The organism is Sporosarcina sp. FSL K6-5500, assembly GCF_038005665.1.
Taxonomy (GTDB): Bacteria; Bacillota; Bacilli; order Bacillales_A; family Planococcaceae; genus Sporosarcina; species Sporosarcina psychrophila.
The window spans coordinates 1,535,001-1,592,671 of sequence record NZ_JBBOTP010000001.1 but is presented as its reverse complement, the minus strand read 5'-3'; the positions used below and the strand labels follow the sequence as shown (position 1 = coordinate 1,592,671).

Here is a 57,671-nt window from a genome sequence, read left to right as displayed (position 1 = left end):
GCTTATGCAGAGTCTTATAATGAAGAAGATAAAAAGGTCTTCGTGGAATGGCGGGTATCTTTTATCAAACGTTTGAAACTGATACCAAGACTTCGAGCGTTTGAAACGGATGATCCGTTAAAGCTTATTTTACGCATTGAAGGTTATTCTGGTTTTGATTTACAAAAGAAACTGGAAGCGGAAGGAATTTATAGTGAAATTGCAGATCCCTATCAAGTGTTGTTCGTGTTACCGTTATTAAAAGTGGGGTCGATTTATCCTTTCGATGAAGTTTATGAGAAAATTAAAACTGCGGTTACTTGTTTGGATGGAGTGGATAAGATAATAAGTACAATAGAAGCACCACTACTTGGGGAGGGACTTTCTCGTCTTGCTTACACGTCAGAGGAAGTGGCGAATATGGAAGTGGAGTGGATTCCATACGTGGATTCCCTGGGGCGTGTGGCGGCCGCTTCCGTGATTCCCTATCCGCCGGGTATTCCGCTTTTAATTGCCGGAGAAATTGTAAAGGATGAGCATGTTCAAACTTTAGGGAAATTGCTCCAAATGGGGGCGAAATTCCAGGGGGAAATTCGAATTAACGAAAAACAGATAGTTGTAGTAAAGAATAGAGTGGAGGAATAACATGATACAGAAAGGTGTATTCATTACATTTGAAGGACCTGAAGGGGCTGGAAAGACAACAGTCATCAAAGAGTTATATAAACGTATGGAAGAACAAGGATTGAAGGTCATTCTTACGCGCGAACCGGGTGGAATTCGTATTGCGGAGAAAATCCGTGAAATAATCCTCGATAATGATCATCAGGAAATGGATGCGAAGACGGAAGCACTTCTCTATGCAGCCGCACGAAGGCAGCATCTTGTTGAAAAAGTGATGCCTGCACTTAAGGACGGAATGATTGTCCTATGTGATCGTTTTGTTGATAGTTCGCTAGCTTATCAAGGGCATGCGCGCGGACTTGGAATTGATGAGGTTCTATCGATTAATGAGTTTGCTATCAGTGATACGATGCCGGATCTGACGGTCTTTTTTGATATTAATCCAGAACAAGGACTTGCGCGAATTGCGGCAAATGATAAACGTGAAGAAAACCGGTTGGATAATGAAAGTATCCATTTTCATCAAAACGTTTATGAGGGTTATCAGGAGCTCATTCGTCGTTACCCAGAACGGATTCAATCAACGGATGCATCGCTCTCTAAAGAGCAAGTAACGGAAAATGTTTGGAAAATCATATGCTCCCAACTCATTAAATAGTCAGATTCATGATATAATAGTTGGAAAGCGGAAAAGGGGAGATTATCGTGAAATTGATTGTGGCAGTTGTACAGGACCAAGACAGTAACCGGTTGTCTACGGCTTTGACCAAAGGTGACTTCCGAGCGACGAAATTAGCTAGTACGGGAGGATTTTTACGGTCGGGAAATACGACATTTTTGATTGGTACCGATGATGCCCTCATTCCGAAGGCGCTTGAACTTATTCGAGAAAATTGCCGTTCACGAGATCAAATGGTAGCTCCAGTTTCTCCAATGGGTGGAAATGCAGACTCATACATTCCTTACCCGGTTGAAGTCGAGGTTGGCGGTGCTACCGTATTCGTCCTTCCAATTGAACATTTTCATCATTTTTGATGAATAAGAGGTGAACCTAAATGAAAGTCAATAGTGACTACCGGTCAGGCCTCGATAAGATGAGGAACGATCCTTTACATTCATCTCAAGGTGGAGCGCGGTTCGGCCAAATGGTCGTTAAACAAGAGCAGCGCCTCCAAGGAGAGCAGGTTACTAAGCTCCTCGGCGATATTTCATCGGCAGGGGACCGAATTGCCCGTTCTCGCAATTTGCGCGATATGGCTAAATTTAAAATGCTAGTTCGACGTTTTCTTAAAGAAGCCGTTGAATCTGGAATGGGACTTAAACAGTCTCATACATGGAATCGTTTCGGTGAGGGACGCAGGTTGAAAATTGTCGAAACGATAGATGAAAGGCTTATTGAGTTGGCAGAAGACTTGTTGAATGAAGAAAAAACATCTGTCGATCTATTAGCTAAAATTGGTGAGATCAAAGGGCTACTCATCAATCTATACATGTGATTCCGTGTTTTCTGTCGTTTAAGAAACACGGTTTTTTTTGAACACGGAGGTGTGTGCTTATGCAAGATCAAATGAATAATCGACTTGTAGTAGAGCAAAAAAAAATAACTGAACGATTAAGCTCTTCTTATAAAAATGGGCGAATTGGACATGCATATATGTTTGACGGTGAACGTGGAACAGGAAAAGAAGCAGTTGCACTTTTTTTCGCCAAACTTCTTCTTTGTGCTAGTCCTGAAAACTTTGTTCCATGTGAAACATGTCATTCTTGTCGAAGAGTAACGTCCAGTAATCATCCAAACGTAACGCTTATTCGACCAGATGGTCAGGATATCAGGAAAGAGCAGATGTCCAATCTTGTGTATAGCATGACGAAAAAGGGTTACGAGTCGGGTAGGAAAATATATATTATTACTAGGGCAGATCGGATGAACGTTGCTGCGGCGAATACGTTGCTTAAGTTTCTTGAGGAACCCGAAGGCGATGTAACGGCAATCCTTTTAACGGATTCATATCAATCGATATTGCCAACGATCCAATCACGGTGTCAACGGTTATCTTTTCTACCGCCGTCTAGAGAAATGATGATTAGTGAGCTAGTCGAGAAGGGGATTACACCTTCAATGGCAGCGACCGTTACGATGGTCACTGCCAATCTGGATGAAGCTTTTCGACTGGCTGGAGATGATCAATTTGCACACATGCGAAAAACAGTGTTAAAATTGGTTGAAGCATCGGATAGACATGTCCATGAAGCGTTGTTATTCATTCAATCAGAATGGGCCCCTTTATTTAAAGAGAAGGAAGAGACTGAGAGTGGACTGGATTTACTGCTTTATGCTTACAGAGATGTGGTGGCATCCAAAGCCGGTTTGCAGTCAACAGCAACATTTCCCGATCAGCAAGAACTAGTTAGAGGTCTTTCGATGAAGATGACATATAGCCAGCTGTCTGCTAATATGGAGGCAATATTGCAGTCGAAAAAGCAATTGCATGGCAATATGAATCGCACACTTTTAATGGAACAATTGGTGCTCAGCATGCAGGAGGGGTTACTTGTTGTATAAAGTTGTAGGTGTCCGCTTTAAGAAAGCGGGTAAAATATATTATTTCGATCCACTGGAGTACACGCTCGACGAAGGTGACTACGTCATCGTTGAAACAGCACGTGGAATCGAATACGGTAAAGTTACAGGTAAGGTAAGAGAAGTTGGTGAGAATGATGTTGTCTTGCCACTCAAAAAGATCATTCGTCCAGCGCAAACGGAAGACCTCGAAAAAGTAGAGGAGAACCGTCTTGAGGCTGAACGGGCTTTTAGTACAGGTGTAGAAAAGATTATAGAACATTCGTTAGAGATGAAGTTGGTTGATGTCGAGTATACATTCGATCGAAACAAGATTGTCTTTTACTTTACGGCTGAAGGTCGCGTTGATTTCCGGAATCTTGTTAAAGATCTTGCTTCGATTTTCCGGACACGTATTGAACTACGACAGATTGGTGTACGTGATGAGGCGAAAATGCTTGGTGGCATTGGACCATGTGGCCGGATGCTTTGCTGTTCAACATTCCTAGGTGATTTCGAACCGGTTTCGATAAAAATGGCAAAAGATCAGAACTTATCACTTAATCCTTCTAAAATATCAGGTCTGTGCGGACGTCTTATGTGCTGCTTGAAATATGAGAATGATGATTACGAAGAAGCAAAAGCGCTTATGCCAGATGTAGGAACACGTGTCCAAACACCTGAGGGGCCTGGAAAAGTAGTTGGACTGAATCTGCTTGAACGCCTTCTTCAAGTAAGTATGACGGATCAGGATTTGGTATTGGAGTATACGTTGGAAGAAATAATGGAACAACAAAAAAATATGGCTCAATTGATGAAATAATGAGGTGGGATAGTTGAAAGAAAAGAGTTTTCTGGATAGGGTTATGGAATTCGAGCAAGAACTCGAATCTATGCAAAAGCAATTCCGCGAATTGATTGGATTCGTCGCGCAGATGACGGAAGAGAACCATTCGCTTCAACTCGAAAACCATCATTTGCGCAAGCGGCTTGAAGAAATGGACAAACAAATTGATGAAGAAGTACAGACAATCAACACAAGGCAACATCGGAAAAAAACGAATAAAATAGACGTTGGAGAAGGCGTTGATAATTTAGCGCGCCTATATAATGAAGGATTTCACGTCTGCAATGTCCATTACGGTGGTATTCGTAAAGGGGAAGATTGTCTGTTCTGCCTCTCTTTCTTAAATAAACAAAACGTGTAAAATGAGCCGATCCTATTGCAACGTAGGCATCGGCTTTTCTTTTATTGTGGGCCCACAGGGGGTGGGTCATGCATCGGAGAGGGATTGATCTACACCCCTCTTTGTTGCCGCAGGACGCGGCGTACTTAGGATGTGTCCCTTAATTCGGCGCTTCACGCATTTTTATTATGGAGGAAAATATTATGGATGAAATTTTACAAGATGATGAACGACTCGATTATTTATTAGCGGAAGATTTGCGGATTATTCAAAGTCCGTCTGTATTTTCTTTTTCTTTGGATGCAGTACTACTTGCAAGATTTGCCTATGTCCCGCTACAACAAACTGGAAAAATTGTAGATATATGTGCAGGTAACGGAGCGATTCCGTTGTTTTTAAGCGCCAGAACGAACGCTACTATTACTGCTGTTGAATTACAGGAGCGGCTTGCAAATATGGCGGTAAGAAGTGTCCGGTATAATGGGCTGGAAAGCAGGATTCGCATCCTTAATGATGATGTCATTGGCATTGCGGCAAAAATCGGCTATGAGAAATACGATACAGTAACATGTAACCCTCCCTACTTCCCAGCGCATGAGGCAAGCGAAAAGAACTTATCGGAGCATCTGGCAATTGCCAGGCATGAAATCCATCTAACGCTTGAACAGGCTATCCAGTCGGCAAGCGAATTGTTAAAGCAGGGGGGAAAGGCAGCGTTTGTCCACCGTCCAGGACGTTTACTCGACATTGTCACTGCAATGCGTGCAAATCGACTTGAGCCAAAACGAATTCAGTTTATTTATCCGAAAGAAGGTAAAGAAGCAAATACATTGCTAATTGAGGCGATTAAAGACGGTAAGCCAGATTTGAAAGTATTACCGCCTCTCTATGTGTATGGTGCTGATAATGAATATACGGAAGAAGTGAGGCTCCTCCTTTATGGACAAAATGGGTGATCACTTATTTTATGTATTAGAATGCAAGGATGGGTCCTATTATGCCGGTTATACGAATGATTTGGAAAAGCGTGTTCGTGTACATAATGAAGGGAAGGGCGCTAAATATACACGCGCAAAACGACCTGTACAATGTATTTACCATGAGAACTTCGAAACAAAACGTGAAGCTATGCAGGCAGAGTATCAATTTAAACAACTGAAGAGGAATGCGAAAGAGATCTATATTAGAAAGAGGCGAAACGTAAATGAAGTCACAGAAAAGTGCTGAACCAGGCGGTGGAAAACTGTTTTTAGTCGGAACACCAATCGGTAATCTTGAAGATATGACATACCGAGCGATTCGTATCTTGAAAGAGGTAGATATGATAGCGGCAGAGGATACGCGAAATACAATCAGGTTATGTAACCATTTTGAAATTAAGACACCGCTAACAAGTTACCATGAACATAATATTGAAGTTGGTGGCGAAAAGATTTTGGCCATGCTTGCGGATGGAAAGACGGTTGCACTCGTGAGTGATGCGGGTATGCCATGCATTTCTGATCCGGGGGCAGACATTGTAGCCAAGGCAATTATTGCAGGGTACGACGTAGTTCCTGTTCCAGGTGCGAATGCAGCAATCAGCGCGCTAGTTGCTTCAGGGTTAGTACCGCAACCTTTTATGTTCTTTGGTTTCTTATCACGTCAGAAGAAGGCCAGGAACATTCAATTAGACGATTTAAAACAACGAGAAGAGACGGTTATTTTATATGAGGCACCTCACAGGCTAAAGGAGACTTTACGCGCGTTACAGACGAGCTTCGGTGGGACACGCTCTGTTGTCCTGGCAAGGGAATTGACAAAACGTTTTGAGGAATTTCTTCGTGGTACGCTTGAAGAAGCTGTTTTATGGGCAGAATCAAATGAAATACGTGGCGAGTTCTGTATTGTAATCGAAGGCAGTGACGGAGTTATTGTAGAAGAGCAACAGGAGTGGTGGAACGACTTAGAAATTCGTGATCATGTGACAGAATTGATGGAAAGAAAAGGTCTTCGTTCAAAAGAGGCGATCCGAGAAGTAGCAAATGACCGTGGATTAAGCCGTCGCGATGTTTATAAAGAATTTCATGTCGAAGATGAATGACAGACAGTAGTACATAAGAAATGCACTGTAGTCTGGACGTGAAATTTTTATGTTGCAATGTATTCACAGTATGAGGTTTCATAGTATCCTAAGCAACGAAAAAAAATCCAGAACGGTTAACCGATCCGGACAATACTATTATTGATTTACTTTTTTAAGCTATCTTCAATTTCCTTGATGAGTTGTTTTGCGCCTTCTGGGCTCAAAATTAACTTGCCATCGATAAGACTTAAATTGTCGTCAGACACATCGCCCGTAATCGAGCATGTCATATTCGGCATATATTTCTTCAAGATGATTTTATCTTCATCAACGTAAATTTCCAAAGCGTCTTTTTGTGCAATACCAAGTGTACGGCGTAATTCAATTGGAATTACTACACGTCCAAGTTCATCGACTTTTCTTACAATACCAGTTGATTTCATGAGTTTAACTCCTTTCGATACATTTAGTTTCGTCAAAATTCGACAAAATTCTCTTAACAACTTTTATCATACCAAGTCTTCCAATTAACGTCAATACTAGGCGCTTAAAACTATGAGAAAAATAGTAGTTATTTAAAAAAGTGCGCTATTTTTCGACAAAAATAGACTAATAGACACGGAAATAACAATGACGTTAGCTGTTGTCGAGGAATTTCATTGTATCGCCAGTACGCTTTAGATAGAATAGATAGTACATACTTATACACTGGAGGAATATTCGTGGCTGATCAGAAAAAGACTTTCTATATTACAACACCTATTTATTATCCAAGCGGGAATTTCCATATTGGTACCGCATATACAACTGTCGCTTCTGACGCGATGGCTCGTTACAAACGACTGCGCGGGTATGATGTTCGGTTCCTGACTGGAATGGATGAGCACGGTCAAAAGATACAGGAAAAAGCGCAAGAGGCCGGACTGCCACCGCAGGAGTTTGTCGATGGTATCGCAGAGACAGCGAAAAAGGTCTGGAATACAATGGACATTTCATATGACGACTTCATCCGTACGACGGAAGAGCGCCATAAAGTGATTGTCGAAAAGATTTTTAAAACATTCCTTGATAACGGCGATATTTATAAAGGGGAGTACGAAGGATGGTATTGCCTACCTTGTGAAACATACTTTACGGAAGGGCAGCTTGAAAATGGCAACTGTCCTGATTGTGGACGACCTGTCAAAAAAGTGAAGGAAGAATCATACTTCTTCAATATGAAGAAGTATGCTGGAAGATTGTTGAAGTTTTACGAAGATAATCCGAAGTTTATCGAACCGGAATCGCGTAAAAACGAAATGATTAATAACTTTATCAAACCGGGGCTTGAAGACTTATCTGTTTCTCGTATGTCGTTTGATTGGGGCATAAAAGTTCCTGGGGATCTGAAGCATGTCATTTATGTATGGGTCGATGCGTTGACGAACTACATCACAGCGCTTGGCTATCAGTCAGATGACGATTCGTTATTCAAAAAGTATTGGCCGGCGGATGTCCATGTTGTTGGAAAAGATATTGTTCGTTTCCATACAATTTATTGGCCGATTTTCTTAATGGCACTCGATTTACCGTTGCCGAAGAAAGTATTTGCGCATGGTTTCATCATGATGAAAGATGGAAAAATGTCGAAATCTAAAGGCAATGTCGTCTATCCGGAAATGCTTGTTGAGCGCTACGGACTCGATGCGACACGTTATTTCCTTCTTCGTGAATTGCCGTTTGGGCAAGATGGTGTATTCTCACCCGAATCCTTTGTGGAGCGGACGAATTATGACCTTGCAAATGACCTCGGAAATTTATTGAACCGATCAATTTCGATGATCAATAAATATTTCGACGGAGAGATTCCGACACAAGGCCTTATCGCAACAGATTTCGATGACAGCTTGACGAATTTCATGACGACTACGGTCGGGAAATACGAAGCGTCAATGGAGAACATGCAGTTTAGCGCTGTCCTTGGCGATTTGTGGGCTCTTATATCGCGGACCAACAAATACATCGACGAGACGTCTCCATGGGTGTTAGCGAAGGATGAGGCGGATAAAGGGAAACTAGCGTCTGTTATGATGCATCTTGCGACTTCACTCCGTCACATTGCTGTATTATTGCAACCGTTTATGACGGAAGCGCCTAAACAGATCATGACGCAACTGGGTCTGGATGAAAAATTGCTTGCTTGGGATACGCTGGGTAATTTCAACGCGATTCCGACAGGCACGAAAGTCGTAGAAAAGGGTGTACCAATCTTCCCGCGCCTGGATGCGGACGTTGAAGTCGTTTATATCCGTGATCAGATGGCGATTACTGCACCGGCTGAAAATGCGCCTGCTGAGCAACCTGCAAAAGTGGAAGTTGAAGAGCCGGTAGTGGCGGAGATTTCAATCGATGATTTCCTGAATGTCGATTTACGCGTTGCGACAGTAACTGCATGTGAAAGAATTCCGAAAGCAGATAAATTGCTGAAGCTCCAACTAGATATGGGTTATGAGAAACGACAAGTTGTATCGGGCATCGCAGAACATTACGAACCTGAGGCACTAGTCGGGCAGAAAGTAATTGTTGTTGCCAACTTGAAACCTGTAAAATTACGTGGAGAGCTATCCCAAGGTATGATTTTGGCTGGGAAATCAGATGGTATTTTGAAACTTGCCACAGTCGATCAGTCACTTGAAAATGGTGCACAAGTTAAATAAGAATAGAAACGGCGTCCCTCATGGAAACGCCGTTTTTCTTTTTTTGAGTATATTATCAATTTGTAAACTATTTGAGTTGAACAAATGAATACCTATATAAACTGAGCGAAGGCGCCTTACAAGGGGTAGCCGAAGCCCTAAGACTGGCGGGCGAAGCTGCTTGGCTTAGGGTGGGAGGCATCCCCTAGCGCCGTAGCGAATAAGAAGGAAATCCGTTCGATTAAAATAAAACAATTGTGAGGCGAAAATAATGTATATAGATACACACGTTCATTTAAATGCAGATCAGTATGAAGAAGATATAGATGAAGTGATTCAACGTGCCCAAAAAGCCGGTGTTGACAAGATGGTGGTCGTTGGATTTGATCGCAAGACGATTTTGAAGGCAATGGAACTGACTGAACAGCACGCTTTCATTTACGCCGTTGTCGGTTGGCATCCTGTAGATGCAATCGACTGCACAGAAAAAGACTTAGAATGGATTGAATCACTCGCCGCGCACCCTAAAGTGGTTGGTATTGGGGAAACAGGATTGGATTATCATTGGGATAAATCACCGCGAGATGTGCAACAGGAAGTGTTCAGAAAACAGATTCAGCTTGCCCAGAAAGTAAACCTGCCAATTATTATCCATAACCGAGATGCAACGGCGGATGTCGTTCGTATCTTGAAAGAAGAGGGAGCAGAAAAAACGGGCGGAATTATGCATTGTTTTGGTGGAAGTGTCGAGACTGCAAATGACTGCATAAAAATGAATTTCATGATTTCATTGGGAGGACCAGTTACATTTAAAAATGCAAAGGCGCCAAAACAAGTTGCAACGGAAATTTCGCTTGATCATTTATTAATCGAAACAGATGCGCCTTATCTCGCACCTCATCCGTACCGTGGAAAAAGGAATGAACCGGCATGGGTGACGCTTGTTGCGGAAGAAATAGCGAGACTTAAAGGTCTCCCCATTGAAGAAGTGGCAAAAAGAACGACCGCAAACGCTTTGAAAGTATTTAACATAACATGAATAAGATGGTAGGAAGTTTTCCATACTTTTTATATGAAGGGCTTCCTAAATTTGTTATTCACCAAATTCATACGGGTTGACATGCCGAAGAGTACCCTTTATAATCAGCCGAGTGATGAAGGAGGAGTTTTTTTCATGTCAAAAAGTACCATGAAAAACCTGTTCTATAAGTCATTGAGGAGTAAAAAAGTAGCGATTACCGTAGTTTCGCTAACGCTATTTGTTACTGTTATTTCACTTGTTCTCTTTGAGGGAACAAAAAAATCGATCACGTTGGACGTGGACGGTAAAGAACTTAACATTAAAACGCACGCACATACAGTTGGTAAACTTCTCTCCGAACAGGAAATTGAAGTTGCCAAACACGATCTAGTAATACCCTCAGTGAATACACCTATCGAGGATGGTCTATCGATTAGGTGGGAACAGTCGCAACAAGTTGTAATAAATGTCGATCAGGATACCAAATCCATATGGACGACTAATCATAAGGTGGAAGAGATACTTGCTGAAGCAGATATCGAAATTACCGAATATGATGTTGTAAACCCAGTGCTAGATGAACAGCTAGGGAAAGAAAATAGCATTACCGTCCAAAAAGCGTTTGAAGTAACGTTGAATGACGGCGGAGAAGAAAAGAAGGTCCGGTCAACTTCGACTACGGTCGCTGACTTTTTAAAGAGAGAGAACATTCATTTGAATGATGACGATCGTCTGAATAGAAAGGCAGATGGGTATCTAAAGCCTGGCTCTATAGTGGCAGTCGTACGAGTGGAAAAAGTCACCGATGTAGTGGAAGAACCGGCGAACTTTGCAGTTGAAACACGCAACGATCCATCTTTACTGAAAGGGCGCGAAAAAATCGTCCAAGCGGGAAAAAAAGGAACGGTTTCACGGAAGTTTGAAATTGTGAAAGAAAACGGGAAGGAAATTTCCCGTAAGCTTCTAGAAGAGAAGTCAATTAAAAAACCACAAACGAAGATCGTTTCCATAGGCTCGCAAGTGATGGTCGCAAGTGCATCAGCTGGGACGTCTAATTCAAAAACTGTATCGCGTAACGATTCATCCGCGGAAGGTGGGGAGTTCTACGTAACCGCTACGGCCTATACGGCGCATTGTAATGGTTGTTCTGGAATTACACGAACAGGCATTAATTTACGTGCGAACCCTAATTTGAAAGTTATTGCAGTCGACCCAAGCGTTATCCCGCTCGGTTCTAAAGTGTGGGTTGAAGGATACGGCTATGCCGTTGCAGGGGATACAGGCGGTGCAATCAAAGGCAAGAAGATTGATCTGCACGTAGCAACGAAAGGCGATGCCTATAAATTCGGCAGACGCCAAGTGAAAATTAAAATCATCGATTGATATATACATCCGCAGGACTGATATTAGTCCCGCGGATTATTGTGTTATAGCCATCTTCTGCTGAAGGAAGTTAAACCTCTGGGAGATATTATAAATTTTGAATTACGCCGAGGCGTAATTGATCGCCTGCCCATCTGTACATCCGCTTGCCGTCAGAGTAGAATTAGGGAAAGAATGCAATGGGAATGAGGATTTTTGTGAACATTAAAGAAATTATTGTTGTTGAAGGCAAGTCTGATACAGTAGCCGTGAAACGGGCAGCAGGTGCGGATACGATTGAAACGAACGGTTCTGCAATCGACGAGTTAACGCTCACGCGTATTCGGCATGCTCAGGAAACGCGAGGCGTCATCGTATTCACGGATCCCGACTTTCCTGGCAGAAGAATCCGCGCCATCATTGAAGAGCGTATTCCAGGTGTTAAACATGCTTTTCTTGAAAAGAAGCTGACGATTGCCAAAAATGGATCGGGGCTAGGTATTGAGCATGCACATGATGAGCATATACGGGCTGCGCTAAGTGCGGTTTACACCGTGGACGACCAGCCTGCTGTTGATATACCACTAGCAGATTTGATGACGGCTAGGCTTATCGGACATCCTGATGCAAAAAGGCGCCGTGAGCGCTTAAGTGAGCTGTTGCAAATCGGTCAAGTGAATGGCAAAGGATTAAAGAAGCGGTTGGAAATGTTCCGAATTGGTTATGATCGATTGGGAGAAGTATTAAAGGTTCTAGACGAGGAGGAAACGGAAAATAATGAATAAAGATATTGCGACTCCGGTCAGGACGAAAGAGATTCTCGCTAAATACGGTTTTTCGCTCAAAAAAAGTTTAGGTCAAAACTTCTTGATTGACCCCAATATTTTACGCAATATCGTTTCGCACGCAGGCTTGTCCGAAAAAACAGGTGTTATTGAAATCGGACCCGGTATTGGTGCATTGACAGAACATCTTGCAAGAAGCGCAGGAAAAGTCGTCGCTTTTGAAATTGACGGACGCCTCCTTCCTGTATTGGAAGATACCCTGTCGCCTTACGACAACGTGACAATCGTTCATCAGGACATACTGGAAGCTGACCTTCTACAAGTAATGCAGGATCACTTCGCGGATTATGAGGATGTTGTAGTTGTTGCAAACTTGCCTTATTATGTGACAACGCCAATTATCATGAAATTCTTACTTGGTAAAGTTCCAGTATCAGGTATGGTAGTTATGATGCAGAAAGAAGTAGCAGATCGCATTACCGCCGTTCCAGGGACAAAAGCATACGGTTCTCTATCCATAGCTATTCAGTACTATATGGATGCGGAAGTGGCTATGATTGTACCGAAGACGGTATTCATGCCGCAACCGAATGTTGAATCGGCTGTTCTACGTTTGACAAGAAAAGAAACGGCGCCAGCAAAAGTAATCGATGAAGACTTTATGTTTGTAGTTTCTAGAGGTTCATTCGTCCAACGCCGGAAGACGATTTTGAACAACTTGCAATCCTCACTTCCTAATGGCAAGTTGAAGAAAGAAGTGATCTTGCAAGCTTTCGAACAAATTGGCATGGACCCTGGCCGACGTGGAGAAACACTGACAATAGAAGAATTTGCAAACTTGTCGAATGCCTTGTATGAGGACTTCTTTGAGGAGAAGAAAAAACGATAGAGTTAGAAAGTTTTTATTAGAAAAATACCCTTTTTTCTAATAAAAAGATTGACAAAGTAGACAAGCAATTGTTAAAATGAAGATTTTAATTGACAGAAACTTTTAAAAGTGTTATGCTTATACTTAGTGAGGTGTAAGCGACGTGCCAAAAACATTAGCGGACATTAAGAAGTCATTGGATTCTCATCTGGGAAAACGTTTGCACTTAAAAGCAAACGGTGGTCGGAAGAAGACAATCGAGAGAGCTGGAGTGCTGCGAGAAACATATCGTGCAGTATTCGTAGTTGAACTTGACCAGGACGAAAATGCATTTGAAAGAGTATCTTACAGCTACGCAGACATTTTAACCGAAGCGGTTGAAATAACAATTCTTGAAGGTGCAGATCCTACTGCATTCATTATCAAATAATTACAGTCTTAATGATTTAATTCATTTTTAAACAACACCTGTGCAAGCATTCTGAAAATGGATGTCTTGTGCGGGTGTTTTTTCTTTCGTTTGGTTCATACTACAATTGTCAGCCAAAAGGAGGAAAACCGAATGGCGAAAAAACGTGGCATAATGTCTGAAGGCTTGAAGGTAGAAATTGCGAAAGAGCTTGGATTTTATGATGTTGTGGAGCGAGAAGGTTGGGGCGGCATCAAATCACGCGACGCGGGCAATATGGTGAAGCGAGCAATTGAAATGGCCGAACGAGGAGTAGCACAAAAGAAATAACGCTATGAATTACCCATTATCCAACTAACAGGCTGACAAAAGAAGAGCTGAATCCGGGGCATCAAGATATCCGGCCAGCTCTTCTTTTTAGTGCCTGGGAAGTTGTGCGATATAGATAGGATTGGTCGTCCGTTGTTGATGATTGGTAGGTATGATTATATGGTCGGTTGTGTTTCCACATTTGTTCTGAAACCGAGGCTTTCAAAAATCAATTATCCTATTATTATCATTTCACAGCGCAAATATTTCACCCTATGCTAAAATAGGGGGATACAGACTAGCTGGAATGGAGGGAGCCGGATGCTTTATGAAAAGGCACCAGCAAAAATCAATTTAACACTCGATGTATTACATAAGCGACCGGATAATTTTCATGAAGTCGAAATGATTATGACTACGGTTGATTTAGCAGACAGAATCTGGCTTCGTCCGACAGATAACGGGAAAATCATCATCAAGGCGTCAGAACGACATGTACCCAATGATCGAAAGAACTTGGCTTATCAAGCTGCTGAATTGTTACAAATTGAATGTGGTATTACAAAAGGTGTTGAGATTACACTAGAAAAAAGTATTCCTGTTGCTGCAGGGCTCGCGGGCGGAAGTTCGGATGCTGCTGCTACGCTACGAGGATTGAATAGGCTATGGAATTTAAAATTGAGTGTCGAAGAACTCGCGAGGCTTGGGGCACGAATTGGTTCGGATGTTTCATTTTGCGTACATGGCGGTACAGCACTTGCGACGGGGCGCGGAGAATTAATTGAAATCCTACCTCCCCCACCAAACTGTTGGGTCATTCTCGCGAAACCAGCCATTTCGGTTTCGACAGGAGATATATACGGAAAGCTGAATTTATCTGCGATTGATCATATCGATACGGTTCGAATGATTGAAGCATTAAGGGCGGGAGATTACGACAAAATGTGCAACTCAGTCGGGAATGTCCTAGAAACCGTCACAATGGATCTGTATCCACAAGTCGTTGTTCTGAAAGAGCAGATGAAGAGATTTGGTGCAGATGCAGTTTTAATGAGTGGTAGCGGCCCGACAGTTTTCGGTCTCGTTAAACATGAATCCAGGGTACCGAGAATTTATAACGGGCTAAAAGGGTTCTGTCCAGAAGTATATGCGGTTAGAATGGTCGGTGGACATACAATTCTTGATTAAATACGTACGATTGTGGTAATGTACATTAAAATATTCGGGTTTAGGAGATGGTACTATGAAGTGGAAAAGGAGCGAGCGGCTTGTAGATATGACTAGCCAATTGTTGGAATCTCCACATGAACTTATTCCACTGACCTTCTTCTCCGAACGTTACCAAGCGGCTAAATCCTCGATTAGTGAGGATTTGACGATTGTAAAAGAAACGTTTGAGGAAAAAGGCACAGGAAAACTGGTGACGGTTTCCGGAGCAGCGGGAGGAGTGAAGTTCATCCCGAAGATGGTAGAATCCGACGTTCGTGAAGTGATGTCGCTTCTAATGGAGAAACTTGGGCATTCGGATCGATTGCTGCCAGGCGGTTATTTATTCATGACGGATCTTCTTGGCAATCCGCGCATTATGGATCGTGTGGGTAAAGTATTTGCTTCAGCGTACGCGGAGACAGACATTGATGTGATTATGACGGTAGCGACGAAGGGTATTCCGATTGCCCATGCAATTGCGCGTCACCTGAATGTCCCAGTCGTTGTCGTTCGCCGTGATAGCAAGGTGACCGAGGGACCAACTGTGAGCATTAATTATGTATCTGGTTCAACCAGACGTATTCAAACAATGGTATTATCGAAAAGAAGCATGCAAAGCGGACGCAAAGTCCTCATTACAGACGATTTCATGAAAGCAGGCGGTACGATGCTTGGGATGAAGAGTCTTCTGGAGGAATTTGGTTGCGAACTGGCAGGTATAGCTGTTCTAGTAGAATCCGATCATGCTGAAGAGGTTCTCGTCGATAACTACTTATCTCTTGTTAAGCTTCATGCAGTAAATGAAAAGAATGGGACCATCGAGTTAGAAGAAGGAAACTATTTTGCGGAAGGTGGAAAATGATATGAATTATGTAGCGACAGAAAACGCACCACAGGCAATTGGACCTTATGCACAAGCGGTTAGTGTGAACGGAATGGTATATACATCCGGGCAAATTCCATTGACACCGGAAGGACTGCTTGTTGAGGGGACTATCGAAGATCAAACGCACCAAGTGTTCGCCAATTTAAAAGAAGTGCTGAAAGCAGCAGGTTCATCTTTGGATAAAGTAGTCAAAGCAACTGTTTTTATTAAAGATATGAATGAATTCGTTGCTGTCAATGACATTTACGCACAGCATTTTGGGTCTCATACACCTGCACGTTCAACTGTTGAAGTTGCTAGATTACCGAAAGACGTAAAAATTGAAATAGAGGTTATTGCTCTAGTAGCCAAATAACAGATACCCGCCCAAATATCACTTTGGGCGGGTTTTTTATTTCCGTGTCTTTCAAAATGTTTAAATAATTGTGTTTATAAAGAAGGGAAACGCTTACTTTTGTGGAATATAGTCGTCATGCACTGTAAAGACAAAAGGAGTGGTAAGAGATGGAAGTAACAGATGTGAGGTTACGAAAGATGGAAACTGATGGAAGGATGAGGGCAATTGCTTCGATTACAATTGACGATGAATTTGTCGTGCATGACATTCGGGTCATCGATGGAAATGAGGGATTGTTCGTAGCGATGCCGAGTAAACGAACGCCTGATGGAGAGTTTCGTGATGTAGCACATCCAATTAATACAAGTGCTCGAACCAAAATCCAAGATGCAGTAATGGCGGCATACCACCTTTCTGCAGAAGAAGCAGTATTTGAAGGCGCTGGTGCATGATGTGGCCCCTTCGTTTTTACCTATACTTATCGTGAAATAATATAGACAGCCTGTGGATAATTTACAATATAGAAGTTTCACGTCTAGGCTCCGGGCACAAAATGCTCGGAGACCTGCAGGATGTGGGTTCCGTTGAAGCGGGATTGAACTACGATTCACTTTGTGCTAGATGATAAGGACAACTTAGGTTGTGTTCACTTGCAGGTTCCCTGCGCTTTTTTTATGGATTTTTTTGGCATTAAAAAGCTGAATAAAAAAGAGAAAATAATGATAAAAGATTGTAATCAACTTGTCAAGAGGTATGAGGTTGAAAATTAGCCCGTTTTCAGCTATAGTCAATAGTGAAAACATTCGAGGGGGATTCGCCTTCATCCCTCATTCATGGGGGCTATTAAATGACAAATACATATGCCGTTGTCCTGGCTGCAGGGCAAGGTACACGGATGAAGTCCGATTTATATAAAGTACTGCATCCCGTTTGTGGAAAACCGATGGTCGAACACGTAATTGATCATATACGCGGTCTTGGTATTGGTCGAATTGTTACGATTGTTGGACATGGTGCAGAAACGGTAGAAGAAACGCTTGGAGAGAAAAGTGAATATGCGCTACAGCAAGAGCAATTAGGCACGGCACACGCTGTTCAGCAGGCTGAGAGGCTTATTGGTGACTTGGATGGTACGACTATCGTTGTATGCGGAGATACGCCGCTCATTCGTTCTGAGACAATGGAGGAATTGATTGCGCATCATAAAGCAACAGGAGCAAAAGCAACTATCTTGACGGCTAATGCGGATGATCCAACAGGATACGGGCGCATTATCAGGGGAGAGAGTGGCCAAGTCCTCCGAAATGTTGAACAGAAAGATGCAACTCCTGAAGAACAAAAAGTGACGGAAATCAATACAGGGACCTATTGCTTTGACAATCGGACACTTTTTGAAACGTTGAAAAAAGTGAAAAATAATAATACGCAAGGGGAATACTATCTCCCTGATGTTGTCGGTATTTTGCAATCTGAAAATGCACTCGTTTCAGCATACGTGACAGGGGATTTCAGTGAAACACTCGGTATCAATGACCGCGTAGTCTTGGCAGAAGCAGAGCGTGTCATGCGTAGACGTATAGCTGAAAAGCATATGCGGAATGGTGTAACAATTATCAACCCCGAAAGCACGTATATAAGCGCGGCAGCCGAAATTGGCCGTGATACAGTTCTTCAACCGGGCACAATGATTGAAGGTCATACCGTTATCGGCAATAAGTGTGTAATAGGACCAAATAGCCAGATTGTCGACAGTGTAATCGGTGATAATACAAATGTGCATTCATCTGTTGTACTATCTAGCAGAATTGGTTCAACTACGGCAATAGGACCGTTCGCACATATCCGCCCGGACTCTGATCTTGGAGACAGTGTGAAAATCGGTAACTTTGTGGAAGTGAAAAAGGCGACACTAGGTGAAGGTAGCAAAGTGTCACATTTAAGCTATATTGGTGACGCAAAAATTGGGTCGCATGTAAATGTAGGTTGTGGAACAATCACTGTTAACTACGATGGCAAGAACAAGCATCTTACAACAATCGAAGATAATGCATTTATTGGTTGTAATTCCAATTTAGTCGCTCCAGTTACAGTTGGAAAAGGTGCATATGTAGCAGCTGGATCGACAATTACTAAAAGTGTGCCAGAAAGTTCACTTGCAATTGCGCGTGCACGGCAGGAGAATAAAGAAGGATATGCAAACAAACTAAATCTCAGTTAAACAGGGGGAACATGATGGCTAATCACTATCCTAACGATAAACTTAAGATATTTTCTTTGAATTCGAACCAAACACTTGCGGTGCAAGTAGCGGAAAAAATCGGACGTCCACTTGGCAAATGCTCGGTCAAACAATTCAGTGACGGAGAAGTCCAAATCAATATCGAAGAAAGTATCCGTGGCTGCGATGTATTCGTCATCCAGTCGACATCGTACCCTGTCAATGAAAACTTGATGGAACTTCTTATTATGATTGACGCTTTGAAACGTGCGTCAGCACGCACAATCAATGTCGTTATGCCTTATTATGGCTATGCGCGCCAAGATCGTAAAGCACGTTCACGTGAACCGATTACAGCGAAACTTGTTGCAAATTTACTTGAAACAGCAGGAGCCCACCGTGTCATTGCAATCGATTTGCATGCACCACAAATCCAAGGTTTCTTCGATATCCCAATCGATCATCTTGTTGCTGAGCCAATCCTTACAGAATACTTTAAAGGAAAAGGTTTTAACACTGATGAACTTGTTATTGTATCACCGGATCATGGCGGTGTAACGCGTGCGCGTAAGATGGCGGACCGCATGAAAGCACCTATTGCGATTATTGACAAACGTCGCCCACGCCCAAATGTTGCTGAAGTGATGAATATCGTTGGCAATGTTGAAGGGAAAACAGCAATCCTAATTGATGATATTATCGATACAGCAGGGACAATCACAATTGCGGCGAGCGCTTTAATCGAAAGTGGAGCAAAAGAAGTGTATGCTTGTTGTACACACCCAGTGTTGTCAGGTCCAGCAATCGAACGAATTGATAATTCGCAAATTAAAGAATTGGTTATTACAAATTCAATTGAGCTTCCGGCAACGAAAACATCCCCAAAAATCAAGCAACTTTCGATCGCTTCATTGCTTGCAGAAGCGATCGTGCGTGTGTTCGAAGAGAAATCTGTTAGTACATTGTTTGAGTAAATTTAATTTAGATGTTTCATGTCGCTTGTCATTGGGTATTTATTAGTTAACACAACTTTTTTTAAAGAAGGGTGATTAAATAAAATGAGTACAACTATACAATCAGAAGCGAGAGTACCATCAAAACAATCAGCACTAACTGGATTACGTAAAGAGGGCTATGTTCCAGCGGTCGTCTACGGTTATAAAACAGAAGCTACATCGATTTCAGTAAAAGAGCGAGACTTACTGAAAACATTACAAATAACGGGCCGTAATGGCGTTATTAAACTTAATATTGACGGGAAGGACCTTAATGTTGTCCTAAACGATTATCAATCTGACGTATTAAAAGGTGAAATTCGACATGCGGACTTCCTTGCTATCAACATGACAGAGGAGCTTGAAGTAGATGTTACTATACATCTTATTGGCGAATCTGTTGGCTTGAAAGAGGGAGGCGTACTTCAACAACCGAACCGTGAAGTGACCATCAAAGTGAAACCTTCGGATATTCCGGAGACATTTGATATCGACATTTCAAAACTTCAAATCGGCGAAACGATTACAGTAGCTGAAATTCGTGCGAATTCGAAATATGAGATTTTAAACGAAGATGATCATGCACTTGTTCTAATTTCATCACCACGTACAGCGGCGGAGATGGAAGAACTTGAAAGCGAAGCTTCTGAATCAGAAGAGCCAGAAGTAATTGGTGAGAAGAAAGAAGCTAAGTAATACAAACATGAGCGCACGGAAATCCGTGCGCTTCTTTTCTGTTTCATAGTTAAGTAATTATAGGTTTTTTAACTTGGAATAGTGTCTTAGCACTAGTCACAAGGCTCCTAAGATATAGCTATGCAGTCGTTTGCGACAGGAAGTCGCTCACTTAGACTGCCTTTTTTGCTCTCTTTAAGCCCATGGCATCTGTATCGTTTCCTTGTGCTTTTCTCAAGGATAGGAAAGTATAACTTTATCTACATGAATCGGTGTCTAGACTCTAGCGCTTTTCTAAATCCTCTAGTGTAAAAGGAAGATGAAATTTATGAAAATGATAATAGGACTCGGAAATCCGGGTAAACAATATGAAAAAACACGCCATAATGTGGGGTTTCATGTCATTGACGAGCTTAGTACTCGTCTGCCAATCACTGCAGTACAATCGAAATTTGGTGGCATGTATACGGTTGTCCATCGTCCGGAAGGAAAAGTAATGCTTGTCAAGCCGCTTACTTATATGAACCTATCTGGTGAATGTGTTCGGCCATTGATGGATTACTTCGATATCGACGTAGAAGATATCGTTGTTCTGTATGATGATCTTGATATTGCTCCCGGAACAATTCGACTGCGTCAAAAAGGCAGTGCAGGTGGCCATAACGGCATGAAATCACTTATTGCTCATCTTGGTACGGACCAGTTCAATCGAATCCGAATCGGTGTTGGTCGTCCCATCGGTGGTATGAAAGTGGCTGATTACGTTCTAGCACCTTTCGGCAAAGATGAAAAACCATTAATTGAAGACATGGTGAAAAAAAGTGCATCCGCATGTGAAGCGTGGCTGGGCAAACCATTTAATGATGTCATGAACAACTTTAATGGTGTATAAGGAATAATAAAGCCGTCTTGCGCCTATACTTTGAGAAAAGGGGCGGAGACTAAAATGGCGATCCGTTATACTTGCCGGCATTGTGAGACTGAAATTGGCACACTTCCGTTTGAATCTGCGAAGGAGGCTATCCTTCTGCTGCACAAGATGGACGAAGAGGAAGTTGAGCATTTTCTGACGTATGAAAAAGACGGGGCATTGACGGTGCGATGCATCTGCGAACAGTGTGAGCAATCGCTTCAACGATTCCCGGACTACTATACACTTAACAAATGGCTTCAATAAGATGTACGCTTTGGCGCTAAATGCGTCCAAAGCTTTTTCTGTTTTTCTGTCTAAAGGTAGTTGTGTTGAACTATTAAATTATTTTGAATTGGCTGCGGCATAAGGGGGGGCTTAGGGCTTCGGTTACTTGATGTCCAGTTAATGAGATAATTTCCAGCAAAGGCGTCTACTGGGTTAGTCGAAGCAATAAGTCTGACGGTGATTTTCTATCCGGCTTATTGTGGGAGGCATCCCCTAGTGCCAAGCGTTGTTGGTAGGATTCTTTATTACAACATATATAGATAATTATTTTTCCAATATATAAATATAGTTTGGACTTGGCGCACTTGAATGGCCTAGCCCTTTTTGAACGCCTACTATTATTATGAAAGAAAGGATGTGTAGCATTGGAATCACTAATAGATTTGTTTTTACAAGAGAAAGAGATTGACGAACTAGTGGGAGAGTTGGAGGCGGGAATAGACCGTCAACTTATCGCGGGATTGTCAGGCGGGGCGAAGTCGATTCTTTTCAAAGTGCTTCAGCAGTCGAGCAAACGGCCCATTCTTATCGTATCCCCAAATTTATTGCAAGCCCAGCGTACATATGAAGACCTCGTCAAAATGTTGGGCGATTCACTCGTCCACCTTTACCCTGCAGAGGAACTCATTGCTGCGGACTTTTCTGTTTCGAGCTATGAACTTCGCGCCCAGCGCATCGATACATTAGATCATATGGTACGAACTGGGAAGGGGGTTTATATCACGCCGATTGCAGGCATGAAAAAACTATTACCTGAAAAAGCACGCTGGCTATCCAATTCATTATCAACGACAATAGGCGCAGAAATTAATATGGAAGAATGGCTTGAAAGACTTGTGTCAATGGGTTATACGAGACAGTCAATGGTAACAGCGCCAGGTGAGTTTGCATTGCGTGGGGGTATCCTGGATTTGTATCCGCTGAATTTGGAAGAACCCGTACGGATTGAATTATTTGATACGGATGTTGACTCGATTCGCACATTCTCGGCGGAAGATCAGCGCTCAACAGGTAAGTTGAAAGACGTATCAATTCTTCCCGCTGCCGAATTTGTTTGGAAGGCTGAAGATTTGACGATCATCGCAGAAAACCTGGAGAATGCGCTTGGCGTTAGTTTGAAGAAGATGAACGATGTGGATGCGAAAGAACGGTTAACCATTAATATGAAGGGGGATATTGCTTTAATGAGGGAGGGATCCATTCCGGAAAACATGTTGAAATATGCATCGTTTTCAGCTGGAACGACTTCCCTTGAAAGCTATTTTCCAAGTAACGGAATCGTTTTATTTGATGAAATCGGACGGGTCCTTGAGGTTGTTGCATCACTAGAGTCGGATGAAAAGGAATGGATGGTTGCTCTTCTTGAAGAAGGGAAAATTGTTCATGATGCAAAAACTTCATATTCATTCGAAGAGGTACATGGAACATTAAAGCAACGAAAAGTATATTTATCCCTTTTCGTGCGCACAGTTCCAGGAATTGTTGTGAAAAAGACAGTGACGTTTTCTTGTAAACCGATGCAGCAGTTCCATGGGCAGATGAGTTTATTGAAAAATGAGATAGAACGCTGGCAGCAAGGACGTTTCAATATTTTCATTATCGCAGACGGCAATGAACGAATGCAGAAAGTTCAATCTATCCTTGAAGATTACGATATGCAATCTGCCTTGTCTGGCAAACCGTCAAAAGCAGGTGGCATAATTGTCATCGATGGCGATTTGTCTGCTGGCTTCGAGCTGCCGTTTCAACGGATGGCAGTTATAACAGATTCTGAGCTCTTCAAAGGGACACCGAAACGGAAAGCACGTCCGCAAAAGATGACCAATGCAGAACGCATCAAAAGTTACTCGGAAATCAAGCCAGGTGATCATATCGTTCACGTTCATCATGGGATTGGGAAGTATTACGGGGTTGTAACGCTCGAAGTAAGCGGTATTCACAAAGATTACCTCGACATCAGGTACCGCGGAGAAGATAAGCTATTCGTTCCTGCCGACCAGATCGATTTAATCCAGAAATATGTCGCCTCCGGGGAAAAAGAACCAAAACTGCATAAGCTGGGTGGGGCAGACTGGAAGAAGACGAAAACAAAAGTTATCGCAGCAGTACAAGACATTGCGGACGACCTAATTGAGCTGTATGCCAAACGGGAATCGGAAAAGGGACATGCATTTGCAGTGGATGACGACATGCAAATGGCATTTGAAAACGCGTTCCCTTACGACGAAACCGATGATCAGCTCAGATCTATCGCTGAAGTGAAATTGGATATGGAAAAAGAACGTCCAATGGACCGCTTACTTTGTGGGGATGTTGGTTATGGTAAAACGGAAGTTGCAATTCGTGCTGCATTTAAGGCTGTATCAGATGGCAAGCAGGTAGCATTCCTTGTACCTACAACGATTTTAGCGCAACAGCATTACGAAACAATGAAAGAGCGTTTTTCTGGTTTCCCAGTTGAAGTTTCCCTCTTAAATCGTTTCCGGAAAAAGAAGGAACAAACGGAGACGTTGAAAAGATTGAAAGCGGGAACAGTCGACGTTATCGTTGGTACACATCGCCTTCTTTCTAAAGATATCGCCTACCATGATCTTGGTTTACTTGTTGTCGATGAAGAACAGCGATTTGGCGTAACGCATAAAGAAAAACTTAAACAGTTAAAAACACATGTCGACGTCCTGACATTGACCGCAACACCTATTCCACGGACGCTCCATATGTCGATGCTTGGTGTTCGTGATTTGTCCGTTATTGAAACGCCACCAGCAAACCGTTTCCCTGTCCAGACTTATGTTATGGAGCAAAACTTTGCACTTGTCCGCGAGGCAATTGAAAGGGAAATGGGCCGTGGTGGGCAAGTATTCTACTTGTATAATCGGGTGGAAGATATGGAGCGTAAAGTCGATGAAATCAAGCAGCTTGTGCCTGAAGCGCGAGTTGGATTTGCCAATGGTCAGATGGGCGAGTCGGCACTTGAGTCGGTGATTTTAAGTTTCCTTGAAGGTGAGTATGATGTTCTTGTAACGACAACCATCATTGAAACGGGTATCGATATTCCGAATGTCAATACACTTATCGTTCAAGACGCTGACCGTATGGGGTTATCACAGCTCTACCAACTACGTGGGCGCGTTGGGCGTTCGAATCGTGTTGCCTATGCCTATTTCCTTTATCAGCGTGATAAGGTGCTGACAGAGGTTGCAGAAAACCGTCTTCAAGCAATTAAGGAATTTACGGAACTTGGCTCGGGCTTCAAAATTGCGATGCGTGATTTATCAATTCGTGGTGCGGGTAATTTACTTGGTTCTCAGCAACATGGCTTCATCGACTCGGTTGGTTTCGATCTTTATTCTCAATTGTTGCAAGAAGCTGTTGAGCAGAAGCAGACAGGTATTGTAAAAGCGGATATACCAGACTTGGAAATTGCGTTGCCGCTTAATGCATATATTCCAGATGAGTATGTACGTGATGGATTCCAAAAGATTCAAATGTACAAAATGGTTAAAGCGATTGAAAATGAAACCGACTACAATGAACTTGTCGATGAAATGACAGACCGATTCGGTGATATGCCGCTCGAGGCTGACTTGTTACTACGTGTTGCAAGGGTAAAAGCTTGGGGACGTATCGCGGGTGCCGAATCCATCAAGAAACAACAATCGCTTATTGAAGTTCGCATATCGCCTGAAGGAACTGCGAAAACAGACGGCGCAAAACTGGTATCCGATTCAATGGCGTTTGGTCGTGCAGTTGGGTTCACGATGGAAAATGGTTGTCTTATCATGAGAATCGATGAGCGTCATACAGGGAAACAGACTGCATTTGATGTACTTGAAGAAATGATGCGAATTCTTCAGTCGTCTTTAAAGGAAACTGTTGTTAGTGATTCCGTCTAAAGGGCATGTTGCATATTTTGTCCATCCTTGATGCATACTACAATTGAAACAAAGTTAACGTTCAATTTTGTGGAAAGTGAGGCATCATGTATGAAGGCAACGGGAATCGTCCGCAGAATCGACGATCTTGGCAGGGTAGTTATCCCTAAAGAGATTCGAAGGACACTAAGGATTCGTGAAGGGGATCCACTTGAAATTTTTACCGACCGGGATGGCGAAGTAATTTTGAAGAAGTATTCGCCGATATCAGAACTCGGTCAATTTGCAAAAGAGTATGCGGAAACATTGTACGAAACACTAGGCACGCCTGCGCTCATTAGTGACAGGGATGAAATGATTGCCGTGTCCGGATTATCGAAAAAAGATTATTTGAATCGCCAGTTGTCGCCTGATCTCGATGAGATTATGACAGGCCGTAAAATCGTTACCGAAAAACTTGAAAAGGCGATTGAGTGGGTGCCTGGACAAGTGGAGCAGGTGAAGTCTTATTGTATTGCACCCATTATTGCTGCGGGGGATACGATTGGTGCTGTTTACCTGTTATCAAAGGTGCATTTTATCGGCGAAACTGAAATGAAAGCGGCGGAAACGGCCGCGCATTTTTTAGCGAAACAGATGGAACCATAAAAACAGCCCACACGAACCGGATATTGACGGTTTGTGTGGGCTGTTTTTAACGTCTAGGAAATTATAAAATCTCGAACTGAGGATAATTTCCAACATAGAATTTATACGTCTAGACTTCGGACGCAAAATGCGCGGAGGAAGTGAGTTACGTAGTGGGTAGGAATTGACCTAAATCCCCCTTGTTGCGGCAAGACGGTGCAAATTTAGAATACCTTCTATAAATGGCTTTATGCCTGTTGCCTCTGAACTTAGGCGTTTGTACTTTTACTCTTTGCCAGTGGACAATAGGGGCATTTTTCCGTGTTCGGAAGCTCCTTATACAAACAACATGTTAATCGTTTATAATTCGCCATAGCGTCCAGTGCCTGTTGGTTGTTCAAATATTGTTTGAAAGGGGAGCGGCGCATTGCAGGTTTCCAAGCTTCATCATCCAATAAAACATCTAAATCTTGCTGTGCAAATAAGGAACTTTCTTGAAGCAGCATCGAGTACATCCATAAGACGTACCCCCATATGTTTTCCCACAAAATTAACTTCGCAATTTTTGCACGCTTGCTTAAATAGTCAACGACAGGATGTCCGTAGGTCTCAAGAATAAAGTGGATATCTTTTTCACGGTTTTGTACGAGTCTAAAGCCGGCAGGTGGAACGGAAAAAAAGATTGTATCATTTTCGATGAATAACGATACATCGTCCAAATCACCAGCCCAAAGTAAATTATGTTCACTCATTAAATGTAGTTGGGCAGCAATGAAAAAACCATGCCTTCTCATATAAATAGATGTAGCGACAGTATTCGTTGGGGCACCAGACAAACTTTGAATTATCTCAAATAGTTTGTCGCAACCTGATTCGGATAACATATCTGCCGCCGACATAAACGTGGTCGCCTGTTCACCGATACGCACACTGAAACGTTCTAGTGCAGAAATTTGTTCTGCGTGTAACTTAAGCACCCGTATTTTTCCGAAGTTCCGGTACGATACAACGGCCCCGTCCGAATGGAACACAGTGTGGTGTACCGAAAAGAGGGTCTGTGGAAACTTGACACTCCATCCCAAACACAGCTCGAACTAAATCGCAGGTAATAATATTCTCTGGCTTGCCTTGCGCATGGACACCGCCATCTTTAATGGCGACGATATTGTGCGCATAACGGGAGGCCAAATTCAAATCGTGTAGCACCATTACAATGGTACGGCCTTTTTGTTCATTTAATTCGAACAGTAGATCAAGAATTTCAATCTGATGCGTCATGTCGAGGTAGGTCGTTGGTTCATCCAATAAAATGACGTCTGTATCTTGAGCCAGTGTCATTGCAATCCATGCACGCTGCCGCTGACCACCTGATAACGTGTCGATCGATTGATCTCGTAGATCACTTATCCTAGTCGCTGTCATTGCAGCTTCTGTTTTCTTCGTGTCCTCTTCAGTCCATCTTGAGAGCCACGATTGGTGTGGATAGCGTCCTTGTTTCACAAGATCATGTACCGTAAGCCCTTCAGGTGATACAGGTCCTTGTGGAAGAATACCCATTTTCTTTGCTACATTACGTGAAGACAGCGAGTGGATATCCTTACCTTCAAGTAAAATAGAGCCGTCAGATGGTTTTAAAAGACGGGCAATTGAACGGAGTAACGTAGACTTACCACAGCCGTTACTACCGACGAAAACAGTAATTTCGCCTTTAGGAATCGATAAATTCAGGTTTTCAAAGAGTAGATTATCTTGATAGCCAATCGATAGGTTTTCAGCTTTTATTGAGGTATGCATTGGAATGCCTCCATATCTATAGGGAATCTAAATGATTTTCATTTTCAATTAGAGATAAGCATAGCATATTTAGCATCTATTGAGAATGATGGTCATTTATTTTTGAATAAACTTTACAAAGCCGTCTAATCAAGTTTAAACTACTAAATGAGAATAATAATCAAGATATAGATAAATGGAGGAATGTTAAGTATGAAGAAGTCTCTAAAATCCCTGCTTATTTTAGCGCTTTTTGCGGTGTTGTTGGTAGGTTGTTCTTCGAAGAAAGAAGATAAAGCTGCAGACAATAAAAAAGTAGAAAATAGTATAACAATTACAGGTGTTAATGGTGAAGTGACGCTTGATAAGCCTGCTAAAAAAATCGTTGTTTTAGAATGGACATATGCGGAAGATTTATTGGCAGTAGGCATTCAGCCTGCTGGGATGGCGGATATACAAGAATATCATGATTGGGTGAATATCGATGCAGAGCTTAGCAAAGACGTAGCAGATGTTGGAGGTCGCCAAGAACCGAATTTGGAGGCGATTGCTGCATTGGAACCGGATTTGATCATCGGTACTAGCTTCCGTCATGATGGGATGATTGCGGATTTAGAGAAAATTGCGCCTACGGTCATTTTTAATCCGTATCCTGAAGATGAAAAAATGGATTTGTATCAAGAAATGATAACAACATTTAACGAGATTGCAAAAGCGGTTGATAAAAAGGATGAAGCGAAACAGGTATTAGCTGACCTGGATGTGAAATATGAAGAAGCGAAAACGACTATCGAAAATGCCGGTTTGAAAACAAAAGATGTTGTCTTAACACTTGCCTATACGGGACCTCAAGCACCTGAAGTTCGTGTATTTACGCCAAACTCAATGGCTTCAATTATGTTAGAGAAAATTGGCTTAAACAACATCCATATCCCAGATCAATTTGAAATTTACGGTTCGAGTACGTATAACGTCGAGGGGCTAACGAAGTATGAGGATGCAAACTATTTGTATATCGTTCAGGCCGACGACAATATTTATGAGAAACAATTAAAAGATAATGCAGTTTGGAAGAACTTGAATTTCGTGAAAGAAGACCGTCTGTATGATCTAGGCGGGGATACTTGGTTATATGGAGGTCCTCTTTCAGCTGAAACACTGCTTAATAAAATTACAAGCACGATGGTAAGTAAGTAATGGCAAGAAAGACTTCAGGAAAACGATCCTTTTTAGTTATGATTATTGGGTTGTTCCTGTTGGTTTTATTATCTTTTATTCACTTAACACAAGGTCAAGCGGATTATACTGTTACGCAATTAGTAAAAGAAGTGTGGACAGAGGGGCGCGTGCAGGACATCGTGCTCTCTCTACGTCTTCCGCGGTTAATAATCGGGATACTTGCTGGTGGTGCCCTTGCAGTGGCGGGGGCTGTATTGCAGACGTTGACGAACAACCCATTAGCATCTGCAGGCACACTAGGAATTAATGCAGGCGCTTATTTTTTCGTCGTTGTTTCAATGATTTTCTTCCCATCGCTACTCGGGAATTTTCCGTTTGTTGTTGCATTGATGGGTGCTGTACTGTCATCCGTTCTCGTTGTAATGCTAGCAGGTAAGCAAATGGAGCCCGTTCGTGTCGCGCTGACAGGAATGATTATTTCGTTATTGTTTGCGTCGATGACAGGTTCATTGCAGCTATTATTCGAAAACCAGACGAACGGTCTCTTTTTATGGGGCTCCGGTACACTTGTTCAATTAAATTGGGACGGTGTATCGTTTGCAGGACCGGTTATCATTGTGTTCTTCGTCCTCGCGTTAGTGTTGGCAAAGCCATTGGATACGTTGTCGCTGGGTGAAGATATTGCATCGTCTCTTGGGCAAAATGTTAGGTTTGTTAAATTACTCGCGTGGGCTGTTGCAATTGTCCTTGCGGCTGCAACAGTAAGTGTAGTCGGCCCAATCGGTTTTATCGGATTAATGGCCCCGCATATTGTTCGAATGCTTGGCGTTCGAGGGCATTTGAACATTCTCCTCCAGTCATTTTTATGGGGAAGTGTCATGCTGATAGGAGCCGATGTGTTAGGGCGATTGGTTCAACCTGGACAAGAAGTACCGGTTGGTGCAATGACAGCGTTGATCGGCGGACCGTGGCTGTTGTACTTGGCATGGAAAACTGCAAAAACGCATAGTCGGGGCGACCGTCAAATGGGCGGTACATTGAAACCAGTGAAACTATCGGTTGTCATTACAATCGTTGTCGCACTTATTGTTGTTATTATTTCATTGGCTTTATCATTCAATGGCACTGCATGGACGACCGAATGGTTGAAACCTGTTGTGTGGAATTTCCGAGTCCCGCGCGTGTTAACGGCGTTCATCGTCGGGGTTATGCTTGCAGTTGCGGGGGTATTATTGCAGGGGGTATTACGAAATCCATTGGCGGATGCAAGTATTTTAGGTGTTACATCAATGGGTGGTGCCGGGGCGATGATGCTTCTCGTGTTATTTCCTGCCATTCCGATCAAATATATGCCGCTAGGTGCAGTCGTGGGAGCTGCCATTGCACTCGGTATAATTTTAGGGACGTCATGGAAAAACAATTTCCAACCGATGCTTGTAGCACTTATGGGAATTGCGATTTCTGCATTCGGCTCGGCCGCCACACAAGTTTTTGTCGTGAAAGCGAAACTCGCCGTAGCGGCTGCGCTCGTCTGGTTGTCGGGAAGTACGTACGCAAAAGGATGGGACGATGTACAGCTAGCCTTGTTGCTATTTGCGTTGTTCATCGGTCCGGCCATTTTCTTGACACGCAGTTTGGATACGTTGACGTTCGGTGATGATGTGGCGGCGGGTCTTGGACTTTCAGTAAAGTCGACCCGTGTTTGGGCATTGATCGTTGGTGTCGCGATAAGTACGGCAGCCGTTTTAATTGTAGGGACGATTGGCTTTGTCGGGCTCGTAGCACCTCATATTGCACGTAGATTGGTCGGTTTCCGTCACCTGCCTTTGCTTGCCGTATCTGGATTATTAGGCGGACTGCTTCTTGTCACAGCAGATTTTGTCGGAAGGATTCTTATTGCTCCGAAAGATATTCCGAGTGGTCTGATTGTAGCGCTGATTGGCACGCCGTATTTGCTTTACCTTCTTCGGAAAATGAAATGAAAAGCGAGTCGCCACTGGCGACTCGCTTTTCATTTTGATATATATAAAACCCATTAAAATTAATCATTCTCCAAAAAAGGAGTCCTTCAAGTATATACTTATTTCGGTATACTGATTTCCGTGAATGGGTAAATCCGCAGCTTCACTTCACCAATGACAGCATCCTCAGAAATGAATCCGAAATATCGACTGTCATTACTCTTTAAGCGATGATCGCCAAGTACAAAAAAAGCGCCTTCAGGTACTTCCTCTTGCCCTGTAATTTCCGCTAACGTGAAATCTCCAGTTATCCGATCCGTGATTGGATCTCCATCAATACGCTTAGCATAGGGCTCATCATATACACTTCCATTAACGTACAATATGTCATCAATCATCTCAATACGATCTCCGGGTACTCCGATGACCCTTTTAATGTATTTATCTGTTGCATTAGGGGCATGAAAAACAATCAAATCGAATCTGTCAATCATGCTCACTTTACTCACAATAACACGGTTATTATCTTCGAAGGTCGGCAACATGGATTCTCCTTGCACCTTCGTTGGTACAAATAAAAACTGGTAACAGATAAAAACAATTGCAGATGCAAATAATAGTGATTGTATCCAAGAAAACAACTCACTTTTCACAGTTTTCTCCAATCATATCTCCCCTTCCGATTAACGTCTTTATCTATTAGTGTACAAGACGGGACCCATTATTAATACTTTAAACATGAATTTTACCCACTATAAGTAAATTTAGGGCGGTGATTAGGGAGATACATACCTATGTAGGAAGTAGATAATTGAAGAAGGATTTAATAGTTAATGGATTTCACTTGGATTATATAAAGGGAATTTGAAACATTGGAACAAATTGAACGTCTAAATATGTTGACATAAAAAATCCACTCAACAACGCTCGGCGCTAGGGGATGCCTCCCGCAATAAGCCAGACAGAAAACCGCTGTCAGTCTTATTGCTTCGGCTACCCCTATGAGGCGCCTTCGCTGGAGATTATATAGAATCATTAGTTCAACATATATACTATATTTTTTGTAATAAATATTCCCTTTTTAAATCCGCTTCGGCGACTCCTTTAAAGGCTTCAAAACTATAATCTATATTGTGTATCTTTCTAGCAATTTTCTGTATAACGATCTTTTGGAGTTTGAGTTATTTTTTTGTATATTCGGCGGGGAGCCGTGGGACATAAATATTAATAGTGCCTGTTCAACTTAAAAGTAAGCTAAACAAGCAGAATCTAACTATGCGAAAAGGAGAATGATTTTATTGAAACCAATTATAAAGGCTGGATTTATAATTGTAATCTGCATGTGGCTTGTAGCGTGTGGAAACAGCGTACAAGTGGGACATAAAAGCGGAGAGATTTTTACACCACATGAAACTGACATTATTCAAGTAGGAAGTGATGTAGAGAACTTGGAAGCTATGGATCAATTTGTAGAGGATTCAAAGAATGAAATGGAAAGAGAAGTTCGCTATGTAGTTTTTGAAAACGAAAGCGCTGATCCCACAGCAGTTTATACGTTAAAAGCTCGTAAAGACTTGGAAGCTGGACAAAGTTGGGTTGAGATATCACGGGACTGGAACTATGATGCAGAGGGTCATGACCTTATTGAGCCGCAACAGTGTAGCAGCGTGTCCAAGGATATAGAACGAGGTGCATTTTATCTGAATGAATGCTTCCATACGTGGGAGATTAAACTTATGCCCATTGGTGAAAGTAATAACAATACCTCAGATGCCACAGCCGCCTTTGGAAAGATGGATCAAAATGATACCTATTATGATGCAGAAACTGTACATACTATATCGCCTAGCGACACTACATGGTGAATTTGCGACAATACTTACACTAGAGCAAGTCCTAAAAAAGTATTTATAGCATTTTTCTTTGACTACTGTGAAAGTTAATCTTTGTGGGTACATTAGCTTTATGGATTTTGTGAATAGTATTCTGAAAATTTGTATTCAAACATATCAAATTGACGTATAATAGAGTTATATAACTCATTCTTACTACCTCTATAAACATTATTATATTGTAGCATTTTGTGATTTTTTTGCATTTTGTATTTTGTGTTGTAAAACAATAGATTTTAGGAGGTATTTGTCGAGTGTAAAACTACCCTGTACTAATCAGAATTAAATTTTGATTGTAAAGGGGTAGTAAGAATGAAGAGTGCATCTTTCCGTTTTCTTTGGATTGGCCAATCAATGGCCAATTTAGGTGATATTTTTTATATTGTGGGGCTTATTTCAATTTTATATGCTTCGACAGAGTCACCATTTATATTGGCATTGGTACCATTTCTTAGTATGTTTGGTCGTTTTATTAGCGGGATGATTTCCCCGCTACTGTTAAATCGATATCCATTAAAGACCCTGCTTGTTCATTCGCAAGTAAGTAAGACATTATTATTGTGTTTGCTAGCGCTTATCTTAGTATTTCACATAACGTCGAGCATACTCGTTATAATAAGTTTCGTATTTACGATTGCATTCTTAGACGGTTGGGCAGCACCAGCAAGCCAAGCAATGTTACCACGCTTGGTTCCCAAAAATGAACTTGTGAAAGCCAATAGCTTCTTCTCCATCATTTACGAAACAGTAAATTTAGGGGGCTGGGCACTTGGCGGTCTGCTTGTTGCAATTTTCAGCGGTCAAGATGTCATTTTAATCACGTTGGCATTGTATCTGGTTGCTACTTTACTGATGACTAAAATTGTTGATCCAACCGAGTTTTACAGGAAATTTTCCGAAGGTCGTCAAAGCGGTGAGCTAAAAGAAGGTTGGCAAATCGTTTGGAGAAACCCGTTGTATAAGAGTCTTTATGTGATCATCGCATTTGAAGCAGTCGCAAATGTTGTATGGATTGCTTCTATACTCTACGTCTTCGTGGCTGAAATTCTTGGTGAGAATGAGTCTTGGTGGGGATATATTAATACATCGTTCTTTTTGGGAATGGTTGTCGGTGGGATCATATGCTCACGTTTTACCACGGTATTTGAGAAAAACTTAAAGTATGTTTTGATTACTTTTTCCTTTGGAATCAGTATCCTGACACTTCTTTTCGGTTTAACGACAATTGCTTGGCTGTCTCTTGTCCTTATGGGACTCGTTGGGATTTTTCAACAACTAAAAGCAATTGCTGCGAACACATTTCTTCAAAAGTCAGCCAGTCCTGAAGAACTCCCAAAAATTTATGCTGTAGAGAGTTCGCTGGTGTCGTTATTATTTGCAGTTTCCTCTTTACTGTTTGGCGCACTTGCCGAAATATGGGATGTGCGAATTACTTTTATAATTTCAGCCATATTGTTAGGAATAGCAGCAATGTATGCTGTGAATCGCCATCGTCATTTTTCTGTAAAGGAATCAATGATCAATCAGTAATGGTGAAAAGTGCAAAAAGGAGCTAAAACCATAGCGGTTTATAGCTCCTTTTGCCGTGTTATATAGTGAAGTATTGAATCCAGTGTAGGCGCTTTACAGGGGTAGCCGAAGCGTTATTCAGTGGAATCATTTAGTCAACTCGTATAGTTGACTATTTGTGTTCAGAAGACGACACATCATTAGGTCATTGTATAGCCCGGATCCCCTGATATCGATTCAATAAGGTGTCCAGCTCTTGACTACGTGCAACGACAACCGGATGACTCAAACCAAAATGCTTTGCCGTCGCGTACATATCATTTCTTTTTAATTTTATTAATACGGATAGAACTCGCTTTTTAGGAATTGTTTTTACCATCCTTGGTCCCCTCCTATTTTACCTTTTTTATCAGTTTTATTTTTTGATATAATTTAACAGTTAAATGTTTACAAAACTTATACCTATGTCTTTCCCATAACGTCGTACAATTAAACCTCTTAATAATTTAAATTAGAATATTCGATGTTATCCTGAATATCGTCATTATTCGTTCATGATATAATGGGTGTACTATGTACGAAAGAAAGAGGCACGATTATGGCGCAGCAATGGGACATGAAAACGTTTATGAAAGGTGCGTCGATTCTGACCATCTCTGCAATCATTGTGAAATTACTTGGGGCAGTCTATCGAGTTCCGTTCCAAAACCTTGTCGGTGACAAAGGGTTTTATATTTATCAGCAAGTGTATCCGTTCATTGGCATTTTTATTGTCTGGACGTCGTACGGTTTTGCAGTGGCGGTATCGAAACTGCTTGCAGGAAGTACGAGTCGCGGTGAAGCAAAAGCGATGATGCGTGTGGCATTTACCTATCTACTTTTATTATCAGTGGCCTTTTTTGCTCTATTAACTATTTTCGCGCCATTTTTCGCGCGCTCCATGGGCGATGTTGAGCTCGTACCTCTCCTGCGTGCTGGCGCGTATATTGTTTTACTGATGCCGGCGTTAGCAGTTTTGAAGGGTTCATTTCAATCGGAAGGTCGAATGGTACCTGTTGCGGTTTCAGGCGTTGGTGAGCAGGCTTTCCGTGTAACGGTCATTCTCATAGGCACATGGATTGCGGTGCGATCAGGTGCTTCTCTCTACGTGGCAGGTGAGGTAGCGATGTGGGGGGCGGTTGTCGGGGAAGGTGCTGGCGTTATTATACTTGCACTCTATTTTCGGAATACGTTCAAAGGACCATTAGAAAAAGTGGACACGTGGCGAGTGGTGAAAGAATTGACGATTGTCAGTTTGGGGATCAGCGCAAGTTCACTTATTCTCCTGCTGTTTCAATTGGCCGATTCATTTACAATCTATAATATCCTGCTATCTAATGGTTTTGCGGCGGATGCAGCCATGGTGATGAAAGGTGTCTACGATCGTGGGCAACCGCTCGTACAAATGGGGATTCTGATTGCTTCGACATTAGCGCTCGCGATTGTTCCACTTATCGCTCATCATTCGGCAAAAAAAGCGGGACGAGGGGCATTACCGTTTATCCAGCTAACGTTCCGAACTGCTTTCCTATTCGGTTGGGCTGCAGCGGCAGGGCTTGCACTTGTTTTGCCTTATGTGAATGAAATGCTGTTTGAAACACGTGATGGTTCTGTAGCCCTCATTATTTTCTCATTACAAATTCTCTGGTTATCGCTTATTTTACCGTTAACAGCGATGCTTCAAGGTGCGGGGAAAGTTAAAGTGCCAACGCTCCTGCTTATCGGTGGGTTGGTTATAAAAATCTTCGCGAATCAACTTCTGGTTCCTTTATGGAATGTCACGGGAGCGGCGATTGCCGGCAATATCGGTTTCGCGGTAATTGCATTTGGGTTGCTGCTTTACTTTAAAACAGTATGGCCAATTCGCCTTGCACCAACACGTTTTTACGGATGGGTGATAGTGGCAACTACTCTCATGATAGCCATTGTTTTACCGTGGATGCTCATTGCAGACGGGTTTTTATTCGACCAATTACCAGATCGGATTGAGGCGACACTTATCGCATTAACATCTGTTTCGGTGGGAGCGGTTGTTTTCCTTTTCGTCATTATGAAATCACGTATAATGGCAGAGAAGGAATGGTTTCTTCTGCCATTCGGTAAACGTTTAGCTACATTGCAATTACGACTTACTAAAAGAAAAGGTGAATAGGATGCATCAGTTAACAATTATTGGTCTCGGCGCGGGTGACCTCGACCAATTGGCGCTAGGGACATATCGAAAGTTGAAAGAAGCGAAATATATTGTCGCGCGTACGGACCAGCACCCTGCTGTCGCCGAATTAAGAGCGGAAGGCATTGTTCTCATGAGCTTCGATGAAATTTATGAAAAACACGACTCGTTCGAGCATGTATATGATGAAATCGTAGAACAACTGCTCCTTATGTGTGCACAACAACCAGTGACCTATGTAGTACCGGGACATCCGCTTGTTGCGGAACGGACAGTCCAATTATTAGTCGAGAAAGAACGCGAAGGTTTAATCCAAATGGAAATTGCGGGTGGAAATAGTTTTCTTGACCCGATTTTTGCAGCGTTGCGCATCGATCCGATTGAAGGGTTTCAGCTACTCGATGGTACGGATATGAAACGCGATGATGTCCAGATGAAGCAACATATTTTAATTGGACAAGTGTACGATGCGTTCGTGGCATCTGAAGTGAAACTGTCATTAATGGAGAAATACGCCTACGACCATCCAGTGACGGTTGTAACGGCGGCAGGTTCTACGGGCGAGCAATTGATTACAGTTCCGCTATTTGAACTGGACCGTGTCACTGAAATTAATAATTTGACTACCGTTTATGTACCGCCTGTAGTTGAAAGAGAAGCGCGATTGAAAGATTGGTCGACGTTCAGGGAAATCATCGCTGCACTGCGCGCTCCGGGCGGGTGCCCATGGGATCGTGAACAGACGCATGCATCGTTGAAGCGGTATTTGCTTGAAGAAACACACGAACTGCTTGAGGCGATTGATAGTGAAGATGACGACGCAGTGATTGAAGAGCTTGGTGATGTACTGTTACAAGTATTCCTTCATGCTCAAATTGGCGAAGACGACGGTTATTTTGCCATGGAAGATGTGCTTCAATCGGTAGGATCGAAAATGATTCGCCGCCACCCTCATGTTTTTGGAGATAAAAGCGTGGTAAATTCAGAAGAAGTTCTGCAAAATTGGCAAGAAATTAAGCAACAGGAAAAACCGCAAGCCGACTCACTCTTGGAAGGTCAAGAACGTCCTTCTTCATCACTTTTAACGTCACTTAATTATCAAAAAGAGGCGGCAAAGGTTGGGTTTGATTGGCCAACGATTGACGGTGCTTTAGAAAAATTTGATGAAGAATGGTTGGAGTTCCGTAAAGAACTAGAGAGTGGTACGAAATACAGTCAAATGGACGAGCTAGGTGACGTTCTGTTCACAATTGTTAATATTTCACGCTTCCTCAAGTTATCTCCAGAAGAAGCAATGGTCCATGCAAATCAAAAGTTCAACAGACGGTTTTCATTTGTCGAAAAGAGTGTGAAAGATGGACAAGGCAAGTTTACTGACTATACACTTGATGAACTTGAAGAGTTTTGGAAACTAGCAAAAAAAGGGGAAGATAATGATGAGACTCGATAAATTTTTGAAAGTATCTCGACTAATTAAAAGACGGACACTCGCAAAACAAGTAGCTGATCAAGGGCGTATAACAATAAATGAAAAAGTGGCAAAAGCGTCATCGGTTGTAAAAGAAAGCGATGAATTGGCGATCCGTTTCGGTCAGAAGATTGTAACGGTTAAAATTAACATGCTGAAAGAGACGACGAAAAAAGACGATGCAGCCTCAATGTACACGATTTTGAAGGAAGAGAAGCTTGAAAAAGTGGAACCGGAATTCATGGATGATGAAGACTGAACAACATGACAGGGAATTTTCCTGTCATGTTTTTTTATGTCCTAGCATAAGATAGCTGTGAACGTACAAGCAAAGGGGGAAGCATATAATGCAATTTCAAACTGATAGTCCTACGTACGCAATTCCATCAGGAGACCATGTCGTCACTATGCGCAACAGAAAACGGATGGATCTCACATCTGTAAAATCAATCGACCGCTTCGATCAGGAAGAATTTCTCGTTCGAACATCGCAAGGATTATTGCAAATCCGGGGAGAGGAACTGCGCATTGTTCATCTCGATGTCGATAAAGGGCTTCTAACGCTAGAAGGAACGGTCGGCACTATTCAATACGATGAAGAAGAATCAGGTTCAAAAGGTTTCCTCCATAAATTGTTTGGATGAGTCTATCCGTTCAATTTCTTAGCCTGCTTGCTATGATTGGGACGGGCATTGTTGCTGGGGCATTCATGGACATGATTGGAACAAGTACCGCGCACGCCGGGAAGAAATCGATTATTCGAAAGCGTGCGGTTTGGCTCGAAGTCATTGGATGGGTACTCGTCGGATGTTGGACGTTTTACATCCTTTATCTCGTCAGGGATGGGGCGTGGCGGATATATGATCCAGTTGCACAGATTAGTGGAATGCTGCTATACGTAACTATTTTTTATAAGCCGTTCCGGTTTTTCGGGAGGATCTTGTTGGTGTTGTTAATAAGGCCGCTCTTGTTCCTCGTGCGTCTGATTGTATCTATTATCAGTCTAGTCATTCGTTTTATAGTGAAAGTCTTTGCAGTCCTCTTTACACCATTTGTTAAAATATTCCGTATCATTTCCGGAAAACTCTTTAAAAGAAGGGTGAAATGATATATAATTTATGGACTAACAAATTGTAGTGTGTGAAGAGGGGAAGTGCAGGACGTGGAACAGAAACAGCAGAGGAAATCGTCCGAAAGGGTCGCATCGATTCAAACTGAATATGTCCGCTCACTTCAAAAGAAAGAGACTAGGAAGAATGCGCGGAAAGTCCGTTTATACCGTAGACTGGCTGTGTTTGCTATTGTGGCAGCCGTTATTCTAGGTGGTCTGACGAATATGTTCATCAACCAGAAACAGACGTTGGCAGCGAAAGAGTTGCAAAAAGTCGAGGTGCTGGCCCAGCTTGAAGGGGTACAGGAAGAACAAGAAATGCTAAAAAGACAACTTGTGAAATTGAATGATGATGACTATATCGCAAAACTTGCACGCAAGGAATATTTCTTGTCTGAAAAGAGCGAAATCATTTTTTCAATACCCGAAAACAATAGAAAAACAGATGAACAAGACAAAGGAAAAGAGTAGTCTTATTGACACTCTTTTTTTATTGGCTATAATGGAAGTAAGGATCCTGCAATTTGCAGGGCTCATTAATACGGTTGCAAGGCTCCCAGCGCGGGGCCCGCTTAAATTTTAAGGAGGAGCATTTTTTTTATGTCAATTGAAGTAGGCAGCAAGCTAGAGGGTAAAGTAACAGGAATCACAAACTTCGGGGCGTTTGTTGAGCTACCGAATGGCTCAACAGGCCTGGTCCATATCAGTGAAGTGGCGGACAATTATGTCAAGGACATCAACGATCATTTTAAAGTCGGTGACATGGTTGAAGTGAAAGTGATGAACGTCGGTGCAGATGGTAAAATTGGGTTGTCGATTAGAAAAGCGAAACCTGAATCTGAACAGCGTCCAGAACGTCCTCAGCGCCCGCAACGTCCGCGTCAAGGTGGTGGCCGTCCTGCTATGGATCGCCCAGAGAACTTTGAACAAAAAATGGCAAAGTTCATGAAAGATAGCGAAGAGCGTCTCTCTACTTTGAAAAGAGCGACAGAATCGAAACGCGGTGGCCGTGGCGCAAGCAGAGGGTAACTTGCTAGCTGTTTCAATTCATGAAAAAGTGTACGAATAGTATGAAGAAAAGTAGTGAACAAAGGGAATGACCCTTGTTCGCTGCTTTTTTGTGCGGAGAATTGTAATGTTAAATGGTGAAACTGTCACGGAAATCGTGAACTGTCATGGCAAATGACGAAACTGTAATGGCAATCGTCTGAACTGTCATGTCAAATGGCGAAACTGTGATGGCAATCGCGAATTGTCATGGTAAATGGTGAAACTGTGACGGCATTCGTCTGAACTGTCATGGTAAATGACGAGACTATCACGGGAAATCACATAAACCGTCACAGCTCCCCAAACAATCGCGCATTTTTTCATTGCAAAAAAAGCAGTTCCTACATCGAGAATTCACGATGTAGGAACTGCTTTTTTAGTAATTTATTGTCCAACTCCTGGACGGTTGTATCTGCATTTCATAAATGGCGGCAGAGGGGATCGAACCCCCGACCTCACGGGTATGAACCGTACGCTCTAGCCAGCTGAGCTACGCCGCCTTCGTATATTCTAGTTAGCACTTGTTTCCGCTTGATCAGAACAACAATACTTATAATACAAGTGAATCAATGCAGTGTCAACCCGTCTTAGGAAAAAAGAAAAAACAGTTCGGAATGAGTCGAAACATTTTGTTTTCTTGTTGTCATGAACAGACAATTTCTTTCCATCTGCCTATGTATACTCAAGGCATAGCAGACATAGGGGGAATGAGGAATGAAACTAATTGATCATTTAGCACGTCCAGTGGGCCATCCAATTGGTATGTATGTCGAGATGATTGGAAAACGAAAAATGCACATTTTAGTTGCGACTCTATTCTTGTTTGGATCTTTTTTCTTGTCGCAAGCCGTATTGTTCGATGCAGCGGTTCCTTTTTTCTTGCCAGTGTGGGCACTTGCACGGGCTCGCTTCAGAAAGCATCTCATATGGGTGTTCATTGGTGGGATGTTTGGAAGTGCATTCCTTGGTCTTGGACAGGCTGTTATCCATCTATTGATGCTCGCGTTATTTAATGCGGTTATTAAATATCCGATCATGCGAAAATCAGTACCGCTAACAGTAGCAGGATGTATTATCATTGTTCAAGTGTTGTGGCAGTTCATTATGCATATCGGGCAACCACCAGTAAATGTTCAATTATATATTGGCTTTGAAGCAGTTCTTGCTTTGTTCATGACTTTTTTCCTCTTTGTTGCTTTTCCTGCCGCAGATCGAATCTTCTTTGGTAAATGGACACCTGAACGACTTGGAGCGGCTTGCCTTGTCGGTGCGCTGGCTACAACTGGAATGAGTGGACTTATGCTAGGTCCTGTTTCGGTTTCAGGTACACTCATTCATCTGACAATTTTGCTTGCGGCGCTAGTGGGAGGGCTTCCATTTTCAACAACAATCGCAATGATCATCGCTGCTATTGTGGGGGTAGCAGAATTGTCCTTCACTGGAATGATGGCGGTGTATGGTATGACCGGATTTTTTGCAGGCACACTCCGCCGTTTCGGGAAAATTGGCATCGTGTTAGGAGGGGCCTCTGTATCGGGATTTTTCCTTATGTATGATCTGACCTTGCCTCTTGATACTTCACACTTTATAACACTCGCAACCGCGACGATTATTTTTTTACTGATCCCTTCGAAAAAACTAGAGTCGATTAAACGCATTTTTTATCCGGAGAATACAGAGACTACTGACAAACAACAAAAATGGTTAGCAGAGCGGCTCGATGATCAACTAGCTGATTTCAAAAAGTTCTCTGAATTTATGTCGACGCTTGTTGGCGACCGATCTTCCCCCCACGATAATGCAGATGTATTACCTCAGCAGGTTATTCCAAAAACTTGCCAGTCTTGTTTCCGTTATGCCAAGTGCTGGGAAGGTGCAGATAATGATATGGGCGGGCTTCTTAGTGAGTGGGAAATGACCTATTCTATGACGAAAAAAGCTAAGCGTCATCGTGTTGAGGAAAAGATTAAATATAAGTGCGTCCGATTCAATGGATTAGTTACGGAACTTGAGGAACAAGCTGCCAGTCGTTTATTGACGGGACAACTTCAGCATGGACGAAAAATGCTTGCCCTCCAGTTGCGTGATATGAGCACCCATCTGGACAAAATCATGAATGAAGTAAAAGAAGATTTGACTGTTTATAAGCCTGCCGAGGAAGATTTGGCAAAACGGCTCCAAGAGAAAGGTATTGAGTACTTCCAGATTGATGTTTTACCAGGAGAGAGGGGTGCGCGTCGCATCATCTGCTGTATTCCTGAGAAAAGATCTGATTTTGAAACGGATACGACAGTTGCGGAAAGGTTTATACTGCCAATTCTTGAAGAAATGTACGATGAGCCATTCCGGGTCGCCAAGTCTGCCGTTTTACAGGACCCTTTTCCACATATACAACTAACGTTTGGTTCGGCAGTTCGTTTTACCCTTGATTATGGTATCGCGGCAACAGCAGGCGGCGAAACATTTCACGCCGGTGATGCATATGAAGTGTTCCCAATTCATGAAGGGTTGACGGCGGTTTTGTTGTCAGATGGAATGGGCCAGGATTTAAATGCATATCGTGAGAGTCGAAAGGTAATTCGTTTAATGCGAGAATGTTTGGACCGGAAAATGGATCCTGAAACAGCCATGCATACGTTGCATTATATGATGTCTTTGAATGGGCTTGATGATATGTACGCCACGCTTGATCTGGCCCTCGTAGATTTGCAAGATGGTCGCATTTGGTCTTGGAAGGCAGGATCGATGAGCACATATATTAAACGCGGTGACGACTTTTTAAGACTGGATAGCAAATCGGTCCCTGTCGGTTTTCTTCCATCCTTTTCTGTGGAGGCAAAAAAAGAAGAGTTGAAGTCAGGAGACATTATACTTATGTTAACGGACGGGATTTTTAATGGGGATATCCCGCTTGAGAAGCAAGAGAGGTCGTTGTACAGTACGCTTGAAAAATATGGAGGATTCGAATGTGACAAAATTGCAGACCGTATTATGCATGAAATGGAGCGGAAGTTTGGTGTGATTGGAGACGATCGTACTGTGTTAGTTATGAAAATCGATCATGTTCTGCCGAAGTGGTCAAGTTTCACACCCTATTCACAAACTATTTCCCGGGAAAGGGTCATCGGATGAATATGTAAGTAAGTGAGTCCCCTCCTTTAGATATTCTATGGTAAAATTCGAGTAAGAATAAATTAGAAAAGAGGAGGGAGCGGAGCAATGGATAAATTTAAACAGACGATATTCCGTTTTATCAAGGAATGGTCACTCATCGCTCCGGGGGACCGTATTTTAATCGCCTGTTCGGGTGGAGTAGATTCGGTAGCGCTTTTACATTTCATGGCTTCAAATCAAGAAAGCATGGAGATTGAAGTTGCCGCAATTCACGTCGATCATAATTTGCGCGGAGAAGAGTCCGCGGCAGACGGCACATTTGTGGCAAGGCTGTGTGAAGTGTATGGGATTCCTTTTTTTGGCGGAAGTGTCCCGGTTCCGGCTATTATCGAGAAAGACGGTGGCAATGTGCAAGCTGTCTGCCGAAATGGACGGTATGCATTTTTCGAGGAGATCATGACAAAGCACGGTTATGATGTTTTAGCAACGGCACATCACGCAGAAGATCAGTTGGAAACGGTCTTGATGCAAGTAACGAAAGGCAGTCAGCCATTGGGGATGTCGGTGAAGCGTGAAGTTGAAGGTGGAATTCTTATTCGACCTTTCCTTCCGGCTATGAAAGCGAACCTCTATTCATATGTTGGAGAGCATGAATTACATTTTCGAGAAGATCCAAGTAATGAAAGTGATGCCTATCTGCGTAATCGTTACCGTCACAAAATCGTTCCGTTTATTCTGGATGAAAACCCGGGAGCTGCTGAAAATGCAGTGAGAATGTCTGGTTATCTACAGGAAGATGAAGAATTGCTTGAAATGCTGGCGCAGGAACGTTTTGATGAAATTACTAAGTTCACAGAAGCGGGCCTGCCTGTCGTCGACGGAAATGCTTTTTCCCGCATGCACCAAACTTTACAAAGGCGGATAATTACACTACTATTGAGGTATCTTTACAATGGGGAAATTATGCCCGTAAAATATAATTCCGCGCTTATAAGTCAACTGTTACACCATCTATCTTCGCAAGACGGGAATGTATCCATTCACCTTCCACGCGGTTACCGATTCATTCGGGAATACGGCGTGCTGACGTTCGTTCGTGATACATCAATTGAAGAAGTGGAGTTGCAAAAAGTGTTGCCGAAAGGCGTTTGGACCCGTTGGGGAAATGATTTTCAGCTTTATTGGAATGAAGTGAGTAATCTCGATACGGAGTTATTCATGGATACTGATGACATCATGTATTTTGACTTGCCTCACTCTGCACTTCCCTTGTCTATCAGGAGAAGAGAGGATGGGGATCGAATCTTGTTGTCGGGGATGACACACCCGAAACGTTTATCCAGGTTGTTTATCGACGAAAAGGTTGGCATGACAGAACGCGACCGATTGCCGGTAATCATTACAGCGCAAGGTGAAATTTGTGCAGTTCCAGGAGTGCGGTACGGAGTGATATTTTCACGACACAAGACAGATCAAAGTAAGTACATAGTTAGTACAAGAAAGTTATAATGATCTGTATGAAAGAGGAGGAATTTCGATGTTGGGGAAAGATATCGAAGAGGTACTAATTACAGAAGAACAGATTCAAGAGAAAATCCGTGAACTTGGTGCGGTATTGACAGAAGAATACCAAGACAAGTATGTACTAGCGATTGGTGTGCTCAAAGGTGGATTACCTTTCATGAGTGACCTCATTAAGCGTATCGATGCTTATATCGAACTCGATTTCATGGATGTTTCAAGTTACGGAAATGCAACAGTGTCATCAGGGGAAGTTAAAATCGTCAAAGACTTGAACACAAGTGTTGAAGGACGCGATGTACTCATTATTGAAGATATTATCGATAGCGGGAAAACATTAAGTTACCTTGTCGAACTGATGAAATACCGAAAAGCGAATTCTATTAAAATTGTTACTCTCCTTGATAAGCCAACTGGCCGAAAAGTAGACTTAAAAGCAGATTACGTTGGTTTCGACGTACCGGATGCGTTTGTTGTAGGCTACGGTCTTGATTATATGGAGAAATACAGAAACTTACCTTATATTGGTGTACTGAAAAAGGAAATCTATTCTTTCTAAACAATTGCAGGAAAATCTTTTAAGGGTCGTGGAATTCTACTTTGATGATAAGAGGCGCTTGCGCTTTTCCGTCAAGGCATTTCCTTTGTAGGATGAATCAGACCTGTGATAAGATTTACACTAGTTTTCTGTCTAATGAAATGAGGAGGCTTGGGATGAATCGAATACTTCGATACTTTCTATTATACGGACTGATATTTCTTGCAATCATGGGGATATTTAGTTCACTAAACAATACAAACCCGAAACAGAAAGAGATTCGGTATGACGAATTTATTACTGCGTTGGAAGATGGAAAAGTAACAACAGTAAGTTTACAGCCAGTTCAACTTGTCCTTAATGTGAAGGGCACAATGAAAGGCTATAAAGAAGGCGAAGAGTTCGTCACGAATATTATGAACGATACCAAGACGCAGGAAGATATCCGTGCACTTGCTACGCAAACTCAAACGGAAATCGACATCTTGCCGACTCCTGTTGCAAGCGCGTGGGTATCCTTCTTCACGGGTCTTCTACCGTTCATCATCATCTTCATCTTGTTCTTCTTCCTGTTAAATCAGGCGCAAGGCGGAGGAGGCGGCGGTGGCCGTGTTATGAACTTCGGTAAGAGTAAGGCGAAGCTTCATACGGATGACCGTAAAAAAGTTCGTTTCACGGATGTTGCTGGTGCTGACGAAGAAAAAGCTGAACTTGTGGAAGTTGTTGACTTCCTGAAAGATTCACGTAAATTCGTTGAAGTTGGCGCGCGTATTCCGAGAGGGATCTTGTTAGTTGGACCTCCTGGTACGGGTAAAACATTGTTAGCGCGTGCGGTTGCGGGTGAAGCGGGTGTACCGTTCTTCTCAATCTCAGGTTCTGATTTCGTTGAAATGTTCGTTGGAGTTGGGGCATCACGTGTACGTGACCTTTTCGAAAACGCTAAAAAGAACGCACCATGTATTATTTTCATCGATGAAATCGATGCGGTCGGTCGTCAACGTGGCGCAGGCCTCGGCGGTGGACACGATGAACGCGAACAAACATTGAACCAACTCCTTGTTGAAATGGATGGTTTCGGTGAGAACGAAGGGGTTATCATTGTTGCGGCAACAAACCGCCCTGATATTCTTGACCCTGCACTTCTGCGCCCAGGACGTTTTGACCGTCAGATTACAGTTGGTCGTCCGGATGTAAAAGGAAGAGAAGCAGTTCTTCAAGTTCATGCGCGCAACAAGCCGCTTGACGACACTGTCAACTTGAAGGCACTTGCACAACGTACACCTGGATTCTCGGGTGCAGATCTTGAAAACTTATTGAACGAGGCAGCACTTGTTGCTGCAAGACGCGATAAAACGAAAATCGATATGTCAGACATCGACGAAGCGACGGACCGTGTTATTGCGGGACCTGCGAAGACGAGTCGCGTCATTTCGAAAAAAGAACGCGATATTGTGGCGTTCCATGAAGCGGGTCACGTAGTTGTAGGGCTAATGCTCGATGACGCTGAAATCGTTCATAAAGTAACAATCGTCCCTCGCGGACAGGCGGGCGGTTATGCCGTCATGCTTCCGAAAGAGGATCGTTACTTCATGACGAAACCTGAACTTCTCGATAAAATCGCAGGACTTCTCGGTGGTCGTGTTGCAGAGGAAATCGTTCTTGGCGAAGTTTCAACTGGAGCTCACAATGACTTCCAGCGTGCAACTGGTCTCGCTCGTTCGATGGTAACTGAATACGGAATGAGTGATAAACTTGGACCAATGCAGTTCGGTCAGGCTCAAGGGCAAGTATTCCTTGGACGCGACTTCAACTCTGAACAGAACTATTCTGAAGCGATTGCGTATGAAATCGACCAAGAAATGCAACGTATCATTAAAGAACAATATGCGCGTACGAAAGAAATTCTTTCGAGTAAACGCGAGTTGCTTGATCTGATTGCAACGACACTTCTTGAAGTGGAAACACTCGATGCAGAGCAAATTAATCATCTGAAAGATCACGGCACATTGCCTGATCGCCCATATGGCCGTTATGGCTTGGACAATAAAGATGAAGCAGTTAAGAGTGTGGATATTTCGAAAGAAGGAGATGACACAGTCATTTCTGATGCAACTGGAGCGCCTACGGACCCAGCTATCGGTGATTTACCGAAAGAGTATAAAGTGGACGAAGCTCTTAAATCAATTAACGAAGAACGCAAAGACTGAACACCTAATAAGAGCTGACTGTTTCTTTTGAAGCAGTCAGCTTTTTTCTATACCCGGATATGTGGTATGATGTGTTGGAAAATGACGAAGTTAGCGAGGAAACCATTATGCTATTAGTGCTAGATACAGGAAATACGAATATTGTCCTTGGTGTCTATGAACAAGGACAGCTTAAACATCATTGGCGCATGGAAACTTATAGACATAAGACAGAAGATGAATATGCGATGCAAGTGAAATCTTTATTTTTACACGTTGGACTCTCTTTTGACGATGTAACCGGCATTATCATTTCATCAGTAGTCCCGCCAGTCATGTTTCCTCTGGAGCAGATGTGCAGGAAGTATTTCAACCAAAAACCGCTTATTGTTGGCCCTGGTCTCAAAACTGGATTGAATATCAAGTATGAAAACCCACGCGAAGTTGGTGCAGATCGGATTGTCAATGCCGTTGCGGCTGTTCATGAATATGGAAGTCCGCTGATCATCGTTGATTTTGGAACAGCAACAACCTATTGTTATGTGAATGAAAAAGGCGAATACATGGGTGGAGCAATTGCACCAGGTATCGGAATTTCCATGGAGGCTTTGTTCGACAGGGCATCTAAATTGCCAAGAATCGAACTGGCAAAACCGGATCAAGTTGTAGGGAAAAGTACGGTAGCTGCTATGCAGGCTGGGATTGTTTACGGTTATGTTGGGCAAGTTGATGGTATTGTTGCCCGCATGAAAGCACAAAGTAAGGAAGAACCGACCGTCATCGCTACGGGAGGGCTTGCTGGTTTGATCGCAAGTGAAACGACTGTGATTGATGTCGTTGACAACTTCTTGACGCTAAAAGGGCTTCATCTAATTTATGAACGAAACATGTAAAAGGAGCAGATAAGAAATGAATGATTATTTAGTAAGAGCGCTTGCGTTCGACGGGACAATCCGGGCATACGCAGCTCGCTCGACCGAAACAGTATCAGAAGTGCAACGTCGTCATTTGATGTGGCCAACTGCAACGGCAGCATTAGGACGTTCAATGACAGCGGCAGTCATGATGGGTGCGATGTCAAAGGGTGATGATAAACTGACAATAAAGGTTGATGGCAATGGACCAATTGGTTCGATGGTCATTGATGCAAACGCGCATGGCGAGGTTCGGGGTTATGCATCTAATCCGCAAACGCATTTTGATTTAAATGAACAGGGTAAACTTGACGTAAGGCGTGCAGTTGGAACGGACGGTATGTTGTCGGTCGTCAAAGATCTAGGGCTTCGTGATTTCTTTACGGGGCAAGTTCCGATTGTATCGGGTGAGATCGCTGAAGATTTTACGGAGTACTTTGTCGTTTCGGAGCAGGTACCTTCAGCAGTGGGTCTTGGTGTGCTGGTTAACCCGGACAATACAGTGAAAGCTGCTGGTGGCTTCATTGTCCAAGTTATGCCTGGCGCAACGGAAGAAACAATTGTGGCATTGGAAGAGCGTATTGCCAACGTTGAACCAATTTCAACGTTGATTGCCCGCGGCCTCACTCCTGAGGAGATTCTTGGTGAAGTTCTGGGTGCGGCGAACGTGGAAATTCTTGACCGGATGGATGTTTCATTCGCATGTAATTGCTCGAGGGAACGTTTTGGAAATGCGATCATCGGTCTTGGGGAGCGCGAAATTCGAGACATGATTGAAGAGGACGGACAAGCGGAAGCACATTGTCACTTCTGTATGGAAACATACGTGTATCCGAAAGAAGTTTTGGAAGGTTTTATCGATGAAATACAATCGGAAGCCTGAAGGGACAACAAGTTTACAAAAACGAAAACTGAAGACGAAACCGCTCATTCTGTTAATTGGAATCCTTTTAGCCTTCAATATCTTCTGGCTCGTTGGGTGGCTTATACCGGACAAACCTAAGCAGACAGATGAAGAAGTTGCTTCGGTAGCTGGTAAGCCTATTACGAGAGAACAATGGATGTCGGCAATGGAAAAGGAAGTTGGACGTGAAACTCTTCTTGACCTTGTGAATGAAAAAGTGATGGCGGTAGCTGCAGAACAATACGGGATTGATGTATCGGAAAAGGAAGTTGATCTTGAAATTGCGCTTATTCGTTCCGTGGACGGTCGCTCTCATTCTGGTCAAGATGAGGAAGGAATGCGGAAGAAAATCCGTTCTAACCTCATCCTTGAAAAGGTATTAACGAAAGATATCGTTGTTAAAGATAATGCGGTAAAGAAACAGTATGATGAAAATACTGCACTTTACAATATTTTAACTGCTTACAGAACCGCTATTATTGTTGTTCCAACGAAAGCTGATGCAGAGCAGACAATTGAAGAGCTTTCAAAAGGTTCAAGCTTTGACGTTCTCGCAAAAGAGCGATCGACGGATTTGGCTTCGGCTAGTCTGGGTGGAGATATAGGCTATATCAACGATTCGACTGATTCAATAGACAAGGCAATCGTAGAGACTGTAGCCGATGCGAATGAAGGAATGACGAGTGGAGTTATTGCTTTGAGTGATGGTACATACGCGGTTACTCATGTAAGTGAAGTGGTGAAAGGGCAGTCGTTTAAATTTAAAGAAGTAAAAGATCATATCAAGCGTGAAATTGCACTTGAGCAACTTCCGCAAACTGTTAGTCCGGAAGCGTTTTGGAAAGAATTCGACGCGAAATGGTTTTACGGTAAATAATAGAAAGCTGTTTGGAAACCGATATAAATTGGTATTTCCGGACAGCTTTTCTTAAAAGGGAAGAAAGTGTAATTTTTTCTACATAAATCAGCGTCTAGACTCCGGGCTGCCTTCTTTAGATTCAGTCTGAAAGCATTGGGCAAAGAATACATATAGTGGGCATTCAATTGTTGACAATGTTCACATAATGGTAGTAATATTAATATTATAAGACATATCAAAATAGTAGGAATTGGAGAGGGTATAAATGACGCTAGTTGGAAACTCTATTGCGGATCTTGTTGGGAAAACACCCCTTGTTAAAATGAACAGAATGACAGGCGCAGATGATGCGGATGTTTATTTGAAACTAGAATATATGAATCCAGGATCTAGTGTAAAAGATCGTATTGCGCTTGCGATGATCGAAGCAGCTGAAAAGTCCGGAGATTTAAAAGAGGGCAGTACAATTATTGAACCAACAAGTGGTAACACGGGAATAGGCCTTGCGATGATTGCTGCGGCAAAAGGGTATAAGTCTGTTTTGGTTATGCCGGATACGATGAGTACAGAGCGGCGCAATCTACTTCGTGCTTATGGCGCGGATCTTGTGTTAACGCCGGGTGCTGAAGGAATGAAAGGCGCTATCGGAAAAGCGGAAGAACTTTCAAAGGAAAATGGTTGGTTCATGCCGCAACAGTTCAACAATGAAGCAAATCCCGAAATTCACCGTTTAACGACAGGCCCTGAAATCGCAGATGCACTAGACCGTGTGGATGCGTTCGTTTCTGGAATTGGAACGGGTGGCACGATTACGGGTGTAGGTAGCGTCTTAAAAGAACGTTTTCCTGAAGTAAGTATCATTGCTGTTGAACCGACGGACTCGCCTGTGCTATCAGGTGGAAAGCCGGGTCCACATAAAATTCAAGGAATCGGTGCTGGATTCATTCCAAAAGTGCTCGATACTGATATCTATGATGAAATCGTCCAAGTAACGAACGACGAAGCGTATGACACAGCAAGACGTGCAGCACGCGAAGAAGGTATTCTTGGTGGTGTTTCATCCGGAGCGGCAATCTTTGCAGCTCTACAAGTGGCGAAGAAGCTTGGTAAAGGGAAGAAAGTCGTTGCGATTCTTCCGTCCAACGGTGAGCGCTATTTGAGTACTCCGCTATATCAATTTGACGAAGAGTAATAGTGTGGGAGGGGGAAGGGCTGAGATGCTCTTTCTTTTTTGTTGTTTAAATTTGTTTGTTATGATCGGTCTGTGGTGGGATATGGTCGCCCCTCAAATGAAAAGATATCATCTGCTTTTCTTTTTATAGCGTAAAACGGCTTTCACGCGGTAAGATGAAGATACTAATTGTTATCGGGAGGAAACTGGGATGAACAAACAAAAGATCGCTTATACGACATCAGCAATGACGAAAGAACAGCTCTTCTATGCTTATAAAGAGTTGGCACACGAGCATGAAAGTCATATCCTTCTTGAAAGTGGACGCGGCGGTGCGTTATGCATGGCCGGAATTAACCCGCTCGTTACGTTACGGACGTTGGATGGCAACAAATTACAACTTATCTGGCGTGATGGTACGGAGGAAGTAAGAGAAGGAAATCCGCTGGAATTGCTAAATGATTTTGTTCAATCCCATGAAATGGAATCTATTCCTGAACTGCCAGACTTCCAAGGCGGTGCGGCAGGATTCATCAGTTACGATTATGTCCGTACTTATGAAAATATCCCAGTCGATACGATAGATGATCTCGATACACCTGATTTGTTCTTTTATATATTTGACCGCTGGGTAGTGCTTGACGTTAAGACTGAAATGGCTTATTTCATGACACTTCCGAATTGTGGATTGGAACCAGCGGAGTTGGAAGCTGAATGGGTGACTGCGGTTTCGGAAGGACTAAGCAAGCAAGTCTTCACGCCGAGTAAAGCGGCGGAAGTAGTATTAGGTGAAGATGATCTTGCTGTATCTGTAACTGGAGCGCAGTTTGAACAAATGGTCCGAGACGTGCAGACTTATATTGCTAGTGGAGATGTTACTCAAGTTAATCTTTCAGTGAGACAATCAAAACCGTTGTCAGCACATCCGCTAGATATGTATGAAGCACTTCGTTCATTCAATCCGTCACCTTATATGGCCTCAATGGGTTCGCCGGAATTTGCTGTCGTATCTGGTTCACCGGAACTGTTATTGAAAAAGCGTGGGGATGAAATAAGTACACGACCAATCGGTGGAACACGGCCGAGAGGGAAAGATGAAAACGAAGATACTGCGCTTCAAGCGGAATTATTGTCGAATGAAAAAGAGACTGGCGAACATATTATGCTCGTAGATCTGGAACGGGAAGACTTTGAGCGGGTTTGTGCACCGGAAACGGTGGAAACGGATGAATTCATGGTTGTGGAGAAATATTCTCACGTTATGCACCTTGTATCGAACGTTCGTGGAACTGCGGCAGAAGGTATTTCGAATGCAGAAATCGTTAAAGGCGTGTTCCCGGGGGGGTCAATTACCGGCTCACCAAAACTCCGGACGATGGAAATCATTGAAGAACTTGAGCCGACGCGCAGAGGGCTATATACAGGATCTATTGGTTGGTTCGGCTTTAACGGTGATTTCGAACTGAATATCGTTATCCGAACGGCATATATCAAGGATGGTATTGCGCATATTCAGGCTGGCGCAGGTCTTGTCGCTGATTCAGTACCAGAAGCGGAGTATATAGAATCGTTGAATAAGGCAAAAGCGCTTTGGCAAGCAAAGGCGATGGCGGAAAAGTGAGATTGGGGGATTCGGTATGTGGTGTTGGATGAATGGTGAATTCCTGCGTGCGGAGGAGTTAAAAATCTCCCCGTTCGATCATGGATTTCTATATGGTGCTGGATTTTTTGAAACCTTCAGGACATACGGCGGCAATGTGCTCTTGTATGATGAACATATGGATAGGTTGCATACGGCACTTACAGAGTACCGCATTACGATGCCTTATGATGAAACCGAAATTCTTGCGGCTGTGCGTAAATTAGGTCAGTTAAATGGCGGACAGGATGGCTATTTTCGGTTGAACGTCTCTGCGGGTGTCCATGATATCGGTCTTGCACCCTCTTCATACGCATCACCGAACGTAATCTTATTCAGAAAAGAATTGGCTCCGACTGTTCGTGGTACGGAAAAGAAGGCGGTCTGGCTAGATACTCTGCGTGATAAACCGGAGAGCACTGTGCGCCACAAATCGCATAACTTTCTTAATAACGTACGGGGGCGGCTAGAGCTTCCTTCATTGAAAGAGTTGGAAGGCCTTTTCGTAACAGAGGAAGGTTTTGTAGCGGAGGGTATTACGTCAAATGTTTTTTGGGTGAAGGACGGTGCGTTATTTACTCCAGCTATCGAAACAGGGATTCTGCCGGGGACGACACGTGCGTTTATTATTAAATGCGCTAAAGTTGAGGGAATTCCTGTGAATGAAGGATTTTATGGTAAGGAACATGTAGAGGACGCGGACGAGTTATTCGTCACGAATGCCGTGCAGGAAATTGTGCCGCTATCTATGATTGAGGAAATCTCACTACCGGGGGCGACGGGCATTTATTATAAAAAACTACATGCATTTTATATGCAGGCAATAGATGATATGGAAGAAGGTTGCTGTTGATGGAATTGGCTCGTGCACGTGATAAATATCGGTTTGGTAAGACGGAAATGGATTTCAAAAAAGAAACGGTAATTATGGGTATTTTGAATGTGACACCGGATTCGTTTTCAGATGGTGGAAAATACGGTCGTATCGATGCGGCGCTTAAGCGCGCGGAAGAGATGCTTCGCGACGGGGCAAAAATTATCGATGTGGGTGGGGAATCAACGCGCCCTGGGCATATCCCGATTTCATTAGAAGAAGAGCTAGAACGAACGGTTCCAGTTATCAAGGCTTTGACAAGAGAGCTTGGATGTACGGTGTCGATTGATACATATAAGGCGGGTGTCGCGGAAGAAGCGATTCTTGCGGGAGCGCAGATAATAAATGATATATGGGGAGCGAAGCGTGAACCTTACATCGCGGACGTTGCAGCAAAACACGGTGTGCCGATTATATTGATGCATAATCGTGAGCAGGCAGAGTACGAGGGCAACTTTATGGATGAAGTTATCGCTGACTTGGAAGAAAGTGTCGATATTGCGATTGCGGCTGGTGTAGCACACGATAATATCTGGCTCGATCCGGGCATCGGCTTCGCGCGAAATGCAATTCAAAACATATGGACGATGCAAGGACTAGATCGAATTTCTGAAATGGGCTACCCGGTTCTTCTTGGAACTTCGCGGAAGTCGCTAATCGGCAACGTACTTGGATTGCCGGTCGAGGAACGGTTGGAAGGTACAGGTGCAACGGTATGTTATGGAATCGAACACGGCTGCCATATTATGCGGGTTCATGACGTGAAGGAAATCGCGCGAATGGCGAAAATGATGGATGTACTGACGGGGAAAACAGATTTTGAATAATAGGAGGGTGCGCTATGGATTATATTCATTTAAATGAATTAGAGTTTTATGGTTATCATGGGGCGTTGCCTGAAGAAACGAAGCTTGGCCAACGTTTCCGTGTGACGGTCTCTCTTGCTACGAATCTTTCTGAGGCTGGAAAAACGGATAATCTGGATAAAACAGTGAATTATGCGGAAGTATACAGTGTGTGTCAATCGATTGTTGAAGGCGAACCCGTAAAATTGATTGAAACGGTTGCTGAAAAAATTGCAACTGCTGTATTAGCCGAATTTGTGGATAAAGTGACTGGTGTTCGTGTCGTGCTTGTGAAACCAGATCCGCCGATTCCAGGTCATTATGCATCGGTGTCCGTTGATATCACAAGGGGGCACTTCCAGTGAACGTAGCTTACCTCTCGATTGGTTCGAACATCGGTGATAGGTTACTTCATCTGACAGAGGCGGTGCGGGCACTTCATTCACACGAAGGTCTAACAGTTACTTCGGTATCGTCGATTTACGAAACAGCGCCCGTCGGCTTTACAGATCAAGCGGATTTTCTCAATATGGTGGTATGCGCGGAAACGGACTTGGCGGCGCAGGAACTTCTGGGCGTTTGTCAAAAAATTGAACACGGGCTTGGTCGGATTCGTGATATAAGATGGGGTCCGCGGACTGCAGACCTTGATATTTTGCTGTATAATAACGACAGTATTGAAACAGAGAGCTTGGTTGTACCGCACCCAAGAATGCATGAGCGGGCCTTCGTTCTTATTCCACTTCTTGAAATTGCTCCTTTAATGGGCAATCCAATGGTAGACACGGGTGTCATACTTTGGAGGAAGGTTAATGGGGTCAATAATTTATTGCAAGAGGGCGAATGAAAATGCTAAAGCAAACAGGGATATCATCCGTCAAATGAAAGAAGCGGTGTCGATTCCTATAATCGGGAACGGCAATGTAGAAACACCTCAAGATGCGAATTGAATGATTAATACAATGGAAACAGCTGCTGACTTAATTAACCTAATGAACAGCTTTGCCGATGTAATGATGGAACGCGAACAAGTGGCGGTTAGTGTAAGTGCTGTTTGAGTCGGATAATCCAGGCCGCCACGTATTGTGGGGGCTCTTTTTTGTAAATGAATCATACAATGCGAATAAGTAAAGCGTGTCCGGGCGGCACAAATTGTGTACAATAGATGCATGCTATCTAATGCAGCGGATAATGATGAAGGAGTGAAAGAAATGTCACACTTAGATGAAATGAACGACCAGCTTTTGGTGAGACGCCAGAAGATGGAAGATATACGGGAAAGTGGATTAGATCCATTTGGCTCAAGATTTGAACGTACACACCTATCGAATGAAATCCGGGAGCGGTTTGAAGAGATTTCGAAAGAAGATCTTGATGAAACGCCTCACGAAGTAACAATTGCAGGTCGTATCATGACGAAGCGTGGAAAAGGGAAAGCTGGATTTGCAAATCTGCAAGATCTTGGCGGTCAGGTTCAAATTTACGTAAGACAAGATGCAATCGGTGAAGATGCTTATAAACTCTACAATAGTACAGACCTAGGAGATATTATCGGAATTACAGGGACAATCTTCAAAACGAAAGTTGGAGAACTTTCTATTAAAGCGACTGAATTCACATTCCTTACAAAAGCGCTACGTCCGTTACCTGAGAAGTTCCATGGTCTAAAGGATATTGAACAACGTTACCGTCAGCGTTATTTGGATTTGATTGCAACGGAAGGCAGTAAAGAGACGTTTATTCTAAGAAGCCGAATCATCCAGTCGATGCGTCGTTACTTAGATGGACAAGGTTTCCTTGAAGTTGAAACGCCAATGCTACATGCGATTGCAGGGGGAGCTTCTGCACGTCCGTTTATCACGCACCACAATGCACTCGATATGGAACTATATATGCGTATTGCAATCGAACTCCATTTGAAACGCCTCATTGTAGGTGGGCTTGAGAAAGTTTATGAAATTGGACGTGTTTTCCGTAATGAGGGAACTTCGACGCGCCATAATCCTGAATTCACAATGATAGAACTATATGAAGCGTATGCGGATTATAACGATATCATGGCATTAACGGAAAACATGGTTTCGCATATTGCGCAAGACGTGCTTGGCAAGACGGAAGTACAGTACGGGGAAGATTTGATTAATTTAGCGCCAGGCTGGACTCGTCTACATATGGTTGATGCAATCAAACAATATACGGGCGCCGACTTCTGGAAAGAAATGACCAAAGAAGAAGCCCATGCACTTGCTAAAGAACATGGAATAGAAGTAACACCAATGATGGAAGTAGGACATGTGTTGAATGAATTCTTCGAACAGAAGGTAGAAGACCAACTTGTGCAACCAACATTCATCTTCGGGCATCCAGTTGAAATCTCTCCACTTGCGAAGAAAAACCCGGAAGATGGTCGCTTTACAGATCGTTTCGAGTTGTTTATTGTGCGTCGCGAACATGCGAATGCATTTACAGAACTAAATGATCCAATTGATCAGCGCGAACGTTTCGAATCACAACTTGTTGAGAAAGAACAGGGGAATGACGAAGCGCATGATATGGACGATGACTTCATTGAGGCACTTGAGTATGGATTACCACCTACTGGGGGTCTTGGAATCGGAGTCGATCGACTAGTTATGCTGTTGACGAATGCGCAATCGATTCGTGACATCCTTCTGTTCCCGCAGATGCGTCCGAAAGAATAATGAGAAAATCGCTATACAACGATCTGGAAAGCGCGTTGTATAGCGGTTTTTGTTTTGTTATAGAAGAAGTTGAAACTAATTTTGAAATTAGTGTTGCATTTAAAAAGACCAGGTGTTATATTAGATAACGTTGCCAGTCCGACATAACGAAAACAATCAAACAACGAAAAAAGAAATTGAAATTAGTTGTTGACACGGACGAAGCAAAATGTTATGATATAAAAGTTGTCACCGAAACAACGACAACTACTGAAACGAAGAATGCAAGTTGATTCTTCCGACATGAACCTTGAAAACTGAACAGCAAAACATCAATGAAATACAGCGAGAGTGCTAACGTACTTGAGCAAAACGTTTCTAACTAAATCAGCTTCGGTTGGTTGAA

Annotated in this window: 57 protein-coding genes, 1 tRNA gene and 3 pseudogenes (1 of these 61 only partly in view); 55 read left to right on the top strand and 6 right to left on the bottom strand. The window is 42.9% G+C overall.

The features are described from left to right. The 10 genes from MKX62_RS07415 to rsmI form a co-directional block, all read left to right on the top strand. Positions 1–624, top strand: partial view of an aminotransferase class I/II-fold pyridoxal phosphate-dependent enzyme gene (locus MKX62_RS07415; protein ID WP_340741131.1) — the 3' end only. 813 nt of this gene lie to the left of the window's left edge; 624 of the gene's 1,437 nt are visible here — the last part of the coding sequence; its start codon lies off the left edge, out of view; it ends in the stop codon at positions 622–624. A gap of 1 nt (position 625) precedes the next feature. Continuing rightward, positions 626–1,261, top strand: a complete 636-nt coding sequence (gene tmk, locus MKX62_RS07410) for a dTMP kinase (RefSeq protein WP_067213765.1) — start codon at positions 626–628, stop codon at positions 1,259–1,261. A gap of 47 nt (positions 1,262–1,308) precedes the next feature. Beyond that, positions 1,309–1,638 carry a cyclic-di-AMP receptor gene (locus MKX62_RS07405; protein WP_067213764.1) on the top strand — a complete coding sequence of 110 codons (330 nt, stop codon included), beginning with the start codon at positions 1,309–1,311 and terminating at the stop codon, positions 1,636–1,638. A gap of 20 nt (positions 1,639–1,658) precedes the next feature. Continuing rightward, on the top strand, positions 1,659–2,099 hold the full coding sequence (locus tag MKX62_RS07400) for a YaaR family protein (protein WP_067213763.1): 441 nt from the start codon (positions 1,659–1,661) through the stop codon (positions 2,097–2,099). 59 nt (positions 2,100–2,158) lie between these two features. Then, the gene (gene holB, locus MKX62_RS07395; protein ID WP_187046267.1) at positions 2,159–3,166 is read left to right on the top strand and encodes a DNA polymerase III subunit delta'; all 1,008 of its coding nucleotides are present in this window, start codon (positions 2,159–2,161) and stop codon (positions 3,164–3,166) included. Beyond that, the gene (locus tag MKX62_RS07390) at positions 3,159–3,986 is read left to right on the top strand and encodes a PSP1 domain-containing protein (RefSeq protein WP_187046266.1); all 828 of its coding nucleotides are present in this window, start codon (positions 3,159–3,161) and stop codon (positions 3,984–3,986) included. Before holB ends, MKX62_RS07390 begins: the two co-directional genes overlap by 8 nt. Before the next feature lie 13 nt (positions 3,987–3,999). Then, positions 4,000–4,371 carry a DNA replication initiation control protein YabA gene (gene yabA, locus MKX62_RS07385; RefSeq protein WP_067213761.1) on the top strand — a complete coding sequence of 124 codons (372 nt, stop codon included), beginning with the start codon at positions 4,000–4,002 and terminating at the stop codon, positions 4,369–4,371. Between the two features lie 182 nt (positions 4,372–4,553). Beyond that, a complete protein-coding gene (locus MKX62_RS07380) occupies positions 4,554–5,306 on the top strand; it encodes a tRNA1(Val) (adenine(37)-N6)-methyltransferase (protein WP_187046265.1) in 753 nt (250 codons plus the stop codon). After that, a complete protein-coding gene (locus MKX62_RS07375) occupies positions 5,290–5,577 on the top strand; it encodes a GIY-YIG nuclease family protein (protein ID WP_067213759.1) in 288 nt (95 codons plus the stop codon). The genes MKX62_RS07380 and MKX62_RS07375 overlap by 17 nt, the downstream gene beginning before the upstream one ends. Continuing rightward, complete coding sequence (rsmI, locus tag MKX62_RS07370) at positions 5,555–6,433, top strand: 16S rRNA (cytidine(1402)-2'-O)-methyltransferase (RefSeq protein ID WP_067213758.1); 879 nt, start codon at positions 5,555–5,557, stop codon at positions 6,431–6,433. Before MKX62_RS07375 ends, rsmI begins: the two co-directional genes overlap by 23 nt. Before the next feature lie 146 nt (positions 6,434–6,579). Here the strand turns inward: rsmI and MKX62_RS07365 are convergent, their stop codons facing one another. Continuing rightward, a complete protein-coding gene (locus MKX62_RS07365; RefSeq protein ID WP_067213757.1) occupies positions 6,580–6,858 on the bottom strand; it encodes an AbrB/MazE/SpoVT family DNA-binding domain-containing protein in 279 nt (92 codons plus the stop codon). A 279-nt stretch (positions 6,859–7,137) separates the two neighbouring features. Here MKX62_RS07365 and metG point away from each other — a divergent pair, with 279 nt between their 5' ends. From metG to spoVT, 18 genes are all read left to right on the top strand, one after another. Continuing rightward, entirely contained in the window at positions 7,138–9,111 is a 1,974-nt protein-coding gene (gene metG / locus MKX62_RS07360) for a methionine--tRNA ligase (protein WP_338654463.1), read from the top strand. A 250-nt stretch (positions 9,112–9,361) separates the two neighbouring features. Then, entirely contained in the window at positions 9,362–10,129 is a 768-nt protein-coding gene (locus tag MKX62_RS07355; protein WP_340741130.1) for a TatD family hydrolase, read from the top strand. Positions 10,130–10,264: 135 nt separating this feature from the next. Beyond that, complete coding sequence (locus MKX62_RS07350) at positions 10,265–11,494, top strand: ubiquitin-like domain-containing protein (RefSeq protein WP_340741129.1); 1,230 nt, start codon at positions 10,265–10,267, stop codon at positions 11,492–11,494. Positions 11,495–11,691: 197 nt separating this feature from the next. Continuing rightward, positions 11,692–12,258, top strand: coding sequence for a ribonuclease M5 (gene rnmV / locus MKX62_RS07345; RefSeq protein WP_067214112.1), 567 nt, complete (start codon positions 11,692–11,694; stop codon positions 12,256–12,258). Further along, a complete protein-coding gene (rsmA, locus tag MKX62_RS07340; protein WP_340741128.1) occupies positions 12,251–13,147 on the top strand; it encodes a 16S rRNA (adenine(1518)-N(6)/adenine(1519)-N(6))-dimethyltransferase RsmA in 897 nt (298 codons plus the stop codon). Before rnmV ends, rsmA begins: the two co-directional genes overlap by 8 nt. Positions 13,148–13,289: 142 nt before the next feature. Continuing rightward, complete coding sequence (gene veg, locus MKX62_RS07335; RefSeq protein ID WP_067213752.1) at positions 13,290–13,556, top strand: biofilm formation stimulator Veg; 267 nt, start codon at positions 13,290–13,292, stop codon at positions 13,554–13,556. 132 nt (positions 13,557–13,688) lie between these two features. Next, positions 13,689–13,865 carry a small, acid-soluble spore protein, alpha/beta type gene (locus MKX62_RS07330; RefSeq protein ID WP_067213751.1) on the top strand — a complete coding sequence of 59 codons (177 nt, stop codon included), beginning with the start codon at positions 13,689–13,691 and terminating at the stop codon, positions 13,863–13,865. 300 nt (positions 13,866–14,165) lie between these two features. Then, entirely contained in the window at positions 14,166–15,032 is an 867-nt protein-coding gene (gene ispE / locus MKX62_RS07325; RefSeq protein WP_187046259.1) for a 4-(cytidine 5'-diphospho)-2-C-methyl-D-erythritol kinase, read from the top strand. 55 nt (positions 15,033–15,087) lie between these two features. Next, the gene (purR, locus tag MKX62_RS07320) at positions 15,088–15,915 is read left to right on the top strand and encodes a pur operon repressor (protein ID WP_067213749.1); all 828 of its coding nucleotides are present in this window, start codon (positions 15,088–15,090) and stop codon (positions 15,913–15,915) included. A 1-nt stretch (position 15,916) separates the two neighbouring features. Next, positions 15,917–16,294, top strand: a complete 378-nt coding sequence (locus MKX62_RS07315) for a RidA family protein (RefSeq protein ID WP_067213748.1) — start codon at positions 15,917–15,919, stop codon at positions 16,292–16,294. A 149-nt stretch (positions 16,295–16,443) separates the two neighbouring features. Continuing rightward, the gene (gene spoVG / locus MKX62_RS07310) at positions 16,444–16,728 is read left to right on the top strand and encodes a septation regulator SpoVG (protein ID WP_067213747.1); all 285 of its coding nucleotides are present in this window, start codon (positions 16,444–16,446) and stop codon (positions 16,726–16,728) included. Between the two features lie 395 nt (positions 16,729–17,123). Beyond that, entirely contained in the window at positions 17,124–18,494 is a 1,371-nt protein-coding gene (gene glmU / locus MKX62_RS07305) for a bifunctional UDP-N-acetylglucosamine diphosphorylase/glucosamine-1-phosphate N-acetyltransferase GlmU (protein ID WP_340741127.1), read from the top strand. A gap of 14 nt (positions 18,495–18,508) precedes the next feature. After that, positions 18,509–19,468: a ribose-phosphate diphosphokinase gene (locus MKX62_RS07300; protein WP_338654474.1), complete on the top strand. Its 960-nt coding sequence runs from the start codon at positions 18,509–18,511 to the stop codon at positions 19,466–19,468. A gap of 84 nt (positions 19,469–19,552) precedes the next feature. Then, positions 19,553–20,185 carry a 50S ribosomal protein L25/general stress protein Ctc gene (locus MKX62_RS07295; RefSeq protein WP_067213744.1) on the top strand — a complete coding sequence of 211 codons (633 nt, stop codon included), beginning with the start codon at positions 19,553–19,555 and terminating at the stop codon, positions 20,183–20,185. A gap of 307 nt (positions 20,186–20,492) precedes the next feature. Further along, positions 20,493–21,056 carry an aminoacyl-tRNA hydrolase gene (gene pth, locus MKX62_RS07290; protein ID WP_067213743.1) on the top strand — a complete coding sequence of 188 codons (564 nt, stop codon included), beginning with the start codon at positions 20,493–20,495 and terminating at the stop codon, positions 21,054–21,056. 54 nt (positions 21,057–21,110) lie between these two features. Beyond that, positions 21,111–21,341, top strand: coding sequence for an anti-sigma-F factor Fin (locus MKX62_RS07285; RefSeq protein ID WP_067213742.1), 231 nt, complete (start codon positions 21,111–21,113; stop codon positions 21,339–21,341). 386 nt (positions 21,342–21,727) lie between these two features. Further along, positions 21,728–25,258, top strand: coding sequence for a transcription-repair coupling factor (mfd, locus tag MKX62_RS07280; protein ID WP_340741126.1), 3,531 nt, complete (start codon positions 21,728–21,730; stop codon positions 25,256–25,258). Positions 25,259–25,348: 90 nt separating this feature from the next. Continuing rightward, complete coding sequence (gene spoVT, locus MKX62_RS07275; protein WP_067213740.1) at positions 25,349–25,885, top strand: stage V sporulation protein T; 537 nt, start codon at positions 25,349–25,351, stop codon at positions 25,883–25,885. A gap of 248 nt (positions 25,886–26,133) precedes the next feature. On the opposite strand, the gene MKX62_RS07270 is transcribed toward spoVT, so the two are convergent. Together MKX62_RS07270 and MKX62_RS07265 are read right to left on the bottom strand one after the other, a co-directional pair. Continuing rightward, positions 26,134–26,841: a hypothetical protein gene (locus MKX62_RS07270; RefSeq protein WP_340741125.1), complete on the bottom strand. Its 708-nt coding sequence runs from the start codon at positions 26,839–26,841 to the stop codon at positions 26,134–26,136. After that, positions 26,834–27,658, bottom strand: coding sequence for an ABC transporter ATP-binding protein (locus tag MKX62_RS07265; protein ID WP_067213739.1), 825 nt, complete (start codon positions 27,656–27,658; stop codon positions 26,834–26,836). Before MKX62_RS07265 ends, MKX62_RS07270 begins: the two co-directional genes overlap by 8 nt. Positions 27,659–27,850: 192 nt before the next feature. Here MKX62_RS07265 and MKX62_RS07260 point away from each other — a divergent pair, with 192 nt between their 5' ends. Beyond that, positions 27,851–28,834, top strand: coding sequence for an ABC transporter substrate-binding protein (locus MKX62_RS07260; RefSeq protein ID WP_187046256.1), 984 nt, complete (start codon positions 27,851–27,853; stop codon positions 28,832–28,834). Further along, a complete protein-coding gene (locus MKX62_RS07255) occupies positions 28,834–30,798 on the top strand; it encodes an iron ABC transporter permease (protein WP_340741124.1) in 1,965 nt (654 codons plus the stop codon). Before MKX62_RS07260 ends, MKX62_RS07255 begins: the two co-directional genes overlap by 1 nt. Before the next feature lie 98 nt (positions 30,799–30,896). On the opposite strand, the gene lepB is transcribed toward MKX62_RS07255, so the two are convergent. Beyond that, positions 30,897–31,442 (bottom strand): signal peptidase I, encoded by a 546-nt coding sequence (gene lepB / locus MKX62_RS07250; protein ID WP_067213736.1) that lies wholly within the window; start codon positions 31,440–31,442, stop codon positions 30,897–30,899. 624 nt (positions 31,443–32,066) lie between these two features. Between lepB and MKX62_RS07245 the strand changes: the two are divergent. The 3 genes and pseudogenes from MKX62_RS07245 to MKX62_RS07235 all read left to right on the top strand — a co-directional run. After that, positions 32,067–32,444, top strand: a pseudogene (locus tag MKX62_RS07245) (hypothetical protein); the annotation flags it as partial. A gap of 99 nt (positions 32,445–32,543) precedes the next feature. Next, a pseudogene (locus MKX62_RS07240) lies at positions 32,544–32,691 on the top strand (cysteine hydrolase); the annotation flags it as partial. A gap of 290 nt (positions 32,692–32,981) precedes the next feature. Then, entirely contained in the window at positions 32,982–34,199 is a 1,218-nt protein-coding gene (locus tag MKX62_RS07235; RefSeq protein WP_340741123.1) for an MFS transporter, read from the top strand. Between the two features lie 184 nt (positions 34,200–34,383). On the opposite strand, the gene MKX62_RS07230 is transcribed toward MKX62_RS07235, so the two are convergent. Continuing rightward, positions 34,384–34,557, bottom strand: a complete 174-nt coding sequence (locus MKX62_RS07230) for an aspartyl-phosphate phosphatase Spo0E family protein (protein WP_082786772.1) — start codon at positions 34,555–34,557, stop codon at positions 34,384–34,386. A 219-nt stretch (positions 34,558–34,776) separates the two neighbouring features. On the opposite strand from MKX62_RS07230, the gene MKX62_RS07225 reads away from it, so the two are divergent. The 7 genes from MKX62_RS07225 (at position 34,777) to MKX62_RS07195 (ending at position 39,998) form a co-directional block, all read left to right on the top strand. Continuing rightward, positions 34,777–36,369, top strand: coding sequence for a putative polysaccharide biosynthesis protein (locus tag MKX62_RS07225; protein ID WP_340741122.1), 1,593 nt, complete (start codon positions 34,777–34,779; stop codon positions 36,367–36,369). Position 36,370: 1 nt separating this feature from the next. Further along, on the top strand, positions 36,371–37,840 hold the full coding sequence (gene mazG / locus MKX62_RS07220; protein ID WP_340741121.1) for a nucleoside triphosphate pyrophosphohydrolase: 1,470 nt from the start codon (positions 36,371–36,373) through the stop codon (positions 37,838–37,840). Then, the gene (locus MKX62_RS07215) at positions 37,827–38,117 is read left to right on the top strand and encodes an RNA-binding S4 domain-containing protein (RefSeq protein WP_187048032.1); all 291 of its coding nucleotides are present in this window, start codon (positions 37,827–37,829) and stop codon (positions 38,115–38,117) included. The genes mazG and MKX62_RS07215 overlap by 14 nt, the downstream gene beginning before the upstream one ends. Positions 38,118–38,205: 88 nt before the next feature. After that, the gene (gene yabP / locus MKX62_RS07210; protein ID WP_067213728.1) at positions 38,206–38,502 is read left to right on the top strand and encodes a sporulation protein YabP; all 297 of its coding nucleotides are present in this window, start codon (positions 38,206–38,208) and stop codon (positions 38,500–38,502) included. Next, complete coding sequence (gene yabQ / locus MKX62_RS07205) at positions 38,499–38,966, top strand: spore cortex biosynthesis protein YabQ (protein WP_067213727.1); 468 nt, start codon at positions 38,499–38,501, stop codon at positions 38,964–38,966. The genes yabP and yabQ overlap by 4 nt, the downstream gene beginning before the upstream one ends. A 54-nt stretch (positions 38,967–39,020) precedes the next feature. Then, positions 39,021–39,440, top strand: a complete 420-nt coding sequence (locus tag MKX62_RS07200; protein ID WP_340741120.1) for an FtsB family cell division protein — start codon at positions 39,021–39,023, stop codon at positions 39,438–39,440. 129 nt (positions 39,441–39,569) lie between these two features. Then, complete coding sequence (locus MKX62_RS07195) at positions 39,570–39,998, top strand: S1 domain-containing RNA-binding protein (RefSeq protein ID WP_067213725.1); 429 nt, start codon at positions 39,570–39,572, stop codon at positions 39,996–39,998. Positions 39,999–40,445: 447 nt separating this feature from the next. On the opposite strand, the gene MKX62_RS07190 is transcribed toward MKX62_RS07195, so the two are convergent. After that, positions 40,446–40,519: transfer RNA gene (locus tag MKX62_RS07190), tRNA-Met, on the bottom strand. 214 nt (positions 40,520–40,733) lie between these two features. Between MKX62_RS07190 and MKX62_RS07185 the strand changes: the two genes are divergently transcribed. The 15 genes and pseudogenes from MKX62_RS07185 to lysS all read left to right on the top strand — a co-directional run bounded on the left by MKX62_RS07185 (position 40,734) and on the right by lysS (position 57,286). Then, a complete protein-coding gene (locus MKX62_RS07185; RefSeq protein ID WP_340741119.1) occupies positions 40,734–43,151 on the top strand; it encodes a SpoIIE family protein phosphatase in 2,418 nt (805 codons plus the stop codon). A gap of 87 nt (positions 43,152–43,238) precedes the next feature. Beyond that, complete coding sequence (gene tilS, locus MKX62_RS07180) at positions 43,239–44,642, top strand: tRNA lysidine(34) synthetase TilS (RefSeq protein WP_187046249.1); 1,404 nt, start codon at positions 43,239–43,241, stop codon at positions 44,640–44,642. A gap of 28 nt (positions 44,643–44,670) precedes the next feature. Beyond that, positions 44,671–45,213, top strand: a complete 543-nt coding sequence (gene hpt, locus MKX62_RS07175; protein WP_067213722.1) for a hypoxanthine phosphoribosyltransferase — start codon at positions 44,671–44,673, stop codon at positions 45,211–45,213. Positions 45,214–45,368: 155 nt separating this feature from the next. Beyond that, a complete protein-coding gene (gene ftsH, locus MKX62_RS07170) occupies positions 45,369–47,399 on the top strand; it encodes an ATP-dependent zinc metalloprotease FtsH (RefSeq protein WP_187046248.1) in 2,031 nt (676 codons plus the stop codon). A 107-nt stretch (positions 47,400–47,506) separates the two neighbouring features. Then, positions 47,507–48,271 (top strand): type III pantothenate kinase, encoded by a 765-nt coding sequence (locus MKX62_RS07165; protein WP_187046247.1) that lies wholly within the window; start codon positions 47,507–47,509, stop codon positions 48,269–48,271. Positions 48,272–48,287: 16 nt separating this feature from the next. Beyond that, positions 48,288–49,175 (top strand): Hsp33 family molecular chaperone HslO, encoded by an 888-nt coding sequence (hslO, locus tag MKX62_RS07160; RefSeq protein ID WP_067213720.1) that lies wholly within the window; start codon positions 48,288–48,290, stop codon positions 49,173–49,175. Beyond that, a complete protein-coding gene (locus tag MKX62_RS07155) occupies positions 49,153–50,073 on the top strand; it encodes a peptidyl-prolyl cis-trans isomerase (RefSeq protein WP_187046245.1) in 921 nt (306 codons plus the stop codon). Before hslO ends, MKX62_RS07155 begins: the two co-directional genes overlap by 23 nt. Before the next feature lie 247 nt (positions 50,074–50,320). After that, on the top strand, positions 50,321–51,247 hold the full coding sequence (cysK, locus tag MKX62_RS07150) for a cysteine synthase A (protein WP_067213718.1): 927 nt from the start codon (positions 50,321–50,323) through the stop codon (positions 51,245–51,247). A gap of 190 nt (positions 51,248–51,437) precedes the next feature. Further along, entirely contained in the window at positions 51,438–52,847 is a 1,410-nt protein-coding gene (locus tag MKX62_RS07145) for an anthranilate synthase component I family protein (RefSeq protein ID WP_340741118.1), read from the top strand. Between the two features lie 16 nt (positions 52,848–52,863). Then, a complete protein-coding gene (gene pabC, locus MKX62_RS07140; protein ID WP_340741117.1) occupies positions 52,864–53,718 on the top strand; it encodes an aminodeoxychorismate lyase in 855 nt (284 codons plus the stop codon). Beyond that, entirely contained in the window at positions 53,718–54,566 is an 849-nt protein-coding gene (gene folP, locus MKX62_RS07135; protein WP_067213715.1) for a dihydropteroate synthase, read from the top strand. Before pabC ends, folP begins: the two co-directional genes overlap by 1 nt. A gap of 14 nt (positions 54,567–54,580) precedes the next feature. Then, a complete protein-coding gene (gene folB, locus MKX62_RS07130) occupies positions 54,581–54,949 on the top strand; it encodes a dihydroneopterin aldolase (RefSeq protein WP_067213714.1) in 369 nt (122 codons plus the stop codon). Beyond that, positions 54,946–55,431, top strand: a complete 486-nt coding sequence (gene folK, locus MKX62_RS07125; protein ID WP_067213713.1) for a 2-amino-4-hydroxy-6-hydroxymethyldihydropteridine diphosphokinase — start codon at positions 54,946–54,948, stop codon at positions 55,429–55,431. Before folB ends, folK begins: the two co-directional genes overlap by 4 nt. A gap of 7 nt (positions 55,432–55,438) precedes the next feature. Further along, positions 55,439–55,528 (top strand): annotated as a pseudogene (locus MKX62_RS07120) (tRNA-dihydrouridine synthase); the annotation flags it as partial. Between the two features lie 267 nt (positions 55,529–55,795). Beyond that, entirely contained in the window at positions 55,796–57,286 is a 1,491-nt protein-coding gene (gene lysS / locus MKX62_RS07115; protein WP_067213712.1) for a lysine--tRNA ligase, read from the top strand. The last annotated feature ends 385 nt before the right edge of the window (positions 57,287–57,671 follow it).

Coding starts and splice junctions, on each gene's coding strand:
- purR (WP_067213749.1), top strand. CDS start 15,088: ATGAAGTGGAAAAGGAGCGAGCGGCTTGTAGATATGACTAGCCAATTG.
- yabQ (WP_067213727.1), top strand. CDS start 38,499: ATGAGTCTATCCGTTCAATTTCTTAGCCTGCTTGCTATGATTGGGACG.
- folB (WP_067213714.1), top strand. CDS start 54,581: ATGGATTATATTCATTTAAATGAATTAGAGTTTTATGGTTATCATGGG.
- MKX62_RS07145 (WP_340741118.1), top strand. CDS start 51,438: ATGAACAAACAAAAGATCGCTTATACGACATCAGCAATGACGAAAGAA.
- MKX62_RS07265 (WP_067213739.1), bottom strand. CDS start 27,658: ATGCATACCTCAATAAAAGCTGAAAACCTATCGATTGGCTATCAAGAT.
- ispE (WP_187046259.1), top strand. CDS start 14,166: ATGCTTTATGAAAAGGCACCAGCAAAAATCAATTTAACACTCGATGTA.
- MKX62_RS07375 (WP_067213759.1), top strand. CDS start 5,290: ATGGACAAAATGGGTGATCACTTATTTTATGTATTAGAATGCAAGGAT.
- spoVT (WP_067213740.1), top strand. CDS start 25,349: ATGAAGGCAACGGGAATCGTCCGCAGAATCGACGATCTTGGCAGGGTA.
- rsmI (WP_067213758.1), top strand. CDS start 5,555: ATGAAGTCACAGAAAAGTGCTGAACCAGGCGGTGGAAAACTGTTTTTA.
- MKX62_RS07380 (WP_187046265.1), top strand. CDS start 4,554: ATGGATGAAATTTTACAAGATGATGAACGACTCGATTATTTATTAGCG.
- MKX62_RS07165 (WP_187046247.1), top strand. CDS start 47,507: ATGCTATTAGTGCTAGATACAGGAAATACGAATATTGTCCTTGGTGTC.
- MKX62_RS07155 (WP_187046245.1), top strand. CDS start 49,153: ATGAAATACAATCGGAAGCCTGAAGGGACAACAAGTTTACAAAAACGA.
- MKX62_RS07355 (WP_340741130.1), top strand. CDS start 9,362: ATGTATATAGATACACACGTTCATTTAAATGCAGATCAGTATGAAGAA.
- MKX62_RS07260 (WP_187046256.1), top strand. CDS start 27,851: ATGAAGAAGTCTCTAAAATCCCTGCTTATTTTAGCGCTTTTTGCGGTG.
- MKX62_RS07315 (WP_067213748.1), top strand. CDS start 15,917: ATGAATTATGTAGCGACAGAAAACGCACCACAGGCAATTGGACCTTAT.
- glmU (WP_340741127.1), top strand. CDS start 17,124: ATGACAAATACATATGCCGTTGTCCTGGCTGCAGGGCAAGGTACACGG.
- holB (WP_187046267.1), top strand. CDS start 2,159: ATGCAAGATCAAATGAATAATCGACTTGTAGTAGAGCAAAAAAAAATA.
- MKX62_RS07300 (WP_338654474.1), top strand. CDS start 18,509: ATGGCTAATCACTATCCTAACGATAAACTTAAGATATTTTCTTTGAAT.
- tilS (WP_187046249.1), top strand. CDS start 43,239: ATGGATAAATTTAAACAGACGATATTCCGTTTTATCAAGGAATGGTCA.
- folP (WP_067213715.1), top strand. CDS start 53,718: ATGGAATTGGCTCGTGCACGTGATAAATATCGGTTTGGTAAGACGGAA.
- MKX62_RS07215 (WP_187048032.1), top strand. CDS start 37,827: ATGAGACTCGATAAATTTTTGAAAGTATCTCGACTAATTAAAAGACGG.
- pth (WP_067213743.1), top strand. CDS start 20,493: ATGAAAATGATAATAGGACTCGGAAATCCGGGTAAACAATATGAAAAA.
- mazG (WP_340741121.1), top strand. CDS start 36,371: ATGCATCAGTTAACAATTATTGGTCTCGGCGCGGGTGACCTCGACCAA.
- MKX62_RS07365 (WP_067213757.1), bottom strand. CDS start 6,858: ATGAAATCAACTGGTATTGTAAGAAAAGTCGATGAACTTGGACGTGTA.
- MKX62_RS07225 (WP_340741122.1), top strand. CDS start 34,777: ATGGCGCAGCAATGGGACATGAAAACGTTTATGAAAGGTGCGTCGATT.
- lysS (WP_067213712.1), top strand. CDS start 55,796: ATGTCACACTTAGATGAAATGAACGACCAGCTTTTGGTGAGACGCCAG.
- MKX62_RS07195 (WP_067213725.1), top strand. CDS start 39,570: ATGTCAATTGAAGTAGGCAGCAAGCTAGAGGGTAAAGTAACAGGAATC.
- MKX62_RS07185 (WP_340741119.1), top strand. CDS start 40,734: ATGAAACTAATTGATCATTTAGCACGTCCAGTGGGCCATCCAATTGGT.
- tmk (WP_067213765.1), top strand. CDS start 626: ATGATACAGAAAGGTGTATTCATTACATTTGAAGGACCTGAAGGGGCT.
- hpt (WP_067213722.1), top strand. CDS start 44,671: ATGTTGGGGAAAGATATCGAAGAGGTACTAATTACAGAAGAACAGATT.
- MKX62_RS07350 (WP_340741129.1), top strand. CDS start 10,265: ATGTCAAAAAGTACCATGAAAAACCTGTTCTATAAGTCATTGAGGAGT.
- MKX62_RS07255 (WP_340741124.1), top strand. CDS start 28,834: ATGGCAAGAAAGACTTCAGGAAAACGATCCTTTTTAGTTATGATTATT.
- MKX62_RS07285 (WP_067213742.1), top strand. CDS start 21,111: ATGGCGATCCGTTATACTTGCCGGCATTGTGAGACTGAAATTGGCACA.
- hslO (WP_067213720.1), top strand. CDS start 48,288: ATGAATGATTATTTAGTAAGAGCGCTTGCGTTCGACGGGACAATCCGG.
- MKX62_RS07230 (WP_082786772.1), bottom strand. CDS start 34,557: ATGGTAAAAACAATTCCTAAAAAGCGAGTTCTATCCGTATTAATAAAA.
- spoVG (WP_067213747.1), top strand. CDS start 16,444: ATGGAAGTAACAGATGTGAGGTTACGAAAGATGGAAACTGATGGAAGG.
- ftsH (WP_187046248.1), top strand. CDS start 45,369: ATGAATCGAATACTTCGATACTTTCTATTATACGGACTGATATTTCTT.
- cysK (WP_067213718.1), top strand. CDS start 50,321: ATGACGCTAGTTGGAAACTCTATTGCGGATCTTGTTGGGAAAACACCC.
- MKX62_RS07330 (WP_067213751.1), top strand. CDS start 13,689: ATGGCGAAAAAACGTGGCATAATGTCTGAAGGCTTGAAGGTAGAAATT.
- pabC (WP_340741117.1), top strand. CDS start 52,864: ATGTGGTGTTGGATGAATGGTGAATTCCTGCGTGCGGAGGAGTTAAAA.
- MKX62_RS07400 (WP_067213763.1), top strand. CDS start 1,659: ATGAAAGTCAATAGTGACTACCGGTCAGGCCTCGATAAGATGAGGAAC.
- yabP (WP_067213728.1), top strand. CDS start 38,206: ATGCAATTTCAAACTGATAGTCCTACGTACGCAATTCCATCAGGAGAC.
- MKX62_RS07235 (WP_340741123.1), top strand. CDS start 32,982: ATGAAGAGTGCATCTTTCCGTTTTCTTTGGATTGGCCAATCAATGGCC.
- MKX62_RS07295 (WP_067213744.1), top strand. CDS start 19,553: ATGAGTACAACTATACAATCAGAAGCGAGAGTACCATCAAAACAATCA.
- rsmA (WP_340741128.1), top strand. CDS start 12,251: ATGAATAAAGATATTGCGACTCCGGTCAGGACGAAAGAGATTCTCGCT.